This window comes from Streptomyces sp. NPDC045956 (assembly GCF_056430705.1).
On the sequence record NZ_JBWKKZ010000016.1, the window covers coordinates 57041 to 113676 of the forward strand.

The following is a 56636-nucleotide window of genomic DNA, read 5'->3' on the forward strand; positions in this document are numbered from 1 at the left end:
ATGTCGATCTTCCCCGCGGTCATCTGGGCGGTGATGGGGGCGCCGGTCGCGTAGTCCTGCCACTTCACCTTGTAGGTGCGGCCGTCGCCGAGGGCGTTGAGCCGCTTCTCGAAATAGCCGAGGGAGCGCAGCAGGGTGCCGGCGGTGACCGTGTTGATGGTCCGGGACTGGTAGCCGACGGTCACCGTGACGGTGGATCCGTCCCCGTCGGCCGAGGCGTCGCCGCCGCAGGCGGTCAGGGGGAGGAGCAGCGCGGCGGCGGCCGCGGCCGCGGTGATGCCGGTGCGGGTCTCTTTCACGGGATGCGGGCCTCTCACCGGAGCAGGTAGGGCATGTTGACCGTGACGGCCCCCGTGGGGCAGCGGGCCGCGCACGGGCCGCAGTACCAGCACTCGTCGACGTGCATGTAGGCCTTGCCGTTGCGCTCGTCGATGGCCAGCGAGTCCAGCGGGCACATGTCCACGCAGAGGGTGCAGCCGTCGATGCACTTCGACTCGTCGATGGTCACGGGCACGTCGGCCCGCTGGGGCGCCAAGGGCATGGCTGTCTCCAGGAAGGTGCGAGGGAAGGTGCGCGGGCTAAGCGGACCGGTGGAGCAGGCCGCTCATCGCGATGCGGTCGCCGCGGAAGCGGATGAACTCCAGGTCCACCGGCCGGCCGTCCGCGAGGTGGGTGAGCCGTTCCAGCATGAGGACGGCCGCGCCCCGCGGGGTCTCGAGCACGGCGGCGGAGTGCGCGTCGGCGCTGACGGCCTCCAGGTTGATCTCGGCGTGGCCTAGCGGCATGCCGGTGACGGACTCCAGCAGGTGGAAGACGTCGTTGTTCTCGAGGTCGGCGCCGAGCAGGGCGGTACCGGTGTCGAGGGGGAGGTAGGTGTGGTCCAGGGAGAGGGGGACCCCGTTCAGGCGGCGCAGGCGTTCGATGTAGAGGACCTCCGCGCCGGGTGGGACGCGGAGGCGTTCGGCGACCGGGGCGGGGGCCGGGACGGGGACCGTGGCCCGCACCTCGTTGGTGACCCGCCCGTGTTCGTGCAGGGTCTCCGCGAGGCCCATCAGGCGGTCCAGCCCGTGGGCGTACTTGCGGGTGGCGAGCACGGTGCCGACACCGGGCTGCCGGGTCACGAGGCCCTCGGCGCGCAGGAGGTCCAGGGCCTGGCGGACCGTGTTCCGGGTGGCGTCGTACTCCGCGGCGAGGGCGTCCTCGTGGGGCAGCGCGCCGTCGGGGAAGGCGTCGGTGAGCAGCTGCCGGCGCAGCAGGTCGGCCAGTTGACGGGCCCGGTCGGCGCGCAGCCGTCGCCGCGTGCGGTGGGCGGCGACGGTGGTCGCGCCCTGGCCGACGTGGTCCCGGAGGCGTTCGGAGGGGGGCATGGGCTGGACCATACCGAGCGGGTGGCGCCCGTGGTGTTGCTGCTTTGTTGCGCCACCGGGGGCTTCGCCGGGCAGGGGGATGAGCTGCGGTTTCACCCGCTCCGGGAGCGAGTTCCGCCACCCGCGCGGGATCGGCCCCCAGGCCGGAGCCGGTGCCGGTGCAGTGCCGTAGCCGGGCTGCGCCGGTGCCGGAGCAGTGCCGCAGCCGGGCCGCCCCGGAGCCGGTGCCGGTGCCGGTGCATGAGCAGTGCCGCGCCGGTGCCGGGTCCACGCGCGGGTCACGCCAGCGCCGTCAGCCCCGGGGCGAAGGTGATCAGCAGCGGGAGGAGGGGGACGAGGGCGGCCGTGGCCGTGGTCAGGGCCCGGTGGCGGGGTGTCAGGCGGGGCGGCGGTTCGAGGAGGCGGTCGACCCGCTCGCCGAGGAGGCGGCGGCTGGAGGCGCAGGACAGGACGCCCCGGTGCTGGTTCAGTTCGATCAGCGCCAGTGCCGTGGTCAGGTGGCCGCAGCGGCGGGAGGCGGTGTCGTCGGCGGACAGCTCGACCAGGCGGTGGGTCTGGTCGCAGAAGTGGGCGAAGAGCGGGACGCGCGGGAAGCCGGTGGCCAGGGCGGTCGACAGGTGCAGCAGCCAGTCGTGGTGGGCGCGCGCGTGGCCGCGCTCGTGGGTGAGGACGGCGTCGAGCTGGTGGTCGGTGAGGCGTTGCAGGGCGCCGGTGGTGACGATCAGCTGGGGCGGGTGGCCGGGCATCCACCAGGCGTCCGGGTACTCGTCCTCCAGAACCAGCAGGGGGCCGCGGGCGGCGGGGAGGCCGGCGGGCAGGTCGGGGGCCCGTTCCCGCAGCTGGGCGCGGGAGCGGGCGCGGCCGCGGCGGGCCTCGACCAGTTCCCGGGCGAGCATGGCGGTGGTCCAGGCGGCGCCGCCGGCCAGCAGCAGGGTGAGGGCGGCGGCCCAGGTCGGGCCGGCGGAGAGGTTGTAGGCCGCGGTCACCGCGGGCGGCGCCGGCGCGAAGAGCTGGGCGCGGACGGTGCCGAAGACGGCGGCGGCCCCGAGGACGAGGGCCGTCAGGCAGCACAGCAGGACGGTGGCGACCAGGCACTGCCACACCCACAGCGCGACCACGGGGTCCCGTTCGGGCCACGCGGACCGGGTCAGCGCGCGCGGCACCGGTACCGCGGCGGTCACGGCGACGGCGAACAGCAGGAGCAGGCAGACGGTCATGCCACGGGCTCCGGATCCTGGTGTCGGAAGGGCGGCTCTGGCTGTGCGGGCTGTGCTGGTCTGGTGCGGGGTCGTTCTGGCGCTGTTTCCGGTGCTTTTGCGGTGCTGGTCAGGTGCTGTGCCGGCACCGCGGTCGAGGCGCGGGGCGTCGGAGCTGCGGCCGGTCGCCGGGGCCCGCGGGTCCCGGAGCGGGGTACGGCTCCGGGCCGGGTGCCGCACTGCTCGGCCGGAGGCGGGCGGACGTGCCGCGCGCACACCCACCGCCCGACGCCAGTATGACGGTGCCGGGCGGTGCGAGTCAGCTGCCGAGGGCGTCTGATCCGGACAGGGGTTACCGGTCGGCCGCCCGTCCGACCACCCGCCCGGTCACCTCGCCGAGGCCCACCCGGACCCCGCCCGGCCCCGGCGCCCAGGCCGAGAGGGTCACCACGTCCCCGTCCTCGAGGAACGTGCGCTTGCCGTCGGGCAGGTCCAGCGGGTCGCGGCCGTTCCAGGTCAGTTCGAGCAGCGATCCGCGTTCGCGCTCGGCCGGCCCGCTCACCGTGCCCGAACCGTAGAGGTCGCCGGTGCGCAGCGAGGCGCCGCCCACGGTCATGTGGGCCAGTTGCTGGGCGGCCGTCCAGTACATGGTGGAGAACGGCGGCTCGGAGACCACGTGGCCGTTGACGGCGACGGAGATCCGCAGGTCGTAGCCGCCCGGCTCGTCGGCTTCCCCGCTCGTGTCGTCGAGGTAGGGCAGCAGCTCGTGCGTGCGCTCCGGAGGCGCCACCCGCGCGTCCTCCAGGGCGTCCAGCGGCGTGATCCAGGCCGATACCGACGTGGCGAAGGACTTGCCGAGGAACGGGCCGAGGGGGACGTACTCCCAGGCCTGGACGTCCCGCGCGGACCAGTCGTTGAGCAGGCACAGCCCGAAGACGTGCTCGCGGAAGTCGCCGAGCGCCACCGGGCTGCCCAGCTCGGACGGCACGCCCACCACGAAGCCGACCTCCGCCTCGATGTCGAGGCGGACGGACGGTCCGAAGACGGGCACGGGGTCGGTGGGGGCCTTGCGCTGCCCGGACGGCCGTACGACGTCCGTGCCGGACACGACCACCGTGCCGGAGCGGCCGTGGTAACCGATGGGGAGGTGCTTCCAGTTCGGGGTGAGGGAGTCGGCGGCGTCGGGCCGGAACATCCGGCCGACGTTCCGGGCGTGGTTCTCGGAGGCGTAGAAGTCGACGTAGTCCGCGACCTCGAAGGGCAGGTGCAGGGTCACCGACGACAGCGGGTGGAACAGGGGCGCCAGGGTCTCGCGGTGGGAGGGGACCGTCACCCAGGCCGTCAGCGCGCGCCGCACGTCGGACCAGGCGGTACGGCCGGCCGCCAGCAGCGGGTTGAGGGTGGGCCGCGCGAGCAGGGAGGCGTACGGCGACCCGAGCGCGTGGGCCGCCGCGCCGGCGTCGAGGACGTGGTCGCCGAGCCGGACGCCCACCGTCCGCTCCTGCGTGCCGGGGATCGAGAACACGCCGTACGGAAGGTTGTGCGGGCCGAAGGGGTCGCCCTCGGGGACGTCGAAGGGGGGCATCGGGTGGTGCCTCGCTTTCGTGCTCGCCATGTGCGCCGTGCGCGCCGGGTGCGCCACGCGATTCGTGGCCCGGCCACACGTTACGGGTGACATACCGGTCTTGGGCAGTGTGGCGTGAGGGGGCGGTGTGGGGTGGGGGAGGGCGCGCGCAGGCGGGCTGACGTGCGGGGAGAGGCCCGTCGGCCGGTACGCCGGGGGTGCGGTGGGGCCGGTGGGGCGGCGCCACCCCCGTGGGAGCACGCCCGCGTGAACGCCGAAGGACGTGGCGCTCCGCTTCCGTCCGGACACGGGAAGTTGTCCACAGGCCGGTACGCAATCTTGACGGAGCGGTGCGAACAGGGCGACTCTGGGCGGGTGCCGGAGGGCCTCGGGGAGGGGGCTCTCAAGGGCACACCAGGGGGGCGGATGGCCATCGGGGAGGCCGGTCCGGGTTCGGTGCGGGATGGTTCGCGGCCGAGGAAGCGGCTCGAGGAGACCATGCGCGGCCGGCTCGGCCGGGAATGCGTGTACGTACCGTCATGCCGTTTCGGGCTGTACGCGGCACTGCGTCACTGGTGCCCGCCGGGCGGCCGCGTGCTGATGTCGCCGGTCGACGACGACGTCGTCTTCTTCGTCGTGCTGGCGGCCGGACTGCGGCCGGTCCAGGCCCCGCTGAACCCCTCGGACGCCTCCATCGACATCGATGCCGTGCCGGGGGAGACGTGGGGCTCGCTGTCCGCCGTCCTGACGACGAACCTGTACGGGAACCCGGACCCGGCGCCCGGACTGCGGGCCCGCTGCGACGCGTTGGGCATCCCGTTGTTCGAGGACGCGGCGCACGCCATCGGCAGCGAGGTGGGCGGGCGTCCGGTCGGAGCCTGGGGCGACGCCTCCGTCTTCAGCCTCTCCAAGCACGTCGGCGCCCAGGCCGGAGGAATCCTCGCGCTCGCCGATCCGGGGCTGCGGGAAGCACTGGAGAAGACCTGTGAGGACCTGCTGCTGCCCCGTCGCACCTCGGCCGAAATGGCCTACGCCGTGCGGCCGTACGCCGAGGCCGCCGTACGCGGGCTGCGGTTGCGGAGGGCCGCCTGGGCCACGATGCGCCTGCTGGGGCGGATGGAGCGCGAGGAGATCCGGATGCCCCTGCGCCCGCGGGAGCTGGCCCGCGCGCTCGCCTCCGCGCCGGACCTGACCGCGCACGACCCGTGGGTCCGGGTCGACATGCACGACTACCGGCTGCGGGCGGGCCGCTTCCGGCTCGGGCGCATCGCGCGGCGGCTCGACGGGCTGGACGACGTCCTCGCGCGGTGCCGGTCGGGGACCGAGCTGCTGCTCGCGACGCGCTGGGCGAGGCCGGCCGGATGGGACGCGCCGAGGGGCGGGGCGCCCGGCGGGGCGCAGCCGTTGTTCCGGGTGCCGCTCCTAATGGCGGACCGGGATGCGGCGGTCCGCGCGCTGGCCCGGCGCGGCATCGTCGTCGGCTACCTCTACGACCCGCCGCTCGACGACTACGCGGGCGCGGACTTCACCGACCCCTCACCGTTCCCCGAGGGGGCGCGCTGGTTCGCGCGGCACGCGCTCCCCGTGGATCCGCTGCGCGCCCGTGCGGCCGTGGCGGCGCTGGAGGAATCGGGGGCACGACCGGCCGAGCTGCCGGAGGGGCTGGTTCCGTCCGGTGGCTGAGACGCGGGTGCACGAGACCGCCGCGGCGTCCGCCGCCGGCGGCTCGACGCTGCCCGGGAGCGGGCACGGCGGCGACTCGCTCTTCAAGAACGCCTACTTCCTGATGCTCAGCACCGGCGTCTCCGCCGTGCTCGGCCTCGGCTTCTGGCTCGTGGCCGCCCGCTACTACTCGGAGGAGGCCGTCGGCCAGGGCTCCGCCGCGATCGCCGCCATGCGGCTGCTGGCCAGCATCACGGCGACGACGATGATCGGCGCCGTGGTCCGCTTCGTGCCCCGCGCGGGCCGTGCGACCGGGCCGCTGGTGTGGCGTGCGTACGCGGCCAGTTCGGTGGTCGTGGCCGTGGCCGCGGTCGTCTTCCTGCTCACCCTGGACCTGTGGGGCGCGTCCTACGCGCCGCTGGGCACCGCGGCGGCGGGCACGCTGTTCGTCGCGGCGTGCGTGGCCTGGGCGCTGCTCACGCTCCAGGACGGTGTGCTGACCGGGCTGCGGAAGGCGGAGTGGGTGCCCGCCGGGAACGCCGTGTTCTCGCTCGGGAAGCTGATCCTGCTCGCCGTCTTCGCGACCACGCTGCCGGTGCTCGGCATCTTCGTGTCCTGGGCCGTGGCCATCGCCTTCTCCACTCTGCCGCTCGGCTGGCTGATCTTCCGCAGACTCATCCCGCGCCAGGCCGCCGCCGACCACGACGTGGAACCGCCCTCATCTCGTGAGATGGGACGGTTCCTGGCCGGGGACTCGCTGGGCGCGCTGTTCAGCCTGGCGATGATCAACCTGCTGCCGGTGATGGTCGCGGTCAACTTCAGCGCCGCGCAGAACGGCTACTTCTACGTGGCCTACACCGTCGGCGGCACGATGGAGTTCATGGCCATCAACATGGCCTCCTCCCTCACCGCGCACGCCTCGCACGACCCGCGCCGCCTCGCCGACGGCGTCCGCGGAGCGCTGCGCCGGATGACGCTGCTGCTGGTGCCGGTGGTGCTCTTCCTGGTCGTCTTCGCCCCGCAGATCCTCGCGCCCTTCGACGCGGACTACGCCGAGCACGGTTCGACGGTGCTGCGCCTGCTGGCCCTCGGGGCACTGCCGCGCATCGTGGTCGAGCTGTACATCGGGGTGCTGCGCGTCCAGGGCCGCACCGGCATGCTGGCCGCCGTGCAGGGCGCCATGTGCGTCCTCGTCCTGGGCAGCGCCGCGCTGCTGTTCACGCCGGCCGGGATCGCGGGTGCCGGCTGGGCGGTGCTGGGGGGCATGACCGTGGTCGCCGTGGGCTGCGCGCCCGGCCTGCGCGCCACCCTGCGGGGCGCCGACGGGGCCCGCCGTCCGGGCCCGGGCGTCTCCGGCGGCCCCGGACCGGGGAGCGAGCGCGAGGCCGCTCCCGGCAGCACGTACGGCACCCGCTGGGCGCGGCTGAACGCCACGGCGGGGTACGGGACAAGTTGGGCGCGGCGGGCGGCCTACGAGGACGGGCGGTCCGGCGGGGCGGCGCGGGAGGACACGGTCGCGCTATTCATCGGGCGCCCGGGTTACGAACGGGAGGCCCTGGAGGCGGACACCCTCGCGGTGATCGTCCGGCGGCCCAGGGGCCCCGGGGCCGAGGCCGAGGCCGGGCCCGGGAAAGCGCGACCGGCGTCCCCCGAGCCCCGCGTCGAGCAGGCCGCGGGGCCCGCACCGGCGGACGTGGAGCCCGGCCCCGGCGCGGGTTCCCGCACCGCCGCCGGCCCGGGAGACGGCGGCCCCGGCGGCGACCCCGTGGCCGGCCCTGCCGAGAGCCCCGTGAGCGGCCTCGACGACGGCCCCGGCCGCAGTCCCGGCCTCGACCACAGCGGCGTTCCCTCCGACGGTGCCGGGTGCGGCGAGGCCGACGACTCCGGGCCGTTCCCCGAGCGGCGGCTCCGGTCGGTGCTGTGGCTGCTGGTGGGCATCGCCGCGATGGTCCTTCTGGTGGCGGCGCGCGGGCTGCCCTGGCTGAGCGACGCGTCCGGGGCCGGAGCCGAGCTGACCGGGCGGGCGCTGCTGCGGGGGCTGCCCCTGCCGGCGCTGGTCGCGGGGGCCCTGCTGCTCGTGGTGTTCGTGGCGTCCGTGACCCTGTGCGCCTCGCCGGACCCCTGGCTGCCCGGCACCGCGTTGGGAGCCGTCGTCGTCGCCCTGCACGCGGCCCCCGTCGCCCTCGGCCACGAACCGGAACCGGTGGGCGGGACGTTCTATGCGGAGGCGGCCCGGTTCCTCGCGGACGCGACGGGTCTCGACGGACCCGGCACGCTGTTGCGCTGGGTCCCGCTCGTCCTGCACCTGCTGTGTCTCGTACCGCTGTGGTCGCTGCTCGCCGCGGCGGGCGGTCGGCTGTCGTGGCAGGCGCGCTGGGGGGTCCTGTATCTCGCCGCGGTGGGGAGCTGGGTCTGGCGTGAGGAGCTCGCGCCGGTCGCGCCGCCCCTTCTCCTGCTGCTCGTTCTCGTCGTCCTGCTCCTGTCGGTGCGCCGCCCGGCCTCCCCGGCGGGCCGGGCGCAGTCCCCGCACCGCACCAGACCGAACGGCATGACCAGGGACTGACCAAGCACGGAGCCGAATCGCCAGGGGGGGAACCGTCGTGCGTCCGCCAACCACTCCGCGGGAGAGATCCGCACCAGAGCCCGCGTCCGGGCCGGAATCCCCGGACGCGCCGGTCCGGGACGCATCGACGCCGTCGGACGCGCCGGTCCGGGACGCATCGACGCCGTCGGACGCGCCGGTCCGGGACGCATCGACGCCTTCGGACGCCCGGACGCCTTCGGACGCCCGGACGCCTTCGGACGCCCGGACGCCTTCGGACGTCCCGGAAGACCGGGGAGCCCGAGAGGACCGGGGAGCCCGAGAGGACCGGGGAGCCCGAGAGGACCGGGGAGCCCGAGAGGACCGGGGAGCCCGAGAGGACCGGGTAGCCCGGGAGCAGCGCACCTCGCGCGAGCCGGTCTCGCCACCCCCGCCCGAGCCCGCCGACGCCACCCCGCACGTCCCCGCCGACGCCACCCCACGCGTCCCCGGTGCCACCACCCAGCCCGAGCCCGCCGACGCCACCCCCCACGTCCCCGCCGACGCCACCCCGCCCGACCCGCCCACCACCGCCTCGCAGGAGTCACCCCCCGCGCCCTCCCAGGAAGCGTCCGCGCGCCCGGCCCGAAGCACCCCCGCGCGCTCGGCCCCGGGCGCCCCCGTACGCGCCCACCGCCCCCCTGCCCAGGTGCCGGCCGGTTCCGCCGCCGAGCCGCCCGTGACGGATCTGTCCGACCTCGCCCCCGCCGCCTGGCCGGCCCGAGCCGCGGCCGCCTGGCCGGCCGTGCCCCTGATCGCCGCGCTGGCCCTGTGGGCCTACGCGATCCGGCACACCGACGTCTCCGCCCTGGACGACTTCGGTCTGCTCAGTGCCCTGCACCCCACCTTCTGGGCCGGCCTCGGGGTGCTCACCGCGGGCTTCTGGGCCACGGCGCGCAATCCGCGCCGCCCCGACGGCTGGTCGCTCGCGTACGTACTCGGCCTGCTGGTGATGGAGCGGGCCACCCAGGCCGTCCTCTACCCGGCCCCGCTGTACGCGTGGGCGTGGAAGCACGACGCGGTCATCGACCACCTGCTCACCTCCGGCGGCCTCCAGACGGCCGACCAGCTCGGGGACATGGCCGTCTACGACCAGTGGCCCGGCTTCTTCGCCGCCCAGGCCGCGCTGGTGCGGCTGCTGGGCGTGGACAACGCCGCGATGTACATGGCCTGGTGGCCGCTGGTCTCCAGCGTCATGCTGCTGCTTCCGCTGCTGCTGATCTACCGGACCTTCACCGCCGACCGGCGGCTGATCTGGACCGCCGTGTGGCTGTTCTGCGTCGGCAACTGGGTGGGGCAGGACTACTTCTCACCGCAGTCCGTCGCCTTCGCCCTGCACCTCGGCGTCGTCGCGGTCGTCCTGCGCCGCTTCGGCGGCCGTGGCGGACGGCGCGGTCGGTCGGGGCAGGCGGTGTGGACCGTACTGCTCAGCGTGCTGGTCACCGCCGTGGTCGTCTCGCACCAGCTCACCCCCGGAATGCTCGTCGTCACGCTCGTCGCGCTGGCCTTCACCCGCCGCCACCGGCACTGGGTCCCGGTGATCACGACGGTGGTGCTCTTCCTGGCCTGGTGCCTGACGGCCGCGCTGCCCTTCCTGTCCGCCGCCATGCCGGACATGATCCGCTCCATCGGTGACGTCGGCGCCAACGTCGAGACCGGCTACGGGGCCACGCCCACCGGTACCGGCGCGGTGGCGACCTCCTGGGCGGCCCGGCTGCTGTCGGGCTCCGTGCTGCTGCTCGCGCTGGCCGGCGTCCTGCGCCAGCGGGTTCTGCGGCGCCGGGCACTGCCGCTGCTGCTGGTCGCGGCGGCACCGCTGCCGATGTTCGTGGCGAGCAGCTACGGCAGCGAGATGATCTTCCGTGTCCTGCTGTTCATGCTGCCGGGTGCCGCGTTCTTCGCCGCCGCCGCGCTGCTGCCGAAGGTCCGCACGCTGGCCGGCGAGGCCGCCGCGCGGGAGGCGGGGGGACACACGCCGGTCACCCCCGCCCGGCGCCGCCGCCTCCCTGTGCCCTCGTTGCGGTACGCCGCGTGGGCGCCGTTGCCCGCGCTGCTCGCCGTGACCTTCGCCTTCGTGCCGAGCTACTCCGGCAAGGACCGCGTCAACTACTTCCCGCCCGCCGAGGTCGCCCTCGTCCGGCAGCTCTTCGACCGGGCACCCGACGACTCCCTGGTCGTCGCCGCCAACCGGAACTACCCGCTCGCCTACGAGCAGTACTGGAGGGTCGACCACTACTGGTTCCTCGACGACGACCGGCGTCACGTCGACGAGATCGTGCGCGACCCGGCCACCGTCCTCGCCCGCGACATGGCGGGCGTGGAGGCGCCGGCCGGCGCCTACTTCCTGCTCACCCAGGGCCAGGTGGCCAACTCCGAGATGAACGGACAGCTGGACGAGACCCAGTTGAGACGCGTCCGGGAGTCCGTGGCGTCGTCGTCGCGGTTCGAGCTCCTGGCGGAGAACAGCGCCGGAGTGCTCTACGCCCTGAGACCGGCGAGCTGAGCCGCCGGACCGAGGAGACCGAGAAAGGAGCGAGTGATGACACCCCAGGACCTCGTGATCCGGATGCTGCCGCCGTTCGGCGGCTGGCTGGCGCTCGCCGCGCTCGCCCTGCCCGACGGCTCGCCCCCGCGCGGCGCCGCGGTGGCGGCCTTCCTGGCCGTCGGCCCGGGCGCCGCCCTGGTCGGCCTCTGCGGCCCCGCCCTGCGGGCCCGCCGTGCCGAGGGCCCCGTGGAGCGCCGGGACACGGACTTCGAACGCCACTCCGAGCTGCTGGAAGGGCTGATGCTGGCCGTCCTGCTCAGCGTGGCCGCCGCGATGCTGGCCGCCACGGTGCTCATCGCCGCGCACGCCTTCAGCGGGGACCGGGTGCTGCTGACGCTGACCCTGCTGACCACGCTAGCCGCGCTCTGCCCACGCCTGCGCGCCTCCCCGACGCCCAGGACGGCGCCCGGGGCGGCGCCGAGGACGCGGAAGGGTTCCACTCTGTGAGGTTCGCCCGTCCCGCCCGCCGCACGTCCGCGCAGCCGACGACGACCGGACAGCACCGCCGTCCGGGCGTCCCCGGGGCCCACGGCGGCCGGCGCCGGCTGCTGCTCCTGTCCGTCACGGCAACCTGCGCGGTCCTGATCGCGGTGCTCGCCCTGCGCGACGCCTCCGGCCCGGCCGGCCAAACCGGCGACGAGGAGTGCCGGCCGACCGCGCTCCTCGAACCGCCCTGCGGCGCCTGGTTCGGCGCCTTCGTGCCGCACGACAAGTCCGACCTGGCCGAGAAGGTGCACGCCTACGAGCGGAAGGTCGGCCGCGGGCTCGACGTCGTCTACACGTACCACGACATGTCCGAGGTCACGGAGACCCGGCTGGAGGGCCAGCTCCTGACCGAGCAGGAACAGCGCGTCGGCGCGGACCGCATGCTGCTGCTCTCCTGGGAGAGCAAGTGGTGGGGCGGTACGAAGGAGCAGCAGCCCACCTGGAAGCAGATCGCCGCCGGCGAGCTGGACGACACCGTGATCGACGTCCAGGCCCGGCGCATCGCGGAGTACGGGCAGCGCACGGGGAAGAAGGTGTTCCTCTCCTTCGACCTGGAGATGGACACCCGCACCCCGGACAACGGCACCCCGGCCGACTACGTCCGGGCCCACCGGCACATCCACGACCGGTTCCGCGAGCTGGGCGTCGACAACGTCGTGTGGACCTGGATCATCACCGGCTACCTGGACCACGCCGACCTGTTCGAGCGGATGTACCCCGGGGACGAGTACGTCGACTGGATCGGCTACAACCAGTACAACTACTACCTCTGCCACGAGGCGGACTGGCTGAGCTTCGCGCAGACCCAGCACGCCACCCACGACTGGATCCGCGCCCACCTCACCGACGACAAGCCCCTCATGCTCTCGGAGTTCGGCAGCGCGTCGGACCCGGAGCGGCCGGGCCGGCAGGCGGACTGGTACACGCAGGTGCCCGGGGTGCTCAAGGACCTGGAGGGGGTGAAGGCCGCCCTCCAGTGGAACTACCGCGACCCGGGACCCCACTGCGACCTGGCCGTGGCGGGCGACCGGTCGTGGGCGGCCCTGCGCGAGGCGGCCGCCGACCCGCACCTCAACCAGCCGCGGGGCTGACGGGGGCGGGGGCCGCGGGCGGTCACCCCGCGAACTCCGGCCCCCGCACCACGGCGCGCCCCCGCCGGTACCAGCGCCAGGCGACCGTCCTGGGCCCGTCCCGGTAGGGGGCCGTGCGCGCGCCCCCTCCCGCCAGCCACGCCCGGACGTCGGCGACCGTGTGGCTCCGCCGCACGATGAGCCGGGCGATGCGGTACCGCTCGTCCCGGTCGGAGCTGAGGGCGTGCCGCACGGCGGTCGCCGTCTCGTACCCGGCACGGGCCGACGAGGCCCGTACCCGCGCGCTGTTGTAGCCGTGCGGGTAGGCGAGATGGCGGACCGGGTGTCCGAGCACGTCCTCCAACACGGCCTTGGAGTCGCGCAGTTCGCGGGCGAGCCCCTTGGCGGACAGGGTGTCGAGCTGGGCGTGGGTGACGGTGTGGCTGCCGATCTCCATGCCGGAACGTTCCAGCTCGGTCACCGTGTCCAGGGTCATCATCGGAGCGGGCGGCAGCAGACTGCGACCGCCCGGTGCGATGGCCCCGGTGGTGAGGTACGCGGTGGCCGGCAGCCCGCGCCCGGCCAGCGCCTCGGCCGTGGGACCGGGCAGGTCGGCGAAACCGTCGTCGAAGGTGAGCAGGACGGGCCGGGCCGGCAGCACCGCCCTCCCGGCCAGTTGGTCGGCGAGCGCACTGATGGTGACGGGCGTCCGGCCGCTGTCGACGATCGCGTCCAGGTGCGCCGCGAACTCCTTCGGGGAGACGGTGAACTCGGCGATCCAGCCCGGCGGGTCGTCCATCACCGCGTGGTAGAGGAAGACGGGTATGTGCCCGGCCGCCGCCCGTACGCCCCCACGCGCCCCGCGCGCCTCTTGCACCCCGCGCGCCTCTTGCGCCCCGCCTGCTCCCGCACCCTCGTTCATCCCGCCTCCCGTCCGATCGTGCGCAGGGCGTGACGGGCGCGCAGGTAGCCGACGGGCCCGTACAGCATGCCCCGCAGCTGGAGCCGTGCCAGGCGCCGCGGCCAGGGATGCGTACGGGAGTCGTGCCCACCCGGCGCCCCCGCCGCGCGGCCCGCCCCACCGGCGGCGGGACCACCGGCCCAGGTCGCGTCGGCCTCGCGCGCCCCGGCCGCACGGACGGCGGTCAGCGCCCGCGCGTGCGCGAGCCCGCCCGGCACCCGGGCGAGGAAGGCGGGCAGCAGCGCGGGCCGGTTCACCAGGATCGCCGTGAGGTAGGCGGTGAGGCCGGCGCCGTAGCCGTAGGCCTGGGTCTCCAGGTCCCGCCAGGTCTCCCGGTGGTGGTGCCAGACCAGGGCCGAGGGGGTGTAGCGCAGCCCGTGCCCCTGGGCGAGGACGCGGACGAAGCCGTAGAGGTCGTCGCCGCCCCGGGCCCGGGTGCCCGCGCCGGTCGCCGGGTCGAAGCCGCCGACCGCGCGCAGCACCTCCGTGCGGAAGGCCATGTTGGCGCCGGAGCCGAAGCGGCCCGCGGTGAACGGGAACAGCGGCTCGTCGGCAGGTGGGCGCCGGGGATCGTAGGTCCGGGGGGCGAAGCCCTTCGCGAAGCCGCCGTGGCTCTCCAGCAGCACCTGGGCGGGGGTGCCCAGCCGCGCGGGCAGGATCAGCCCCGTGGCGCAGCCCAGGCGCGGGTCGGCGGTGAAGGGCGCGGTCAGCTCGGTGAGCCAGCGCGGGTCCGCGACCACGTCGTCGTCGGTGAAGGCGACCACCTCGGCGCGTACGGCCGCCAGCCCCCGGTTGTGCGCGCTGGCCAGCCCGGGGACCGGTTCGCGGACGTACCGCACCCGCTCCCCGTACTTGCGCTCGACCAGGTCACGGGTCTCCGCGGTCAGCGGGGCGTTGTCGACGACGACGATCTCGAAGTCCGGGTGGTCCTGCGCGAGCAGGGAGTCCAGCGCGCGGGCGAGCTGGTCCGCGCGTTCCCGGGTGGCGACCACGACGGCGGCGGACGGCGGTGCGGGCAACGGCCCGGGCGTCGCCCCGCCGGGCACCTCCCGGGCGAGCGCCGCCAGCACCTCCGTGGGACCGGCGCCCTCGGGGACCTCTGCAAGCAGCGTCCCCACCGGCCGCCCCGCCCGCCTGACCAGGAGGAACACCACCCCGGACGTCACCGGCGCGCTGCCCGGCCCCGGTCTCAGCACGGGGCCCCCGTCGCCGAGGTCCAGCTCGGCGACCTGCACCGGCCCGATGCTCAGGAACTCCGCGATCTCCCGCTGTGTCTCCTGCCGCGCACGCCGTGCACCGGCCATGCGCCCACCCCCTCGTGGTTGCCCTTGGTCATGACCGGCGCAGCCGGGCCGCACCCCTGAGCGTCCGTACCGCCAGCGAGGCCAGCCGGGGACGGTCGCGCACGAAGCCGTGCGCGCGGCGGGCCGGTTCGCGGCCGAGCCGGTGCAGCGCGGCGCCCGCTCCCGGGCGCGTGGCGGCGCCCTCGTACACGGGCAGACCACCGGTCCTGAGCGCGTCCTTGTACTCCGCCGCACCCCGGCCCAGGTCCAGCAGACCGATCCCCGCGGCGGCGGCCGCCTCGGCCATGCGCAGATGCAGGACCAGCCCCGGCGAGTACTTGGCGAAGGACGGGTCGTAGGCCGGGAACCAGCACGCCAGGACCGTCGCCGAACGCAGCCCGAAGTGGGCGGCGACCGGCCGGCCGCCGGCGTAGAGCACGGACAGCGTGCCCGTGCACTCCGGTGCCCGGGTCTCGGACAGCCGGGCCACGAGCCGGGTGATCCACTCCCGCGCGAACCGGTCCCGGCGCCCCGTCCTGCGGTACTGCGCCGACTTCCACTCCATCAGCGTGCGCAGGGCGGCCGGCTCGCGCTCGTCGAACACGAAGCGCACCTCCCCGACCTGGCGGCCGAGCCTGCGCTCCTTGGCGAGCGTGGTCTTCAGGAACTTCGGCGACCGGACGCGCAGCGCGCTCTCGTACGCCTCGTACCCCTCCGCCACGTCGACGACGTACGTGGTGTGCTCCTCCGCCGCGAACGGGACGAACAACGCCTGGTCCGCCTCCAGGTTGTCGAAGGCGAAGCTCGACAGGGAACAGGCCCTGAGCAGCCGGCGGGTGTCCGGGACGAGTCCCTCGCGCAGCACCGCGCCCTGGCAGTCCGAGACCCCGAGCCCGATCGCCCGGCCCTGGCCCAGCGCACCGCGCTCGTGCGGCAGGAAACCGGCCGCCTCGCCGCCCTCGTACACCACGGCGACCCGCGCCCGCGGCCGTACCCGGCCCACGACGTCGGTGAACTCCGGCTCCATGAAGGGATTGCGGGGCGCCGCCGACTTGGCGCGCAGCTCCCGCCAGTGCTCCCGTTCCCCCTCGCCCAGCTCCTGTGGCCTGAGCACGCGCACACGTCCGCCGTTCAACCCGACCCCCCGATCAAGTCCCCCTGGACAAAAGGAAGGTACCCCCCGGGGGGCCCGGCCGGTAGGCGGCGGGCCATCTTGTTGCCAATCGGTGCACAGGCCTTGAACCGGCCTTAGGGGAGATGTGCCAGGTTCCGGACACGAACGTGCGTCCTCGCGCGTACTTGCGCCCTACTCGTGCGCACTCGTGCCGTACTCGCGCGTCCTCGTTCGGATGCGATCGCGGGTGAGTCGGACAGGTCCGGTGTCCGTATTCTCTGATCATGGACCGCACCGCGTATTCACTCGTCGCCACCGACCTAGACGGCACGCTGCTCCGCGGCGACGACACCGTCTCCGACCGGTCGCTGGCCGCGCTGGCACGGGTGGCCGAGGCGGGTGCGCGGCACCTGGTGGTGACCGGGCGGCCGGCCCCCCGGGTCCGGTCCCTGCTCGACCGTCTCGGCTGCACGGGGCTCGCGGTGTGCGGACAGGGCGCGCAGGTGTACGACGCCGGAGCGCACCGGATGCTGTGGTCGGTCACCCTGGACCGGGAGCTGGCCGAGACCGCGCTCGGCAAGATCGAGGCCGAGGTCGGCCAGGTGCACGCGGCCGTCGACCAGGACGGCGTCGACGGCCTCACGCTCATCGAGCCGGGGTACCTGATGCCCCACCCGACGCTGCCCGCGGTGCGGGTCGAGCGGCGGGACGAACTGTGGGAGGCGCCGATCAGCAAGGTCCTGCTGCGCCATCCCGACCTCGGCGACGACGCGTTGGCGGCGACGGCGCGCGCGGTGGTCGGCTCCCTCGCCACGGTCACGATGTCCGGGCCCGGGACGGTGGAGCTCCAGCCGTGCGGCATCACCAAGGCGACCGGCCTGGCGCTGGCCGCCGAGCGCCTCGGGCAGAGCCGGCGGCGGACGATCGCCTTCGGCGACATGCCCAACGACATCCCGATGTTCCACTGGGCCGCCCGCGGTGTCGCCATGGCCGACGCCCATCCCGAACTCAGGGCGGTGGCGGACGAGGTCACCCTCACGAACGAGGACGACGGCGTGGCCGTCGTCCTCGAGCGGATCTTCGGTACCTCCTAGGCCGCCGCCGCGGGGGCACCCCTCAGTACGGCTCAGTACGCGCCGAAGACGTTGTCCATCGAGCCGTACCGGTCGGCCGCGTAGTTGCAGGCGGCGGTGATGTTGGCGACCGGGTCGTACGGGTCCCAGGAGGTGCCGGGCACGTGGTACGCCTGAAAGGTCGGGTCGATCACCTGGAGCAGGCCCTTGGACGGGGTGCCGTTGATGGCGTTAATGTCCCAGTTGTTGATGGCGAGCGGGTTGCCGGAGGACTCCCGCATGATGTTGCGGTGGATGCCCTCGTAGGAGCCGGGGATGCCGTGCTGCGCCATGACGTCGAGCGACTCGCGGATCCAGCCGTCGAGCGTGTTCGGGTACGTGGTCGCGGTGGTGGCGGCGGCCGGGGCGGCGGCCGGGGTGGCCGCGGACGCGCCGGTGGCGCCGATGAGCGGCAGGGCGAGCACGGCGGCGCCGGTACCGGCGACGGCGAGCTTGCGGGCGATGCGGGCGGTCCGGGCGTGACGGTTCTGACCGTTGGCAGACATGCTTGAGTCCCTCTCCATACGCCTGCGAGGTGAGCTGTCGGGTTCGGGCGGGGAGGTGCCCGGCCGCGCCCTGACGGGTACGGCTTCACCCCGAGCCGCTCCGGTGGTGACCGGTGCGGCGACTTACCTGGGTCCCCCGCTCCTGCCTGCGAGTTTGTTGGTGGATGACTGTGTGTCCGGGCGGTGGCAGGATTCGGCGTCCGCCCGACAGGCCGGGAACGTATGCGAGAGCACATGTCCGGAACAAGTGCAGGAATCACCCAACGCGCCTGTTGACCTTGATCTGGGGTGTTTGGGGTGCTTGATCCTTTGCGTCTGCCAAGCCTCAACTGGCTTGCGGGGCAAAGGGAGGGCACAGTCGGCGACGCGGTTGCTCACAGGGGGGACGGAGTGAGCCAACTCACGGGGCTCAACAAGAACGGCAAATCGGGCATTAGTCCCAACTGGGCGCCAACCGGCCGTGGGTGGGGGGCGCGGTGCGGGACGGCTCATCGGCCGGCCGCCGCCCCGACGGCGCCGGCCGTCGCGCGCTCCCCTCGTGGGGGCCGCCCTCCGCGTCCCGCCCCGTCCGGTGTTCCCGTGCACTGTGGGGGCATCCGTTCGGCACGGGAGGGGGTGTGCCGAGTGGGTGACGTTCTCGGAGTGCGGGCCGTTGGGAGGGGTGATGGGATCTTCCGTGGCGGCTCCCGGCCTGCTCGTGTTCCGGGCCGCGTCCCTCCAGCGATGTCGATCAATATCTGCTCATATCGCCTGATCAAAAACTTGCCGCGCCTGATCCGATACCGACCGGCCTGTAACGGTGGGCGCTAGCGGTGATCGAAACGTGACCGGATACGCTGACTTGAGTGGTGGCAGCGACCTATCGACAAACCAGGTAATCGCCAGTAGACACCAGCAGACAGGAGACCCCTCGTGACCGTCGTCGGGCCGTTCGGGCTGAGCGTGCGGGACCAGGCTCTGGAAGCCGATGTCCAGGCCGGATTGGTTGCTGTCGAGGAAGGGTTGCTCGAGGCAACCAAGAGCGAGGTGCCCTTCATCACGGAGGCCGCCCAGCACCTGGTGCGAGCGGGAGGCAAACGGTTCCGCCCGTTGCTGGTGATGCTCGCGTCCCAGTTCGGCGACCCCTACGCCCCCGGCATCGTGCCCTCGGCGGTCGTCGTGGAGCTGACCCACCTCGCCACGCTGTACCACGACGACGTGATGGACGAGGCCGCCGTACGGCGCGGTGTGCCCAGCGCGAACACCCGCTGGGACAACTCGGTCGCGGTCCTCACCGGTGACTTCCTGTTCGCCCGCGCCTCCCAGATCCTCGCCGACCTCGGCCCCGAGGCGGTCCGCGTGCAGGCCCTGGCCTTCGAGCGGCTGGTGACCGGCCAGATCCTGGAGACGGCGGGCCCGCAGGACGGCCGGGACCCGGTCGACCACTACCTGGACGTGCTGGGCGGCAAGACGGGATCGCTGGTGGCCGTCTCCTGCCGGTTCGGCGCGATGATGTCCGGCGCCGACGAGACGGTCGTGGACGTGCTCACCCAGTACGGCGAGCGCCTCGGGGTCGCCTTCCAGCTCGCGGACGACGTCCTGGACATCGCCTCCGACTCCCACGAGTCGGGCAAGACGCCCGGCACCGACCTGCGGGAGGGCATCCCGACCCTCCCGGTGCTGCGGCTGCGCGAGCGGGCGGCCCGGCTGGGGCTGGCCGAGGACGTCGCCCTGTGCGAGCTGCTGGACTCCGACCTGAGCGACGACGCCCGGCACGCGGAGGCGCTGCGCCTGCTGCGCGCCCACCCCGCGCTGGAGCAGGCGCGCCGGGACACCGTCCGGTACGCCGAGGAGGCCCGGGCGGCGCTGGCCCCGCTCAAGGAGTGCGACGCGAAGACCGCCCTGGTGGAGCTGTGCGAGGCCGTGGTGCACCGGGCCGGCTGAGCCGCGCCGGCCGGGCCGGCGCCGTCGCACGTGCCGGTGCCGGTGCGGCCGCCCGTGAGGGCCGGTCGGGAGCGGGACGGCGGCGCGCACCCGCTCCCGCGGGGGCGCGTGCACCGGACGGTGCACCCCACCCCTACGGGCCGGGGGACGCGCGGCCCCTGCGTGTCATCCCGCAGGAGTACGCGGAGTTGAGCCCGCGGTCTGACGCTTCCGCCCGGCGTATTTGGTCAGATGGTCACCACGGAAAACACCAATCCTCACCGATTCGGGTGAGAATGGCGGCTCACGGGTGAGAGAACGAGTGCGAGGTCGCGAGACAGCCGCCGCCGACGACGGAGGTAGGGCACACATGGCACCGATCGATTCCGACGACAACACGACCGCCGCCGGGGAGGGCGAGGAGACGCGCGCCGGACGGCGAAAGGCCGCGCGGTACGTCGTCCCGGTCGCGGTGATGGGAGTGGCGGCCGCGACGATCGGCCTCGTCCCCGCGCTCGCCGACTCCGGGGACCCCGACCTGCCGAAGGTCACGGCGGAGCAACTGCTGCGGAAGATCGCCGAGTCGGACGTCGAGCAGCTGTCCGGCACGGTGAAGATCAGCACGGATCTGGGCCTGCCGGACCTCGGGGGCCTGGAGAGCGGCCTGCTGTCCGGGATGTCGGGTGGCCCCGGTGCCGGCGGCGACGAGGACGGCTCCGCCGCCGACCCGTCGGCCAAGCTGACCGGGCTGGTCTCCGGCACCCACACGCTGCGGGTCGCCGCCGACGGCCCCGACCGGCAGAAGCTGTCCCTGCTGGAGAACGCCGCCGAGTACAGCCTGATCCACGACGGCAAGGACGTCTGGGGCTACGACAGCGGGTCCAACGAGGTCTTCCACTCCACCGCCCCCGACGCCGCCGGCCAGCGGGAGAAGGAGGTGCCGGTCACCCCGAAGGACTTCGCCGACCAGGCGCTCAAGGCGGTCGACGACACCACCTCGGTGACCGTGGACGGCACCGCGCAGGTGGCCGGCCGGGACGCCTACCGGCTGGTGATCAAGCCCAAGCAGTCCGGTTCCACCGTCGGTGCCGTCACCGTCGCGGTGGACGCCGGGACCGGTATGCCGCTCAAGTTCACGCTGACCCCGGCGAGCGGCGGCGCCGCCGTCGTGGACGCGGGCTTCACCCAGGTCGACTTCGCGAAGCCGGACGCGTCGACGTTCGACTTCACCCCGCCCGAGGGCGCGAAGGTCACCGAGGGCGACGAGGCGGCCGGGGCGCCGGAGCGGGGACACCGGGCCGGGGGCGGTCTCGCGGAGGGGGCGGACGGCCTGGAGGTCATCGGGGAGGGCTGGAACGCGATCGCCACCTTCGACACCGGCGGCCGGGGCCTGCCCACGGCTGCCGCGGGCGGTGGCCTCGGCGGCCTCCTCGGCTCCTTCGGCGACCAGGTCAAGGGCGACTTCGGCACCGGCACGGTCTTCAAGACCCGCCTGGTCAACGCCCTGATCACGGACGACGGCCAGGTCTACGCCGGTGCCGTCACCAAGGACGCGCTGGTCAAGGCGGCCGACGCCGCGAAGTAGCGGCACCGCCGTCCCCGTACGACAGGAGAGGGAGCCGATGGCCCGACCGGCCGCCGCGGAGCCGGAGCGCCCGGACCGGGGGAGCGCGGAGGACGCCGTCATCGCCACCCGCGCGCTCACCAAGCGCTACGGCGGCGGACACCTCGCCGTCGACGGTCTGGACCTGACCGTCCCGGCGGGCAGCGTCTTCGGCTTCCTCGGCCCCAACGGCTCCGGCAAGACCACCACCATCCGGATGCTGATGGGGCTGATCGAGCCGACCTCGGGGACGGCGCGCGTGCTGGGGCGGCCCGTGCCGCGCGCCGCCCGCACCGTGCTGCCCCAGGTCGGCGCCCTCATCGAGGGCCCGGCCCTGTACGGCTTCCTCTCCGGCCGCGACAACCTGCTGCGCTACGACGCCGCCGACCCGACCGCCGATCCGCGCACCCGGCGCGAGCGCGTCGCCGCGGCGCTGGACCGGGTCGGCCTCGGGGCCGCCGCCGGCAAGAAGGCGAAGGCGTACTCGCTCGGCATGAAGCAGCGGCTCGGGCTCGCCGCTGCGCTGCTCCAGCCGCGCCGCCTGCTCGTCCTGGACGAACCGACCAACGGCCTCGACCCCCAGGGCATGCGCGAGATCCGCGCCCTCGTGCGCGAACTGGCCTCCGACGGCACCACCGTCTTCCTCTCCTCCCACCTGCTGGACGAGATCGAGCAGGTCTGCACGCACGCCGCGGTGATGGCCCGGGGACGGCTGATCACCCAGGGCCCGGTCGCCGACCTGGCGGCGGGGGTGCGCGGCCGGCTGGTGGTGACCACCCCGGACGCGGGGGAGGCCGCGCGGGTGCTGAAGGAGCAGGGCGCCGCGGACGTGCTGACCGCCGAGCACCGGGTGAGTGCGGAGCCGCCCCCCGACCGCGACCTCGCCGAGCTGAACGCGGCGCTGGTGTCGGCCGGGGTCCGGGTCCGGGGCTTCGCGGTGGAGCGGGCCTCGCTGGAGGACGCGTTCGTGGCGCTCACCGGGGAGGGTTTCGATGTCGCGGGCTGAGACGACGCCGGGTGCGGTGCGTGCACCGAGCCCGCTGTGGACCTTCGGGCTGCTGAGCAGCGAGCTGGGGATCACCTTCCGGCGCTGGCGCACCCTCGCCCTGCTGGGTGTGCTGGCCGCCGTACCGGTCCTGGTCGGCATCGCCGTGAGGATCGAGACGAGTGACGGCGCCTCCTTCGGCGGCGGGGGCGGAGGCGGCGGCGGTCAGGGACCGGCCTTCATCTCGCAGATCAGCAACAACGGTCTCTTCCTGGTCTTCACCGCGCTCGCCGCGACCCTCCCGTTCTTCCTGCCGATGGCCGTCGGTGTCGTCGCGGGCGACGCGATCGCCGGCGAGGCGAGCGCGGGCACACTCCGCTACCTGCTGGTCGCCCCGGCCGGCCGCACCCGGCTGCTGCTCGCCAAGTACGCGACGGTGATCGCCTTCTGCCTCGCCGCCACCCTGGTCGTCGCGGTGTCGGCGCTCGCGGTCGGGGCGCTGCTGTTCCCGGTCGGCGACCTGGTCACCATCTCCGGCACCCGGATCACGTACGCCGAGGGCCTGGGGCGCGCGCTGCTGATCGCCCTGGTCGTCGCCGCCTCGCTGCTCGGCGTCGCGGCCCTCGGCCTGTTCGTGTCGACCCTGACCGGCAGCGGGATCGCGGCGATGGCGACCACGGTCGGGCTGCTGATCACCGTCCAGATCCTCGACCAGATCCCGCAGCTCGACGCGGTGCGGCCGTACTTCTTCTCGCACTACTGGCTGTCCTTCGCCGACCTGATGCGCGAACCGGTCTACTGGGACGACCTGGTGAAGAACCTGGGCCTCCAGGCCCTGTACGCCGCGGTGTTCGGTTCGGCGGCCTGGGCCCGGTTCACGACCAAGGACATCACTTCGTAGCCGTCTCCTCGTACGGGAAGCGGGCGAGCGGCGCCTGACCGGCGAAGAAGGTCTTGGCGCGGGCCAGCGCGTCCGTGTCCCGCAGGACGTCGCCGGGCTTGCTGCCGTTGCCGAGCAGCACCCCGCCGAAGCGCATGCCCATGTAGGCGGCGGAGTTGTTGAGGGAGCCGACCAGCGGGTCGGCGACCTCCTGCTCCTCGTGCGCGAGCGCGGTGACGCCCCACAGGGTGCGGCCGGACAGGGTCTCCTTGAAGTCCAGGCCGGGGGTGCGCAGCCAGCCGGACCAGTAGTCCAGGTAGCGCTTGACCGGGGCGGACAGCGAGTACCAGTACAGCGGCGAGGCGATCACCAGGTCGGTCGCGTCGAGCGTCGCGTCGAGCAGCAGGCCGGCGTTGCCCTCGGTGGGGCGCGTGTGGTCGCTGTCGTGGCGCAGGTCCTCGAACTCGGGCAGCGGATGCGCGGCCAGGTCGATCCATCGCTGCTCGACGCCGGACGGCAGCTGTTCGGCGGCACGCCGGGCGAGCAGTTCGGTGTTGCCCTCGGGACGGCTGCTGCCCAGCAGGAAGAGGAAGCGGCGGGTCATGGGGTCCCCCAGAACGGTTGTCGTGAGCGGATACCGGCAACTGCATTATATGCGTACGCATCTATCTGTCCATGGGTCTCCATGGAGTGATCCCTGGAACGAGCCTGTGACACCCCGGTGACGCGCGCAGGGCGAGTGAGCGGAGAGACTCGTCAGCAGGTGTACGACGGGCATGACAGGCTCTGGACGGTACGGGAACCGAAACCGCCGACGGAAGCCGCAGAGTGAGTGGGGGAACGATGTCTCGACTCGGTCGCGAGAAGCAACGGGACCACGAGGGCGCCGAGCCCCCGGCCGCCCTCGCGGCGACGCCGATCGAGGTCCGCGTGCCGGCGGGGCCCGGCGCGCGCAGCGCCTCGGTCGACGGCGCGGTGGTCGTCGCGGCGCCCGGTGAGGAGATCCAGAACGCCGTCCTGAACCGCCTGCACCGCCTCGCCCTCGCGGTCGGCGCGCCCGTCCTCGCCACGATCCACGACGAGCGCCTCGGCTGCTCCGTCCCCCTTCGGGTCGACCCCGACGGCTCCAGCCACCTCGCCGCGGAACCGGTCCCGACGGGCCCCGCGGAGAGGTCCGTACGACGGGACCGGTCCACGGACGTGCTGCGCGCGGTGGACCCGGTACGGGACGGCGCGCCCACGGCCCACCGGCCGACGGCGGCCGAGGAGCGGCGGACGCCGGCCGGCGAGTCCGCGCCGGCGCTCACCCCGCGCACCCCGGCCGCACCGGCGGGGGGCCCGGTGCCCGGTACGGTCGCGGCGCCGACGGGGGTCTTCGGACCGCCGCCCCGGATGGACGGCGGTGCCACGGCCACCGGGGCCGCGCGCCCGGGGCCCGCGCCGGGACCGGCCGCCGCATCCAGGCTGACGATCACGCGCCCGTCGGCGGTCACGCCCCCGCCGGTGTCGCCTCCCGGGCTCGCCCCGGCGTCCACGTCCACGTCCACGCCGGCGCCCGTCGCCTGGCCCGAGCCGGTCGACGACCGTGAGCCCGAGCGGTACCAAGCGTCCGGATCACTCCACGTACCCGAGGCGGAGCCCGAGCCGGCCACGGCCTCCGACCTGCCGCGCGCCCCCGCTCCCGCCCCCGCTCCCGTTTCCGTCATAGACCTCGGCCTCGCCGCCGCGGCCGAGCCGGCGCCCAGATCCACCCCCACCCCCGCCCGTGGCTTCGACGCCGTGGCCGAGGCCGTGCTCGGGGACGGGCCCCTCACCGCGCCCGGTGACGCCACCGCCCCCTCGCTCCTCGCGGAGCCGACCGGCCGTATCAACGAGGCCGTCAAGGAGGGGCGTACGGAAGAGGCGGCCCGGTTGGCCGAGCGGACCGTGGCGGAGGCGTCCACGACGCTGGGGCCGGAGCACCCCGAGGTGCTCCGGCTCCGCGAACTCTCCGCCTACATCTCCTACCTGTCCGGTGACCCGGACCGAGCCTTCCGCCTCTCCATGGACCTGGCCCGGATACACCGCCGCGCGGGCGACGCCGAGGCGGCCTACGGCAACGTCCGCAGCGCGGCGACCGCCTGGCGGGCCGTACGCGACCCGGAACGGGGTCTGGAGCTGGGCCGCGAACTGGTCGGTCTGTGGAGCGGACTCGCCGACGAGGAGGGCCCGGCCGCGGACGACACCGAGGAGTTGCGGACCGCCCGCAACCGCATGGGCCGCCTCACCGAACGGGCCCGCGCCGCGACCGGCTGACCGGCCGGTCGCGGTGCCGGGCCGTCCGCTCTACCGGGACAGCTCCCACATCGCGTACGCGATGGCGTCGCTGTTGCGGTTCAGGGCCGTGTCGTTGATGTTGGCCGTCGTGTCGCAGGACGAGTGGTAGCAGCGGTCGAAGGGCTGGCCCGCGGTGCCGCCCCACTTGGCCGCCTGCGCCGACGTCTTGCGGTAGTCGGCCCCGCTGAACAGGCCGCCGACGGGGACGCCCGCGTTCTTGAACGGAGCGTGGTCGGAGCGGCCGTCGCCCTCGGTCTCGATCTCCGTGGAGACGCCGAGGCCGGCGTAGTAGTCCTTGAAGGTCTTCTCGATGGTGGGGTCGTCGTCGTAGACGAAGTAGCCCGGGTTGGGGGAGCCGATCATGTCGAAGTTCAGGTAGCCGCTGATCTTCGCGCGGCCCGTCGAGCCGAGGCTGTTGACGTAGTAGCGCGAGCCGACCAGGCCCAGCTCCTCCGCGCCCCACCAGGCGAAGCGCAGGTGCTTGGCGGGCTGGTGGCCGGAGCGGGCCACGGCGAGGGCGGTCTCCAGGACGGCCGCCGAGCCGGATCCGTTGTCGTTGATGCCGGGGCCGGAGGAGACGCTGTCCAGGTGTGACCCGGCCATGACAACCCGATTGGCGTCACCGCCCGGCCAGTCGGCTATCAGGTTGTACCCGGTCCGGCCGGACGCGGTGAACGACTGCACGGTGGTGGTGAACCCGGCCGCGTCCAGCTTGGCCTTCACGTAGTTCAGCGAGGCCTGGTAGCCGGGGCGGCCGTGGGCGCGGTTGCCGCCGTTCGCCGTGGCGATCGACTGCAACTGGGTCAGGTGCGCCCTGACGTTGGCTATGGGTATGTCGGGAGCCGCGGCGACGGCCGCGGGGTGCTCGGAGGCGGAGGCCGCGCCGGCCACCGAACCACCGGTCATGAGAGTGGTGACCGCGACGGCGCCGGCCGTCAGGGAACGCCCGGAAAGGGGGAGCTTCATGTGGGGGGCTCCGGATTCCTAGGGAGGCCCTGGGGAGGGGACTCCGCAGTGAATGGGGTGCCTGGATGGTGTGGCCGGGACTGACCCGGCGTCAAGACCGGTATCCGGCCACCGCGTTGCGGATATCGGGAGCCCCTGGTCGCCCCGTCCTGCCCGTCCTAGTGGACGCAGAACTCGTTCCCCTCCGGGTCCGCCATCGTCACCCACTCCCCGCCCTGCTCCTTCACCTGCCGCAGGACGCTCGCCCCGAGCGCCTCCAGCCGGGCGACCTCCGCCTCGCGCCGCCCCTCGCCCGGGTGCAGGTCCAGGTGGAGCCGGTTCTTGCCGGTCTTGACCTCCGGCACGCGCTGGAACAGCAGGCGCCGCCCCAGTCCGGTACCGCTCTCCTCCTGGTACGGGTCGTCCGGATGCCGTACGGCGGCCAGGTCCCGCCAGGCGCGGCGGCCGTGGGACTCGACGGTCAGCTCGGCCGGTACGGCCCCGAAGCCCAGCAGTTTCTCGATGAGGGCGCTGTTGTCCTCCACCTCGTAGTGGAGGGCGGCGGCCCAGAACTCCGCCTGTGCGTGCGGAGCCGCGGCGTCGATGACGATCTTGAAGTGCACGGGAGCGGGTGACGAGGTCGATGTCATGTAACCAGTTATACTGGTTATGTGAGTGAGTGGACAGCGACATCGCCGAAAACGCCCCCCGGGCTGACGCTCGTGACGCGTGAGGGCAAGCCGTACCGCTTCGACCCGGGTGCCCTCTGTCTCGAACTGCTGACGACCGGCGGCCCGGGCGTCTACGCGCGCTGGGAGGTCCTGCACGAGCCCGCGGACCTGGTGGACTGGGCCGGGCGCAGCCGGCTGCCGGGCGGGCTGGAACCGGCCGTGGACCAGGCCGACGTGCGGCGGGCCCGGGACCTGCGCGACGCCCTGTTCACGCTCACCGTGGACCGCGCGCACGGACGGCCGCTCCGGCCGGACGCCCTGGAGACCGTCAACGCGGCGGCGGCCGAGCCCTCGCTCGTCACCCGCGCCGAACCGGACGGCACCCGGAGCTGGGCCCCGGGCGCCACGGGGGTCCGTCTGCTGTCGACGGTCGCGCGTGACGCGGTCGAGCTGTTCACCGGCCCGTACGCGGACCGCATCCGCGAGTGCGGCGCCCACGACTGCCTGCTGCTCTTCGTGGACACCTCGCGCCCCGGGCGCCGCCGCTGGTGCGCGATGGAGCACTGCGGCAACCGGGAGAAGGCGCGGGCGCACCGCGCACGGCGGTCGCCCGACGCGCTCTGACCCGGCGCGGGGCGGGAGGGGTTACGGCTTCGCCAGCGGCGCGTCCCGCTGTGCGGGGTCGGTGGGGCCGGGGGCGGGCGTCCCGGCGGGGCCGGGGGCGGGGGTTCCGGAGGGGCCGGAGGTGGGCGTCCCGGCGGGGCCGGGGGTGGGTGTTCCGGAGGCCACGATCGCCGACTCGCGCTCGGCGCCCGCCTTCACCGGCGGCACCCCGCTGCCCGTCCGGTCGAGCTGGGCCCTCAGCGCCCGGGCGGTCCGGCGGACGGTGCGCAGGGCGTCCCAGGTGAGCAGCGTCAGCGCCAGCCAGACCAGGGCGAAACCGGCCCACCGTTCCGGCGGCATGGCCTCGCCGAAGTAGAAGATGCCGAGCAGGAACTGGAAGACCGGGGCCAGGTACTGCAACAGCCCCAGCGTGGAGAGCGGCACGCGGATCGCCGCCGCGCCGAAGCAGACCAGCGGGATCGCGGTGACCACGCCGGTCGCGGCGAGCAGGGCCGCGTGCCCCGCGCCCTCGGTGGTGAAGGTGGAGTCGCCGCGGGCGCCCAGCCACAGCAGGAAGCCGAGCGCCGGCAGGAACTGGATCGCCGTCTCGGCGGCCAGCGACTCGACGCCGCCGAGGTTGACCTTCTTCTTCACCAGGCCGTACGTGGCGAAGGAGAAGGCGAGGCAGAGGGAGATCCACGGCGGCCGTCCGTAGCCGACGGTGAGGACGACCACGGCGGCGGCGCCGGTGCCGACCGCCGCCCACTGCACGGGCCGCAGCCGCTCCTTGAGCAGCAGCACGCCCATCGCGATGGTGACCAGCGGGTTGATGAAGTACCCGAGCGAGGCCTCGACGACGTGGCCGCTGTTCACGGCCCAGATGTAGACGCCCCAGTTGACGGTGATGACCGCGGCGGCCACGGTGATCAGCCCCAGCTTCCGCGGCTGCCGCAGCAGCTCACCGGCCCAGGCCCAGCGCCGTACGACCAGCAGCGCGACGGCGACGAAGGCGAGGGACCACACCATCCGGTGGGCGAGGATCTCGCCGGCCCCGGCGGGCTTGAGCAGCGGCCAGAACAGCGGGACCAGGCCCCACATCCCGTAGGCGGCGAAACCGTTCAGCAGGCCTATGCGCTGTTCGCTCCTCGACGACCCGGCCACGGGCACCTCCTTCTCGCGCTGCGGCATGCCGGGGCGGACGCATGCCACGACGAAGGTAGCGCCGCACCCGGCCCTCTGTCATGCCCGTATCGGCATACGGTCATGACAGGCGACGTCGGGGCGGGGGCGTCGGCGGGTGTCAGGCCCCGAGCGCGGCGGAGACGGCCTCGGCGAGCGGCGTGGTCGGGCGGCCGGCCAGTCGGGACAGGTCACCGGTGGTGACGATCAGCTCGCCCTTCTCGATGGCGCCGTCCACGCCCGCGAGCACGGCGGCCAGCGGTCCGGGAAGTCCGGCGCCGGTGAGGATGCCGGCGTAGGCCTCGGTGGAGACCGGGGTGTAGACGATCTCCCGGCCGGTCTGCCGGCTCAGTTCGGCGGCGTACTCGGCGAAGCTCCAGGCCTCGTCGCCGCCCAGCTCGTACGCCTTGTTCTCGTGGCCCTCGCCGGTCAGTACGGCGACGGCGGCGGCCGCGTAGTCGGCGCGGGAGGCGGAGGAGATCCGGCCCTCGCCGGCCGCCTGCACCACGGCGCCGTGCTCCAGGACCGGGGCCAGCTGCTCGGTGTAGTTCTCGTGGTACCAGCCGTTGCGCAGCAGCACGTACGGCAGGCCCGAGCCGACCACCACGTCCTCCGTGGCCCGGTGGTCGTCGGCGAGCGCGGCGGTGAGGCTGCTGGGGGCGCTGGTGTAGGCGAGCAGCGCGACACCGGCCTTCCGTGCCGCCTCGACCACCACCGTGTGCTGCCGGACGCGGCCCTTGTCGAACTCGTTGCCGGAGATCAGCAGTACCCGGTCGCCGGCGGCGAACAGGCCGTCGAAGGTCTCGGGGCTGTTGTAGTCGGCGACCGCCAGACGGACGCCGCGGGCGGCGAGGCCGGCGGCCCGGTCCCGGTCGCGGACGACGGCGGTGATCCGGTCGGCCGGCACCTTCTCCAGCAGCTGCTCCACGACGTGGCGGCCCAGGTGTCCGGTCGCTCCGGTGACGACGATGCTCATGGCTTCAGTACTCCTTGTGGGGGTGCGATGCCATCGACTCTACGGTGAGCGCTAACTAAATGACAGTGCCCACTTTGAAGTAAGGTACTTACTTGTTGGTTAGTGCTCAGGTCGGTGAGGTGTCGGCGATGTCCGTGGGTCGGCGCGGACATGCGAGAGGCCCGGGCGTTCCCGCCCGGGCCTCCTCACGGTCGTGCGCCGCCGGTGTCAGCCGACGACCGTCCAGGTGTCGCCGCCGGCGAGCAGGGCGGCGAGGTCGCCCTTGCCGTCCCTCTCGACCGCGGTGTCGAGCTGGTCCGCCATCAGCGTGTCGTAGACCGGCCGCTCGACCGAGCGCAGCACGCCGATCGGCGTGTGGTGCAGGGTGTCCGGGTCGGCGAGCCGGGACAGGGCGAAGGCGGTGGTCGGGGACGCGGAGTGGGCGTCGTGGACCAGGATGTCCGCCTCGTTGGCCGCCGTGACCGCGACGACCTTCAGGTCGCCGGTGGCCGGGTCGCGCACGACCCCCTTGGAGCCCTCGCTCCCGAAGCGGATCGGCTGTCCGTGTTCGAGGCGGATCACCGCCTCCTCGGCCTGCTGCCTGTCCTTGAGGGCGTCGAAGGCGCCGTCGTTGAAGATGTTGCAGTTCTGGTAGATCTCCACCAGGGCCGTCCCCGGGTGCTCGGCCGCCTGACGCAGCACCTCGGTGAGGTGCTTGCGGTCCGAGTCGACGGTCCGGGCGACGAAGGACGCCTCGGCGCCCAGCGCGAGGGAGACCGGGTTGAACGGCGCGTCCAGCGAACCCATCGGGGTCGACTTGGTGATCTTGCCGACCTCGGAGGTGGGGGAGTACTGGCCCTTGGTCAGACCGTAGATCCGGTTGTTGAACAGCAGGATCTTGAGGTTGACGTTGCGGCGCAGGGCGTGGATGAGGTGGTTGCCGCCGATGGACAGCGCGTCGCCGTCACCGGTGACGACCCACACGGACAGGTCGCGGCGGGAGGAGGCGAGCCCGGTGGCGATGGCGGGGGCACGGCCGTGGATCGAGTGCATCCCGTAGGTGTTCATGTAGTACGGGAAGCGGGAGGAGCAGCCGATGCCGGAGACGAAGACGATGTTCTCCCTCGCCAGTCCCAGCTGGGGCATGAAGCCCTGCACGGCGGCGAGGACGGCGTAGTCGCCGCAGCCGGGGCACCAGCGCACCTCCTGGTCGGACTTGAAGTCCTTCATGGACTGCTTGCCCTCGGCGCGGGGGACCAGCTTCAGCGCCTCGACCGTGCCGGTGCCGGCCGGTTTCTCTTCCGTGGACGTCTCAGCCATCGATGGCCTCCTTCAGGACCGTGGCGAGCTGTTCCGCCTTGAACGGCATGCCGTTGACCTGGTTGTACGACTGGGCGTCGACCAGGTACTTCGCCCGGACGAGCGTGGCGAGCTGGCCGAGGTTCATCTCGGGGATCACCACCTTGTCGTAACTCTCCAGCACCGCTCCGAGATTGCGCGGGAACGGGTTGAGATGGCGCAGGTGCGCCTGTGCCACGGGGTGACCGGCGGCGCGCAGCCGGCGCACGGCCGCCGTGATCGGCCCGTACGTCGAACCCCAGCCCAGCACCAGCGTCCGCGCGCCGTCCGGGTCGTCGACCTCCAGGTCGGGGACCTCGATGCCGTCGACCTTGGCCTGCCGGGTGCGGACCATGAAGTCGTGGTTGGCCGGGTCGTACGAGATGTTCCCGGTGCCGTCCTGCTTCTCGATGCCGCCGATCCGGTGCTCCAGACCGGGGGTGCCGGGCACCGCCCAGGGGCGGGCGAGGGTGTGGGGGTCGCGCTTGTAGGGCCAGAACACCTCGGTGCCGTCGTCCAGGGTGTGGTTGGCGGTGTGCGTGAACTGCACCGCGAGGTCCGGCAGCTCGTCCGGCTCCGGGACGCGCCACGGCTCGCTGCCGTTGGCCAGGTAGCCGTCCGAGAGCAGGAAGACCGGGGTGCGGTACGTCAGCGCGATCCGGGCCGCCTCCAGCGCCGCGTCGAAGCAGTCGGCCGGCGTGCGCGGGGCGACGACCGGGACCGGCGCCTCGCCGTTGCGCCCGTACATCGCCTGGAGCAGGTCCGCCTGCTCCGTCTTGGTCGGCAGACCGGTGGACGGCCCGCCGCGCTGGATGTCCACGACCAGCAGCGGCAACTCCAGCGAGACCGCGAGCCCGATGGTCTCGCTCTTGAGCGCCACCCCCGGGCCGCTCGTGGTCGTCACGGCCAGCGAGCCGCCGAACGCCGCGCCCAGCGCCGCGCCGATGCCCGCGATCTCGTCCTCGGCCTGGAAGCTGCGCACACCGAAGTTCTTGTGCCTGCTCAGCTCGTGCAGGATGTCCGAGGCCGGGGTGATGGGGTACGAGCCGAGGAAGAGCGGCAGATCGGCCTGGCGGGACGCGGCGATCAGACCGTAGGACAGCGCCAGGTTCCCCGAGATGTTGCGGTACACGCCCGGCGGGAACGCCTTCGCCGCCGGCGCCACCTCGTAGGAGACCGCGAAGTCCTCCGTGGTCTCACCGAAGTTCCAGCCCGCCCGGTAGGCCGCGATGTTGGCGGCGGCGATGTCGGGCTTCTTCGCGAACTTCGCCCGCAGGAACCTCTCCGTGCCCTCGGTGGGCCGGTGGTACATCCAGCTCAGCAGCCCGAGCGCGAACATGTTCTTGCTGCGCTCGGCCTCCTTGCGGGTGAGGTCGAAATCCTTGAGCGCCTCGACGGTCAGGGTGGTCAGCGGCACCGGATGCAGGTGGTAGCCGTCGAGCGAACCGTCTTCGAGGGGCGAGGTGTCGTAGCCGACCTTCTGCATCGCCCGCTTGGTGAACTCGTCCGTGTTGACGATGATCTCCGCGCCGCGCGGCACGTCGTCGATGTTCGCCTTGAGCGCGGCCGGGTTCATGGCGACCAGCACGTCGGGGGCGTCACCGGGGGTGAGGATGTCGTGGTCGGCGAAGTGCAACTGGAAGGACGAGACACCCGGCAGGGTGCCGGCGGGCGCCCGGATCTCGGCCGGGAAGTTCGGCAGCGTCGACAGGTCGTTGCCGAAAGACGCCGTCTCCGAGGTGAAGCGGTCGCCGGTGAGCTGCATCCCGTCGCCCGAGTCCCCCGCGAACCGGATGATGACCCGGTCCAGCCGGCGGACGTCCTTCGCCCCGACCGGTTTGCGCTGCGCTCCCACGACGGTCTCGTCGGTTCCGTCGGCCTGCTCCGCTGGGCTGCTGACCTGGCTGGTCACTGAACTGGACCTCCCTCGAGGCGGCTGTCCCGGGGACCGGTCGCTCACCGGCCGTCCCAGGATCAACCCTACGTCCGCAAGGGTTTACTTCCGGTGGACATTCGCATGATGGACACGACCTCCGGGCGGCCCGACGCCCCGGCGACCCACCGTTCGCGCCCCCCGCGCCACGCGGGGCGACGCGCCTCGCACCGGCCCCGTTCCTCACTCGTTCGCATGAGGCTCGCAGGTCGGCGACGGTGGGCCGCCGGCGACCGCGTCAGGAGTTGAGGTAGGTGAGGACGGCGAGCACCCGCCGGTGGTCCCCGTCGCTCGGGGACAGGCCCAGCTTCATGAAGATGTTGCTGACGTGCTTCTCGACCGCCCCGTCGCTCACGACGAGCTGCCGCGCGACCGCCGAGTTGGTCCGGCCCTCCGCCATCAGGCCCAGCACCTCGCGCTCCCGGGGGGTCAGCCCCGCCAGGACGTCCTGCTTGCGGCTGCGCCCGAGCAACTGCGCGACCACCTCCGGGTCCAGGGCCGTCCCGCCCCGCGCGACCCGCACGACCGCGTCCACGAACTCCCGCACCTCGGCCACCCGGTCCTTGAGCAGGTACCCGACCCCGCGGCTGGACCCCGCCAGCAACTCCGTGGCGTAGCGCTCCTCCACGTACTGCGACAGCACCAGCACGCCGAGACCGGGGTGCGCCTTGCGCAGCTGCACCGAGGCGCGCACGCCCTCGTCCGTGTGGGTCGGCGGCATCCGTACGTCCGCCACCACCACGTCCGGCAGCTCACCCTGCGCGTCCAGCTCGGCGATGGTCTTGATCAGCGCCTCTCCGTCGCCGACGCCGGCCACGACCTCGTGCCCGCGGTCGGTCAGCAGTCGGGTCAGCCCCTCTCTGAGCAGCACCGAATCCTCGGCGATGACCACCCGCACCTTGTCCTCCACGTTCTCGGCCCCCCAAGCCCGTCCACCGCACGGTCCGCGCGGCCCGCGCCGCGTCCACGAACCGTCCGTGACAGGTCCAGCATTCCAGGATCGGGGGCCGGATGCGTCGGGGGTGACGGGAAGAGGACGGGGAGGGGACGGAAGGGGACGGCAAGAGGACGGGAGGAGCGGGGCGGAAACCCCGTCCGGCCGCCCCGCGACGGCTTGCCGGTCACATCGCCCGGGACGGGGGAGGCGCCGGGCGGACGGTTCCCGCGACGTCGTCCCGGGGGCCGGCCCCCGGGACGTCCATGCGGCCGGCCCTGCCGGCGTCTCGCGCGGCGGTCCCGCGCCCGCTCACCTGGCGACCGGCTCGCTCCGCCAGGGCAGCTCCGCCGTCACCCGCGTCGGTCCGCCGGCCGGCGAGTCCACGACGAGGATGCCGTCCACCGCGTCGAGGCGCTCCGCCAGTCCCGCCAGTCCCGACCCGGCCGAGGCGTCCGCGCCGCCCACGCCGTTGTCCACGACCTGGAGCATCAGCCGGTTCCGCACCCGCCACACCTCCACGGCGGCGGACGTGGCCCGGGCGTGCTTGCTGATGTTCTGCAACAGCTCCGACACCGTGAAGTACGCGATCCCCTCGATGGCCGACGCGGGCCGTTCCGTCAGGTCGACCTCCACGCGCACCGGCACGGTGCACCGCGACGCGACCGCCGACAGCGCCGCGTCCAGGCCGCGGTCGGTCAGGACCGCCGGGTGGATGCCCCGGGCCAGGTCCCGCAGCTCCTGGAGAGCCGTCTTCACCTCGCCGTGCGCCTCGTCCACCATGACCGCCGCCGCCCGCGGGTCCTCCCGCAGCTTCTCCTTCGCCAGGCCGAGGTCCATGGCCAGGGCGACCAGGCGGGCCTGCGCCCCGTCGTGCAGGTCGCGTTCGATGCGCCGCAGGTCCGCCGCGGCCGTGTCGACGACGACCCCGCGGTCCGACTCCAGCTCCACGACCCGCGTCGCCAGCCGGGACGGGCCCAGCAGCCCGTGCACCATCAACCGGTCCACCGTCGTCAGCGCCCGCACGATCCACGGGGTGGCCAGGGTGATCAGCAGGCCGACCAGCGCGGTCAGGGTGATCTCGAAGGGGTTGTCCAGGTAGACGCTGTGCGTCTCGTCGCCGTACAGCTGTATCCCGTCCTGCCCGGCCCACATCGGGAACACCCAGAACCACAGCGGGTACGTCAGCATCGCCCACCCGACCGTCCAGAAGTTCACGGCGACGACGAACGAGAACACCGACCACGGGAACTGGAGCACCGCGTACAGCAGGCTCCGCCACGAGGCGCCGCTCTTGAGCACGGCTCCCATCCACCCCATCGCGCCCTGCTTGCGCCGGCGCAGCGGCTCCGGGTCGGCCACCTGGAGACCCAGCAGGGCACGGGCCCGTGCCCGTTCCATCGCACCGAAGCCCCGGCACCCGGCGAGCGCCGCCGCCAGCACCGGGACCCCCAGGAACGTCACCAGCAGGCCGGCCCCCAGCGACACCATCGTGACGGCGTAGGTGAAGAGCAGGATGCCGATCGGCAGGCCCAGCAGCACATAGCCGAACTCCCGCAGGCTGCGCCCCTCGAAGGGGGCCCGCAGCCCCGCCGGCAGCCGGTGGCGTCGCGCCTCGGCGTCCCCGGCGAGACCGGGCCCGCTCCCGAACCCGTAACCCTGTCCGTAATCCGTGGCCATCGGTGCCGTCCTTCTCCTCGTCCTACGGCTCTGCTCTCGTAACTCCACCCTCCTGCACCGCACACCCACGGGCCATGGAGCCCGTCGGCGTCTCGGGAGGGGGTTTTCCCCACCCCGCCCGGTCCCCTACCTCGTGCCGGAGGCGGGCGCGTCGTCGGCGGCCGTGCGGTCGCGCCAGGGCAGCTCGGCCGTGACCAGGGTGGGGCCGCCCTCCGGCGAGTCGACGACGAAGAGCCCGTCGACGGCCGTCAACCGCTCGGCGAGGCCCTTCATCCCGGTCCCGCCGTCGAGGCTCGCGCCGCCCCGACCGTCGTCCCCGACCTGGATGAGCAGCCGGTCGGACGACCGCCACACCTCCACGGAGGCGGACCTCGCCCCGCTGTGCTTGCTCACGTTCTGCAACAGCTCCGAGACGGTGAAGTAGGCGATGCCCTCGATGGCCGCCGCGGGGCGCTCCGCCAGGTCGACGGTCACCGTGACCGGCGAGGTGCAGCGGGAGGCGACCGAGGAGAGCGCCGCGTCCAGACCACGGTCGGTCAGAACGGCCGGATGGATACCGCGCGCCAGGTCCCGCAACTCCTGCAACGCCAGCTTCACCTCGCCGTGCGCCTCGTCGACCATGGCCGCGGCGGTGTCCGGGTCCTCCAGGAGCTTCTCCTTGGCCAGCCCCAGCCCCATGGCCAGGTTGACCAGGCGGGCCTGCGCCCCGTCGTGCAGGTCGCGCTCGATGCGCCGCAGGTCCGCCGCGGCCGTGTCGACCACGATCCCCCGGTCCGACTCCAGCTCGGCGATGCGCCGCTCCAGCTCGTCGGACGGGGACAGCAGCGCGCGCACCATCGCCCGGTCGGCGTTGGCCAGGCCCCGCGCGATGAACGGCAGGACCGGCCACAGCACGAACAGCGAGGTCAACGTGATGACGAAGGTGAGGATGCCCCAGGGGAGCCGTACGAAGTCGTACAGGACCGTGCGCCAGCCCACCGGGTCCTTCAGCGCCATCCACAGCCGGGGCAGGAACCCGTCCCCGCTCCGGCGCGGCAGCCGGCTCGGCTCGTCCACCCGCACCCCCAGCAGCGCCCGGGCCCGCGCCCGCTCCAGCCTGCCCAGCAGCCGCGCGCCCATCAGTCCCACCGCCAGCAACGGGAACCCGACCACCGTCACCGTCAACCCGACGCCGACGGACAGCATCGTCACGACGTACACGAAGGTGAGCAGCGAGACCGGGAAGTTCGCCAGCAGATGGGCGATCTCCTTCCAGGTGTGCCGGTCGTAGGCGAAACGGGCCGGCGGCAGGCGGTCACCGGGCGCTGCGCCGGGATACCCGTCGGAGGGCGGTGTCGAGAGGCGTTCGGTCATACGGGTCAGCGTGCCGTGCGCCGGGGCCCCGCGCCATGAGGTGGGCCGCCAGGACGCACTGAGGAAAACCCCACCCCCGCGTCCCATAGTGCGACGGGCTGCTTACCGTCCCTTTATCAGGCCCTAGACTCCCGTGCGTACAGATCGTCGAACAGCAGCGTTCACGACAGGGAGCGAGGGACGGACGTGCCGGAACCGACCGTCGGTGGTGTGAGCGCCGGTGACGTACCGGCCGCCGAAGTGCCCGTCGGCCTCGCCGCGGACCACTTCCAGTCCTACTCGGTCGTCGGGCTGCTCGCCGTCGTCGGCGTGCTCTTCGTCGCCGTCGCCTTCGGCGCCGGCCGCCTGCTGCGGCCCGTGGTCCCGACCCCCGAGAAGCTGCTGACGTACGAGTGCGGCGTGGACCCCGTCGGCGAGGGCTGGGCCCACACGCAGGTCCGCTACTACGTCTACGCCTTCCTCTACGTCATCTTCGCCGTCGACTCGATCTTCCTCTTCCCCTGGGCGACGGTCTTCGCCGATCCTGGTTACGGAGCGACGACCCTCGTGGAGATGTTCATCTTCCTGGGCTTCCTGGCCGTGGGCCTGCTCTACGCATACAAGAAGGGCGTCCTGTCATGGACGTGAACCCCTCCTCCGAACCCGTGCCGCTCCCGGAGCCCGTGCCGCTCCCCGAGCCCAAGAGGCTGGGCGCGCTCTCGCGCCTCGCCCCGGAGCCGATGAAGGTCGTCCTGAACTGGGGCCGCCGGTACTCCCTGTGGGTCTTCAACTTCGGCCTCGCCTGCTGCGCCATCGAGTTCATCGCCGCGTCGATGGCCCGCCACGACTTCATCCGCCTCGGCGTCATCCCCTTCGCGCCGGGTCCGCGCCAGGCCGACCTGATGGTGGTGTCCGGCACGGTGACCGACAAGATGGCGCCGGCCGTCAAGCGCCTGTACGAGCAGATGCCCGAGCCGAAGTACGTCATCTCCTTCGGCGCCTGCTCCAACTGCGGCGGCCCCTACTGGGACTCCTACTCCGTGACCAAGGGCGTCGACCAGATCATCCCCGTCGACGTCTACGTCCCCGGCTGCCCGCCACGCCCCGAGGCGCTGCTCCAGGGCATCCTCAAGCTCCAGGAGAAGATCGCCCGGGAGTCGCTGGGGGAGCGGTACGGCACCTCGACCCGTCCGTCGGCCGCCGCCCTCCAGAGCGACCTGGTGCGACCGCCGGCGCCCGACGCGGGGGAGGCCCGATGACCGCGGCCGGCTGGCTGCCCGCCGACACCGAGCAGCTCTTCGGCACGGAGGCCACGGCCGAGGAGTCCTACGACGTCCTGACCGTGGACGTGCCGCCGGCGTCCTGGATCTCCGCGCTGGAGACCGCACGCGACCGGCTGGGCTGCACCTACTTCGACTGGCTCAGCGCGGTCGACGAACCGGGCACCGGCTTCCGCGTCGCGGCGCACGTCGTGGCGCTCGGGCCGGTACGCCGGCTGCTGCTGCGTACGACGGTCCCGCACGAGGCCCCGGCCCTGCCCACCGCCGTCGGCGTGTACGCGGGCGCTGCCTGGCACGAGCGCGAGACCCACGAGATGTTCGGCGTCACCTTCGCCGACCACCCCGGGCTGGACCACCTGCTCCTGCCGGAGAACTTCGAGGGCCACCCGCTGCGCAAGGACTTCGTCCTCGCCGCCCGCGTCGCCAAGGCCTGGCCCGGCGCCAAGGAGCCGGGGGAGTCCGACCACGGTGGCCCCCGCCGCCGCCAGATGCTGCCGCCCGGCGTCCCCGATCCCAACGAGTGGGGCCCGCTCAAGGGCCAACTCCCCGCCGCTCCGGCCCGCCCGGCACGCGGTGCGGCCCGCGCGGCGGGGGAGCGCCCGGCCCGCCGGACCCGCACGGCCACCGAGGGCTCCGCCAGTCAGGCGGCAAGCGCCGAGGCTCCGTCGACGCCGCGCCGTTCGCGTACGGCGGCGGAGGGCTCCGCCAGTCAGGCGGCGGCGGGCGCAGCGGCTCCGTCGGCGCCGCGCCGTTCGCGTACGGCGGCGCAGGGCTCCGCCAGCCAGACGGCCGCACCGGACGAGCGGGCCTCGACCACCGGCCCGACGGTCCGGCGCGCACGCAGCGCGAGCGAGGGCTCCGCATCCCAGCGGCCCGTTTCGGACGCTCCCTGGCACCACGCCCGGCCCGCCTTCGACGAGGTCGGTGAGACCGGCGAAGCCGGGGAGGCCGGGGGAACCGGGCAGACCGGGGAGGCCGGGGGAACCGGGGAGAAGGACGAGCCCGAGCAGGATGCGCGTCGTGCTGGTGCTGGTGCCGGCGCCGCTGCCTCGGACGAACCCGACGGCTCGGGAACCCCCTCCCCTGACCGCCGTCCGCACTCCCCGAACCGATCCGACTCCCCAGGAGGCACGCAGTGAACGACGCGCTCGACGTCGCCCTGCGACTCCTGATCGTCTTCGTCGTCTTCCTCACCTTCCCCCTGATCGTGGGTCAGACCGAGCACAAGGTGATGGCCCACATGCAGGGCCGCCTCGGCCCGATGTACGCGGGCGGCTTCCACGGCTGGGCCCAGCTCGTCGCCGACGGCGTGAAGTTCGCGCAGAAGGAGGACGTGGTCCCCGCCGACGCGGACCGCCGCATCTTCCAGCTCGCCCCCGCCGTCGCCCTGCTGCCGTACCTCCTGGTCCTCCTCGCGATCCCGGTAGGCCCCGGCGAGGGGGCCGTGGGCCAGGTCGTCGACGCCGGCATCTTCTTCGTCCTCGCCGTGATGGGCGTGGGCGTCCTCGGCTCGCTCATGGCAGGCTGGGCCTCCGCCAACAAGTTCTCCCTCCTCGGCGGCCTGCGCACCGCAGCCCAACTCCTCGCCTACGAACTGCCGATGCTGCTCACCGCGGCCTCCGTCGCGATGGCGGCCGGCACCGTCTCCCTCGTCGGCATCCTCGACGCCTTCGAGTGGTGGTGGCTGCCCTGGCAGATCGTCGGCGCGATCGTCTTCTTCGTCGCCGGGCTGGCCGAACTGCAACGCCCTCCGTTCGACATGCCCGTCGCCGACTCGGAGATCATCTTCGGCGCCTACACCGAGTACACCGGCCTGCGCTTCGCCCTGTTCCTCCTCGCCGAGTACGCCGGGATCGTCGTCCTGTGCGGCCTCACCACCGTCCTCTTCCTGGGCGGCTGGCACGGCCCCTGGGGTGCCGACGGCCTCGGCTGGGTGTGGACCCTGCTGAAGACGGCCCTCCTGGCCTTCGTCGTGATCTGGCTGCGCGTCACCTACCCCCGCCTCCGCGAGGACCAGCTCCAGAAACTCTCCTGGACCCTCCTCGTCCCCCTCTCCCTCGCCCAGATCGCCCTCACCGGCATCGTCAAGGTGGTGATCGCGTAACCATGGCCCCCCTTCCCGGCAGCGGCCTGGCCAAGGGCCTGGCCGTCACCCTCCGCACGATGACGAAGAAGACCGTCACCGAGCAGTACCCGGACGCCCAGCCCGAACTGCCGCCCCGAACCCGCGGCGTGATCGGTCTGTTCGAGGAGAACTGCACGGTCTGCATGCTCTGCGCCCGCGAATGCCCCGACTGGTGCATCTACATCGACTCCCACAAGGAGACGGTGCCGGCGGCGACCCCCGGCGGGCGCGACCGCAGCCGCAACGTCCTCGACCGCTTCGCCATCGACTTCTCCCTGTGCATGTACTGCGGTATCTGCATCGAGGTGTGTCCTTTCGACGCCCTGTTCTGGTCCCCGGAGTTCGAGTACTCCGAGACCGACATCCGCGACCTCACCCACGAGCGCGACAAGCTCCGCGAGTGGATGTGGACCGTCCCGGCCCCGCCCGCCCTGGACCCCGGCGCGGAGGAACCGAAGGAACTCGCCGCCGCCCGCAAGACCGCCGACAAACTGTCCTCCCAGCAGGAGACATCCCAGCAGGAGACGCCCCCGCGGGGGGCACCTCGGCAGGAGATGCCCCCGCAGGCAGCTCCCCCTCAGGCAGCTCCCCCTCAGCAGGCGCCCCGGCCGGAGTCACCCGCGCGGGAGACGCCCCGCCAGGCCGACCAGCAGCCGGAGGCCTCGCGGGAAGCGCCCGGGGCCACCGAACCGCACGCCGACGAGCAGGCCCGCGCGGCCGAGCAGGCCACCCGCCCGATGGGCGACTCCAAGCAGCAAACGGACCAGCCGAGGCCGAACGAGCCCGGGCCGAGGCCCGACCAGCCGACGGCAGGCCGGCCCGGGCCGGGCCAGCGGAACGAGCCCGACCAGCCCGACCGGGGGGACGAGCCCGACCGGCCCGACCACCCCGACCAACGGGACGAGCCCCGCCGACCCGACCAGCCGGAACAGGAGGACCGGGGATGACGCCCGCCGCGACCGCCGGCCACCTCGCCGTGCATCCCACGACCTTGGCAGCCGAATCCCACGGCTTCCTCTCCCCGACCGGCGTCGAGATCGCCTTCCTCCTCGTCGGCCTGGTCACCCTCGGCGCGGCCGTCGTCACCGTCACCACCCGGCAGCTCGTCCACGCCGCCCTGTGGCTGGTGGTGGCCCTCGGCGGCCTCGCCGTCGAGTACCTCCTGCTCACCGCCGAGTTCATCGCCTGGGTGCAGGTCCTCATCTACGTCGGTGCCGTCGTCGTCCTCATCCTGTTCGGGCTGATGCTCACCAGGGCGCCCATCGGCCGCTCCCCGGACGCCGACTCCGGCAACCGCTGGGCCGCCCTCACCGTGACCCTGGCCGCCGCCGCTGCCCTGGTGTGGGTCGTCGTCGACGCCTTCCGCACGACCTGGATAGACCTGGACGGCCCGGCCGCCGGCTCCACCGCCGTGACCGGAGCGAGCCTCTTCCAGAACTGGGTCCTCCCCTTCGAGGCCCTCTCCGTCCTCCTCCTCACCGCGCTCGTCGGCGCCATCGTCCTGTCCCGCAAGGCGAAGGCGGACCGCGCCACCGACCCCGGCCGCACCGCCGACCCCGGCCGCACCGTCGAGCCGGGCGGCGCCCCCGAGCCGGGCCGCTCCCCCGAGACGGGCCGCTCCCCTGAGGCCGGTCGGCCGACCGCCACGCCGAACGGTGCCGACAAGGCCGGTGACCGCTGATGCACCTCGCCTATCCCGCCGTCCTCTCCGCCCTCCTGTTCTGCACGGGCCTGTACGGCGTCCTCGCCCGCCGCAACGCGATCCTGGTCCTGATGTCGGTCGAGCTGATGCTCAACGCCGTCAACCTCAACCTCGTCGCCTTCGACGTCTGGCTCAGCAGGACCGCCGAGGAGACCCTGCACTCCGGCCAGGCCCTGACCCTGTTCACGATCGCCATCGCGGCCGCCGAGATCGGCATCGGCCTGGCGATCGTGCTCGCCGTCCACCGCAACCGCGGCACCTCGGACATCGACAAGCTCCGCGACACCGCGGAGGGCCACGAGCCGGACGGTCCCGACACCGATTCCCCCGCGACCGGGACGGCCGCCGAGAAGGCTGAGGCCACCGCGTGACCACGACCACCCTCGCCGTCCTCGTCCCCCTCCTCCCCTTCCTGGGGGCAGCCGCCGGCCTTCTGCTGGGCCGTACGGCGCCCGGATTCGTCCGCCCGCTCGCCGTCCTGCCGACAGCGGTGGCCCTCGTCCTCGCCGTCCTGGTCGCCACCCGTCAAGGCGGCGACGAGCCCGTGGACGCCGTCACCGAACTGACGCCCACCGGTTCGGTGCCCATCGAACTCGCCCTGCACATCGACGGCTTCGCCGCCCTCGTCGCGGTCCTGGTCGGCTGCGTCGCCACCTGCGTGCAGATCTACTCCACGGGCTACCTGCGCGACGACCCGCGCTACTCCTCGTACGCCGCTCTCGTCTCCCTGTTCACCTCCGCCATGTTCCTCGTCGTCTACTCCGGCGACCTGATGGTGCTGCTGGTCGGCTGGGAGATCATGGGCATCTGCTCGTACTTCCTGGTCGGCCACTACTGGGAGACCCCGGAGGCCCGAGCCGCCTCGCTCAAGGCGTTCCTGGTCACCAAGCTCGGTGACGTCCCCTTCCTGATCGGCCTGCTGGCGCTGGCCACTGAGGCCGGCTCCTTCCGCATCACCGAGATCCTCGGCGCGGTGGCGAGCGGTTCCCTCGACCACCCGACGCTGATCGCCCTCCTCCTGCTGGCCGGCGTGGCGGGCAAGTCGGCGCAGTTCCCGCTGCACACCTGGCTCCCCGACGCGATGGCGGGCCCGACACCCGTCTCCGCGCTGATCCACGCCGCGACGATGGTCGCCGCCGGTGTCTACTTCGTCGCCCGGCTCCTTCCCCTGTTCGAGGCCTCGCGGGCCGCGATGATCGTCCTCGCCGCCATGGCCGCGGTCACGATGGTCGGCTCGGCGCTCGCCGCGCTCGCCCAGGACGACATCAAACGCGTCCTCGCCTACTCGACCATCGGACAGCTCGGCTACATGACCGGCGCCCTCGCCGCCGGCGACCGCGGTGCCGCCGTCTTCCACCTCATCTCGCACGGTGCCTTCAAGGCGCTGCTGTTCCTCGCCGCCGGCGTGATCATCCACGCCGCCGGCACCAATTCGCTGGCCGCCATGTCCCGTATGCGGGGCCTGCGCGACCGCGTCCCGGACGCCTACTGGACGACGACCGTGGCGCTGCTCGCACTCGCCGCGATCCCGCCCTTCAGCGGCTTCTTCTCGAAGGAGTCCGTCCTCGTCGCCGCGGAGCACGTCGCCACCGGTCACACCGAGCACGCGCCCGGCGCGGCGGGCTGGACCGTCCTCGTCGCCGGTCTCGTCACGGCCCTGCTCACCGCCGCCTACGCGACGCGCCTGTGGCTGCTGGCCTTCCGCGGCCGGGGCGCCGAAGCCCCCGACCACGGCCGGCAGCCGCTCGTCATGAACGCCGTGCTCTGGGTCCTCGCCCTCCCCTCGCTCGCCCTCGGCGGGCTCGCCTTCCGCCTGCTGCCCGACTGGTTCGACGGCCAGGACCTCACCCCGACGCTCACCACCTCCGTGCTCGGCACGGGTGTGGCCCTGGTCGGCGGCATCGTCACCTACGCCGCCTGGCGCCACACCACGGCGTTCGCGGACCGCCCGCCGCTGGGGGCGGTCGCGGCGCACCCGGAGGGCGACGCCGCCCGCGTGGAGGCAGAGGCCATCGCCAGCCACGAACCCGCCTACGGAGACATCGCGTACGCCCCCGACCCCTCGGACCCGGGACGGCTCCTGCTGGGCCCCCTGCACCGGCACGCGGCCGTCGGCTTCCACCTGGACGCGGTGTACACCACGCTCTTCGTCCGGCCGGTGCAGGCAGGTGCGAGCCTCGTCCGGTTCCTGGACCGCGAGGTCGTCGACACCTACGTACGCGGGGCTGGCGCCCTGCCCCGCTGGCTCGGCACCGCCGTCCGCCGGGCCCAGACCGGCAATGTGCAGACCTATGTGAGCGCGCTGCTCGCCGGCACCGTCGTCCTCGCGGTCGCCGCCGTCCTCGTCGCCACGGGAGCGTGAGCAGGCGTGATCGATATCAACGAGTCCCTGATGCAGTTCCTTCTCGCGTTGATCGTCGTCGGCCCGCTGATCGGGGCCGCCGCCGCTCTGCTCCCGGCCCCGCCCGGGCTGAAGGGGAAGTCACCCGAGCAGGCGGTGCTGCGGCACGGCGTCACCGTCACCGGCGTCATCCTTCTCGCCGTGATCGTCCTCGTGCTCGGCTTCGACCACGACCACCCCTCGAAGATGCAGGCCAGCACGGACATCAGCTGGATCCCCGCACTCGACGTGCGCATCCACCTCGGCATCGACGGCATCTCCCTCCCCCTGCTGGTGCTGACCGCGCTGCTGACCTTCCTCTGCGCGCTCTACTCGTACTGCAGGCAGCGAAACGAGCGGCTGACACAACGAGCCCCGGCCCCGAGCCCGAAGGCCTTCGTCGCGCTGCTGCTCGTCCTGGAGTCCGGCACTCTCGCGACCTTCGCCGTCCTCGACCTGATCCTGTTCTTCCTCGCCTTCGAGATGGTCCTCATCCCGATGTACTTCCTCATCGCCCGCTGGGGCGGCGAAGGACGGGCCGCGGCGGCCTGGAAGTTCATCCTCTACACCCTCCTCGGCTCCGTCGTCATGCTGCTCGGCCTGCTCCTGATCGGACTCACGGCGGGCACATTCGACATGGTGGCACTCGCCACTGACAACGGCCGGTCGCTGACCGCATCCGTGCAGGTCATCGCCGTTCTGGCGATCGGGATCGGGCTCGCGGTGAAGACCCCGATGTGGCCGCTGCACAGCTGGCTGCCCGACGCCCACACCGCCGCCCCGACGGTCGGCTCGGTCCTGCTGGCCGGCGTCCTGCTGAAGATGGGTACGTACGGGTTCGTCCGCATCCTCCTCCCGATCGCGCCGGACGGCTTCCAGACCTTCGCGCCCTACCTCGCGGCCCTCGCCGTCGTCGGCATCATCTACGGCTCCCTGGCCTGCCTGGCCCTGGTCAAGCGGGGCGCGAAGGGCGACCTGAAACGCCTCATCGCCTACTCCTCCGTCGGCCACATGGGCTTCGTCCTGCTCGGCATCGCGACCATGACCCCGACCGGCGTGAACGGCGCCCTGTTCGCCAACATCGCCCACGGCCTCATCACCGGCCTGCTCTTCTTCGTGGCCGGCGGACTCAAGGACCGCACCGGCACCACCGATCTCGACACCCTCGCCGAGGAGACCGGAGCCGCCCTGTACGGCAGGGCACCGCGCCTCGGCGGCCTGCTCGCCTTCGCCGCGGTCGCCTCGCTCGGCCTGCCGGGTCTGGCCGGATTCTGGGGCGAGATGCTGGCGCTGTTCGGCGCCTTCGACCCCCACGAGGGCCTCAGCCGCCCCGCCTTCCTCACCTTCATGGCCGTCGCCGCCTTCGGCACGCTGCTGACCGCCGCGTACATGCTGATCGTGGTCCGCCGTGTCTGCATGGGCGCCGTACCGCGGGAAGCCCCGGCCCTCACCGACGTACGCACGTACGAGTTCGCCGCCTGGACGCCGCTCGTCGCCCTCACCGTCGTCGCCGGACTGTGGCCCAGAACCCTTCTCGGCCTCACCGACCCGGCCGTGCAGCAGCTCCTCTCAGGAGGCACCCGATGAGCTCCCCGGCCCCGTCCCTCGCCCAGACCCTCTCGCAGTCACCGGCCCAGAACCTCGTCCAGTCCGTCGACTGGCTCGCCATCGCGCCGCCCACCATCGCCGCGGTCATCGGGCTCGTCGTCCTCGTCACCGACCTGTTCGTCAAGGACGCCCGCAAGCCGCTGCTCGGCTGGATGTCGGTCGCCGGGCTCGCCGCCGCCGCGCTCATGCTGCTGCCCCTGGTGAACGGCGACCGCTCGACGTTCTGCCGGACCGGCGACGCCGACGTCTGCAGTTACACGGCCGACACCTTCACCCTCGCCCTCCAGTTCCTGGTCCTCGGCGGGGCCCTTCTGGCCGCCCTGCTGTCGGTCACCGCCCTGAAGGACGCCGACCGCGGACTCCCCGAGGGCGAGTTCTGGTTCCTGCTGCTCTCCTCCGCGGCCGGCGCCGCCCTCCTGCCCGCCTCCCGCGACCTCGCGACCCTCATCGTCGCCCTGGAGGTCGCCTCCCTGCCCGCCTTCGCGCTCGTGGGCCTGCGCCAGGGAGACCGGCGCTCCTCCGAAGCGGCCCTGAAGTTCTTCCTGTCCTCGGTCACCGCGACCGCGGTCAGCCTCATGGGCATCAGCTTCGTGTACGCCTCGACCGGCACCCTCTACCTCACCCAGGTGGCCGAACGGATCACCCACGTCGACGGGCAGCTCACCACCCTCGCGCAGACCGGCGTCGTCCTCACCCTCGTCGGCTTCGCCTTCAAGACGGCCGCCGTGCCCTTCCACTTCTGGGTGCCCGACACCTACGTGGGCGCACCCCTGCCGATCGCGGCCTACCTGTCCGTGGTCGGCAAGGCGGTCGGCTTCTCCGGCCTGATCCTCGTCACGGTCATCGCCCTCCCGTCCTACGCGGACGTCTGGGGGCCCGCCCTGGCGGCGCTGGCCGCCCTCACCATGACGGTCGGCAACGCGGGAGCCCTCCGCCAGCGGACCACACGCGCGTACAGCGCGGTGCGCCTGCTCGCCTGGTCGTCCGTCGGCCAGGCCGGCTACCTGCTGGTTCCGATCGCCGCCGCCGGGTACTCCGACGAGCCCGAGCGGGCGATCGGCTCCACCGTCGCCTACGCCCTCATGTACGCGGCGGTGAACCTCGGCGCCTTCGCGGTCGCCGTGCTCGTCGGCCGTACGCGGCCCCGCAACCGCGTCGCCGACTACCGGGGCCTGTACGCCTCCCACCCGCTGACCGCCCTGCTCCTGGCGTTCTTCCTGCTGTGCCTCGCCGGGCTGCCGCCCGGCATCATCGGCCTCTTCGCCAAGGTCACGGTCTTCTCGGCGGCCGTCGACGCCGGGCTCGGCTGGCTGGCCGTCGTCATGGCGGTCAACGTCGTCATCGCGCTGTACTACTACCTCCGATGGACGGCCCTGCTGTTCCGGACGCCCGAGAACGCGACGGAGAGGCATCGCGTCCCCGCGCCCGTCACGGCCGCGCTCACCCTGACCGCGCTCCTGGCGGTCGCCCTCTCGGGAGCCCCCCAGCTGATCCTGCGCTTCGCCGACACCGGCCTCTTCTGAGCGGGTCGGCTTCACGTACGCGCGCGTGAGGTACCCGGCCGCGGCGCACGGTGTCCGCTGCGGCCGTCACCCGCATGGACCACGCGCGCCGCGGTGAGCGCCGGGGAACTGGCGGCCCTCGCCTGGCGTTGACCAGTACGGAAGGGTCCACTGGACGTGATGCCACGCCACCGGTGGCATCGGAGTCCAGGAAGCAACCACAGCGAGCGACACCTGCAAGCAAAGGGTTCCCCTGCTGCACCACTTGGAGGGCGTACCGTGCACCGCCGGCACAACGGGCTCAGGACGGCAGTACTCCTCGGGGGACTGTCGGCGCTCATCATTCTCATCGGCAGCTTCTTCGGCCGAGCGGGGCTCGTCGTCGCCGTACTCGTCGCCCTGGGCACGAACGCGTACGCGTACTGGAACAGCGACAAGCTCGCTCTGCGCGCGATGCGCGCCCGTCCGGTGAGCGAGTTCGAGGCCCCCGGGCTCTACCGGATGGTCCGCGAGCTCTCCACCCAGGCCCGCCAGCCCATGCCCCGCCTGTACATCTCGCCGACGGAGGCACCGAACGCCTTCGCGACCGGCCGCAACCCGCGCAACGCGGCCGTGTGCTGCACCGAGGGCATCCTGCGTCTGCTCGACGAGCGCGAGCTGCGCGGTGTCATCGGCCACGAGCTGAGCCACGTCTACAACCGCGACATCCTGATCTCGTCCGTCGCCGGCGCCCTGGCCTCCGTGATCATGTTCCTGGTCAACTTCGCCTGGCTGATCCCCGTCGGCCGGTCCAACGACGATGACGGGCCGGGTCTGCTGGGCATGCTCCTCATCATGATCCTCGGTCCGCTCGCCGCCACCGTCATCCAACTGGCGATCAGCCGCTCCAGGGAGTTCGAGGCCGACGCGTCCGGCGCCCAGCTGACCGGCGACCCCATGGCCCTGGCGGGCGCCCTGCGCAAGCTGGAGACGGGCACGAAGCAGCTGCCGCTGCCCCCCGAGCCCCGGATCGAGACCGCCAGCCACATGATGATCGCCAACCCGTTCCGCCCGGGGCAGGGGGTTTCGAAAATGTTCTCCACTCATCCGCCCATGGCGGAGCGGATCGCCCGACTCGAAAAGATGGCAGGTCGACAGCAGTGAAGACCATCCTCAACGTCATTTGGCTCGTCCTCAGCGGCTTCTGGCTGTTCCTCGCCTACCTGGTCGCGGGGCTCCTGCTCTGTGTGACGATCATCGGCATCCCGTTCGGCATCGCGGCCTTCCGCATCGGCGTCTACGCCCTGTGGCCCTTCGGCTACACGGCGGTCGAGCGCCGCGACGCGGGGGCGCCCTCGTGCATCGGCAACGTCCTGTGGCTGGTCCTGGCGGGCTGGTGGCTCGCCATCGGCCACATCGTCACCGGTATCGCCCTGTGCGTGACCATCATCGGGATCCCGCTCGGCGTCGCCAACTTCAAGCTGATCCCGGTCTCCCTGCTCCCGCTGGGACGCGAGATCGTGCGCACGGACCAGCCGTTCACGGCCACCGGCTCCACGCAGCGGAACGGCTGGTAGGAACCGCCGCTTTCCACAACCGCGGGGTTGTCCACAGGCTCGCTCGGCTGTCGGCGGCGACCTGCACCATGAATGCATGACCGAGAACGGGCAGCCCGCCCCCCCCGCACAAGTGGCCACCGACCCGCGCAACGCCCATTCCTGGGAGCGGAGTTCCCTCCCGGCACCCGAGCCGACGGCACTTGCCGGGATACGAGAAGGCCGAACGAAGGTCTGAAGTCGCCGCCGGGGGACCGGCTTCCGCATACGTACGGCGACCGGACCCGTAGGGGTGGCGGACACGGTCACTCCGCCGGCGTCCGCCACTCACGGCACGCCGGACGTCCGGTGTCGCGAACGCCCGCCGCGACGAGCCCCGGCACCCGGCCGAGACACCCCCGTCGCGTCTACCGCGGGACCTTCCCCCTTCGCCCCCGCGTGCCCCCGTACGCCACCGCGCCCGCGGCCAGCACACCTGCGCCCACGATCACCGAACCCGCCGGAAGGGAGAAGGCGAGCACCAGACATCCGACGAGACCCAGCGCCGGCACCACCCGCGACGCCCGCGAGGTGTCGAGCGTCCAGGCCGAGGCGTTGGCCACCGCGTAGTACGCCAGCACACCGAAAGAGGAGAAACCGATGGCACTGCGCACGTCCACCGTGGCGGCGAGGACCCCGACCACCGCTCCCACGGCCAGCTCCGCGCGGTGCGGTACCCGGGAACGCGGGTGCACCGCGGCCAGTGCTTCGGGCAGGTGCCGGTCCCGCGCCATGGCCAGCGTCGTCCGTGAGACGCCGAGGATCAACGCCAGGAGGGAGCCCAGCGCGGCCACGGCGGCGCCCACCCGCACGACCGGAGCCAGCCCCGGCAGACCCGCCTCCCGCACGGCGTCCGCCAGCGGCGCCGTCGCCTGTCCGAGACCGCCCGGGCCCAGCACGGAAAGCACACCCACCGCCACACAGCCGTACACGATCAGTGTGATGCCCAGGGCCAGCGGGATCGCGCGCGGGATGGTGCGCTCCGGGTCCCGGACCTCCTCGGCGAGCGTCGCGATGCGCGCGTATCCCGCGAAGGCGAAGAAGAGCAGACCGGCCGCCTGGAGGATGCCGCCCGACACTCCGACGTCCAGCCGACCGGCGTCGGCCCGGCCCGACCCGAGACACACCACCACCACGGATGCGAGGACCACCAGCACCACAGCCACGATCGCCCGCGTCACACGGGCCGACTTCTGGATGCCGCCGTAGTTCACCGCCGTCAGCAGCACCACGGCCGCGACCGCCACCGGGTGCGCCTGCTCCGGCCAGACGTACATGCCCACGGTGAGCGCCATGGCGGCGCAGGAGGCCGTCTTGCCCACGATGAACGACCAGCCCGCGAGGTACCCCCAGAAATCCCCGAGCCGCTCACGCCCGTAGACGTAGGTGCCACCCGAGGCCGGGTAACGAGCGGCGAGCCGTGCCGAGGAGGTGGCGTTGCAGTAGGCGACGACGGCGGCCACCGCGAGGCCGAGCAGGAGCCCCGACCCGGCCGCTCGGGCCGCGGGTGCGAGGGCCACGAAGACGCCGGCGCCGATCATCGAACCGAGTCCCACGAACACGGCGTCGCCCACGCCCAGGGTGCGCCGCAGCTGAGGACCGCCAGGTGTCATGCGTCGCACCCTACTGATCGACGCAACCACCAGGAGTGATCGGAACGTCCCCCTGACCAGGAAGACATGAACACCGCGGAGACCGGTCCGACGGACGGGACCGCGTGGGTACTGGGCGAACGGGCAGGTGCACGGCATGACGATCTTGAGCTGGATCATCCTGGGACTGCTGGCCGGGGCGGTCGCCAAGTTCCTGCTGCCGGGCCGTGATCCGGGAGGGCTCGTCGGCACGACCCTCATCGGCATCGCGGGGGCGTTCATCGGCGGCTGGATATCGGCCCGTTGGCTCGACCACCCGGTCAGCAAGGACTTCTACGACGGTGCCACGTGGGCGGCGGCGATCGGCGGTTCCCTGGTGCTGCTGATCGCCTACCGGCTCCTGTTCGGGAACTCGCGCGATCGATGACGCGATAGGCACCCGGCCGACGCGAAGGGCGGGCACCCGCGGGCGCCCGCCCTTCCCCGTCGGACGGGACCTTGCCTGTCGTCCTGCCTCGGATCAGCAGGTCACCGGTAGTTCACGAACTGCAGCGCGAAGTCGAAGTCCTGGTTCTTCAGCAGGGCGATCACGGTCTGCAGGTCGTCCCGGCTCTTGGAGGAGACCCGCAGCTCCTCACCCTGCACCTGAGCCTTCACGCCCTTGGGACCCTCGTCGCGGATGAGCTTGGCGACCTTCTTCGCGTTCTCCTGGGAAATGCCCTCCTCGATCGACGCGAAGATCTTGTAGTCCTTGCCGGAGAGCTGGGGCTCGCCCGCGTCCAGCGCCTTCAGCGAGATGCCGCGCTTGACCAGCTTGGACTGGAAGACGTCGAGGACGGCGTTGACCCGGTCCTCGGAGTTGGCCTCCATGAGGATCTTCTCCCCGGACCAGGAGATCGAGGCGCCCACACCCTTGAAGTCGTAGCGCTGCGAGAGCTCCTTGGCGGCCTGGTTGAGGGCGTTGTCGACCTCCTGCCGCTCGACCTTCGAGACGATGTCGAAACTGGAGTCGGCCATGTCCTGTGGCTCCTTGTATCTGGTGCGTGTCGGGCCGCGTATCGGGTCCGTACCGGCATACGTCGGCGACCGCCGGGCCCGCGGGGACCCTCGGCCGCATCCGGACAAGACTAGCCACCCGCCGTCCCCCGGGTGGCGATCAATCGGGTGGCGAAGCACCCCTCCACATCGGGTATTGTTTACGTCGTTGCCACGGAGCACCGCCGCAAGGCGGTTCGAAGGGCAGCGAACCCCGGCGGTGTGCCCGAGCGGCCAAAGGGAGCAGACTGTAAATCTGCCGGCTCAGCCTTCCCAGGTTCGAATCCTGGCGCCGCCACACGACCGAAAGGGTCTGTGACCAGCAGCAATGCTGATCGCAGACCCTTTCGTCATTGACGGGTCCGACCTGATCGTTATGGGTGCTTTTTCTCAGTGTGTCTCACCCTGATTCGGGTGCTGACCAGTCTGTGTGGGGCAGGCGTGGGGCAGCTTCCGGCTGTCCTAGCTGCCGTTTTTCAGTGCCCGCTCGATGCGGGCGTTCGCCGTGGCGGCGCCGCCGTCCAGGCACTTCGCGTATACCCGGAACAGCACAGCCACACTGTGGCCGGCGCGCGCGGCCACTTCCTGCGGCTCCACGCCAGAGCTGAGCCACGTGGAAACGGCGGCGTGGCGAAGATCATACGGACGCTTCGCCAGCAGCGACGCGCACTGAGCGGGCGTGAGGGCGCGCGTACGGGCTTCCGCCCACACTTCGCCGTATCCAGTGTCCTGGATGAGTCCTCCGCGCTGCGTTCGGAACAGTCGCCCGTCGGGGGCGACGCCGTAAGCGGTGACGTGCCACCGGAGCAGGTTCACGAGATCGGGCGGGATCGGGACGGTGCGGACTGCTTTCCGGGGCCGGTGTTTGAGCCCTCGCCGGTCGTGCGCCTCTCCGCTGTCCGTCCAGGCCGACCCCGAGCGCGGGCGGGTTTCCCGGAGTCGCAGAGTGCCCCACCCTCGGCGGGGCAGGTCGCAGTCCTGGAGACGCAAGCCGATGACTTCCGCCGGCCGTGCCGCCGCGTAGTACATGCAGCCGAAGAAGGCGACCAGGCGCCGCCCGCGGGGGCTCTGCCTACGCACGGCATCGAGCAGGGCGAGAGCCTGCCGGGGGTCCGGAACCGAGGCGGGGTCCAGTTCCTCCGCGACCTGCTCCGGGGACTTCCACTGCACCTGTGGCAGGGGGTTGTCCGTCAGACGTCCGGCGTCAACTGCGTAGCCGAGTGCGTTGTGAAAGATGGCCCGCTTCCGGCGGATGGTCGACGCTGCTGCTGTGGTGCCGTCCAGTTTCTTGGTCAAGGCGTCCAGGGCGGCGCGTACCTGCATGCGGTCGGCCAGCGCGGACGTGGGCAGGGACTTCCGCTCGAACCATGCCAGCACGGCGGCCACGTCGTCCGGCGGTTCCTGGTCACGGCGGCTCACGTTGAATGCCCAGCTATAGAGGGCCGTCCGTACCGTCTGAGCATCAGCCATGCCCTTGGCGTCCCTAATGAGAGCGGGCGTAACGGTGGCCATGGCTTCCGCGAGCGTCCGGCGTGTGGAGCCGGGGGAGTGCTGCCACTTCATCTCGATGTACTCGCGGGCGTGCTGGTACCAGTTGACGTCGTTGCGTTGCCGCAACTCGGACAGCGGCGCCCCGGTGGATTCGTCGAACGGCTCGCCGGCGTGAGCCGCCCGCAACAGCTCGGCGCGGCGGCCTTCCGCCAGTGTCTTGGTGCGGAACGTCTGGGAGTGCGGGGTGTCACCCGTCTTCCAGCGCAATTCCGCGGAGGTCTGTCCACGATCCTTCCGCTGGCGGACGGACCAGATCCGAACGTCGTACGTCTTCCCCATCGGGGGCCTTCCTGTGAAAGGGGCCCCGCCATGGCGGGGCCCCGTCGGTGTGGTCAGAGATCAGGCCGCGATTTCGTGCGTGGCCCACCATTCGTCCAGGTCGCTGCGGCGGCAGCGGATCTGTCCGTTGGGGAGTTTGATGAGCTTCGGGGCCAGGCCGCGGGCGCGCATGCGGTAGAACGCGGCGCGGCTCATCTCGATCTCTTCGAGGACTTCGGGGAGCTTGAGCATCTTGGGGCGAGCCATCGTTGCTACTCCTCGCGTGGTCTGCGGGTGGGCGAGTGTGTCCGAGGTGCAGATTTCTGCGTCACCTGCGTCATCTGCGTCACTCGCGGCTCTGACCTGCGGTTTCGTGGTGACGCAGCACGGTGGGGGTTCGTCACCGGTGACACAGACCTGCGTCATCGGGTGACGCAGGTGACGCGGGGTGACGCAGGAATCGGCCGTCTGCGTCACCGGCCTTCCAGCAGGTCACCGGCCGTTTTCGGGGTACGGGTGACGCAGGTGACGCAGCGTCTTCCTACTTAGGACAAAGAGGGGGGTGGTATCTGTTGTGGTGCGGCTCAGAGATTGAAGAAGGAGCCGCTTCGCGGCGCGACCTCGCAGGGCGGCGCCGCCGCCGAACAGCAAGAGGAGCACGGGGGGCCGGGTGCTCCTCTTGCTTGTGAGCGGTCGTGGTGCCGTGCGGTCAGAAGGCCGCTTCCTGCTCTGGTGAGAGCGGCGCGGCGGCCGGCCGCGCGATCTCGATATAGCGGGATGCGTTGGTGCGTCCCCAGTCGATGAGGACGCCCCGGGCCGCGAGGGTGGGCTGTAGCCGCTTGAGCCGGTCTGAGAGCACCTTGCCGGTGGTCGGCCACCCTTTGGGCAGAGGACGGAAGTCCTCGCCCGCGTAGAGACCCGTGAGGCAGTACAGCCACTCGGCAGACGTCATCCGCTGATCGGTGCCCGGCTCGATGCCGGAGGCGTGCTTGAGGACCGTCTGTGCCAACAGGTCGCCCTCGATGACGTCGTCGTTAAGGTCGTCCAGGCTGGCCCGGTACGCGGCCAGCGCCCCGAGTCCGGTGGCCGCGTCGAGCTGCGCGCACAGGTGCGCGAAGTCCGCCATACGTAGGTCGGTCGGGATGTCCGCCTCCGCCGCCCGTACCTGCACGGCCAGGTCCAGGAGCGAGCCGAGGATGACAGGCAGCACTTCGGCGAAGTCGGACCACAGTTCTGCCTCAGTACGCCGCACCCGGGGGCGTTCCAGGCGGAGCGGCAGGAGCCGTTCGGCGAGGTCGGGCCGGATGACGCCGACGTCGATGCCGGTCAGGAGCAGGGGGCGGCGGTAGCCGATGCGGAAGACGTCCCCGTCGGTGAACAGGGCGCGCTTGACGTTCTCGGCGCCGGTGACGATGCAGCACATCGCGTCGGACAGTTCCGGGGTCATGTGGGAGAGGTTGTCCAGGGCGGTGACCCATCCGGCCGCTACCGCCGTGATCAGGTTCTCCTCGTCCTTCGGGGCCCGGCGCAGGTCCCCGGTCATGCCCTCGATGATCCGCACCAGCATCCGCCCACCGGTGGACTTGCCCGCGCCCTGCGGACCGGTGAGGAACGGCGCCGGCACGGGCACGTCCGGACCGAGACAGCCGACGAGCCACGCGATGGCCAGGCACTCCGTCTCGGCGGTGGCGAAGTTGCACAGCCGCATCAGGAGATCGATGCCCTTCCCGTCGGTGTCCTTGACGGGCAACGGCAGCTCCCCCGTGAGCTGGGTACGCCGCCAGCAGACTTCCCGCGGGTCCGGGGTGCGGATGTCCCACCCGGTGGGGTGAATGCGCACGGACTGCCCGTCGGCCCGTCCCAGGTCCAGCCAGGTGGCCCCGTCGAATCCGGGGGCGACGCGGATGTGCACGGGCTGTACGTCCTCGGTCAGCGCCAGTGCTTCGATCAGGTCGAGCGCTTCCTTCATTGCGGTGCCGTTGAACACGCCCACCCCGTCGCGGAAGAGTCCGACCATGAGTTCCTGCCGGTGGCTGCCCGTGGTGCCCTGGGAGCGGATCGGGCGGGCGACGGGGTGGCCGTTGCGCTGCGCGTAGACGGTGCCGTCGGCGGTGCGGAAGTAACGGAAGTGAGCTTGCGCGTAGTCGGTGATGATTTCGCGGGCGGGGGTCTTCTCGTCGTCGGACATGTCACAGTCCCAACGTGGTGCGGGCGTTGGTCCACGCGTCCGTGCAGTGCCGGGCCGTCTCGCCCTTGCTCTGCGCGGCGGTGAACAGGCGGGCGACGTGTGCGTCGGTGAGGCAGCCGCACCGGCCGTGCGTGGACAGCACCGCGAGGAACGCCCCATAGACCGTGGCGTGGATCGCGTTGCCGGCCCCGGTGATGCGCTGCACGGCCATCGCGATGCCGCGTTCCAGATAGGCGGGCGTGCGGTGCGGGCACTCCCCGCCACCGGCCCCCACGGGCACGGCGACGGTCGCCAGCCGGACCGGGGAGGGTTCCTTGACGGCCAGCGCGCGCACGGCGTCCGGCAGGTCCGCCATCGCCCCGGTACCGGGACCGAGGTAGCGGGCGTAGGCCATGGTCGACTTGATGTCGACGCCGGGGCGGACCGCGTTGCGTGAGGTCATGGCGCCTCGGTAGATCCAGTGCTGGCCGCGCGTCGTCGGCACGGTCCGGGTGGCGGGCAGGGCGGTGCGGGCCCAAGCGATGGCGTCCGCGTCGTCCAGGTCCACCACGGTCAGGTCGGCGCCGCCGGGGTGATAGCCGACGCACACCGCCCGCCGCCACGCCGCCGCCCATGCGGGCGAGACGATGACGGCCGGCTCGGTGGTGGCGGCGGCCCACGCGTGGCAGACGCCGGGGCACCGGCACAGGCCCGGGACCCTCATGTTCGGCCGGCCGCCGCACGCGTTGTCCGCACACGTCGTGCAGTTGCCGAACGGGACCTTCCCCCGGCGCAGGGGCAGCACGGGCACGCCGGACGCCGCGAGACTCAGCGCCGTGTGCTGCGGATAGAGCGTGGGTTGCGTCATGCTGGGGTATCTCCAGTTCCTTTGTTGGGTGCTGGTTGGCAAGGGCGGCCCCGCGTTCTTGGCGGAAGAGGGGCCGCCCTTTGCTGTGCTCCGGGAAATGGGGCGGCAGGTTGTCAGTGGTCGTGGTTAAGGTCGCGGAATGACGACGACCGTTGATCTTGTGCCGGGCATGGTGACGACGCGTGAGGCCATTGCCGCGGCCTACGGGTGTGGGAAGTACCAGGGCATCGAGCCGGCCGACGATGCGGGCAAGGTGTTCGTGTACTCCGACCCGTCCGCGGGTGAGGAGTA

General features: G+C 72.7%; 51 protein-coding genes, 1 tRNA gene and 1 riboswitch (2 of these 53 running past the window's edge). Of the genes, 27 read left to right on the forward strand and 25 right to left on the reverse strand.

What is annotated here, in order from left to right; translation table 11 throughout:
* The 5 genes from AC07FV_RS32545 to fahA all read right to left on the reverse strand — a co-directional run.
* On the reverse strand, window positions 1-299 hold the 5' end (the start) of the coding sequence (locus tag AC07FV_RS32545) for an ABC transporter substrate-binding protein (RefSeq protein ID WP_479091208.1). The gene continues 1063 nt to the left of window position 1, outside the view; 299 of the gene's 1362 nt are visible here — the first part of the coding sequence; it begins with the start codon at window positions 297-299; its stop codon lies off the left edge, out of view.
* Window positions 300-313: 14 nt separating this feature from the next.
* On the reverse strand, window positions 314-541 hold the full coding sequence (locus AC07FV_RS32550; protein ID WP_003992261.1) for a 4Fe-4S dicluster domain-containing protein: 228 nt from the start codon (window positions 539-541) through the stop codon (window positions 314-316).
* A gap of 37 nt (window positions 542-578) precedes the next feature.
* Complete coding sequence (locus AC07FV_RS32555; protein ID WP_479091210.1) at window positions 579-1367, reverse strand: GntR family transcriptional regulator; 789 nt, start codon at window positions 1365-1367, stop codon at window positions 579-581.
* Between the two features lie 278 nt (window positions 1368-1645).
* Window positions 1646-2584 (reverse strand): M56 family metallopeptidase, encoded by a 939-nt coding sequence (locus AC07FV_RS32560; RefSeq protein WP_479091212.1) that lies wholly within the window; start codon window positions 2582-2584, stop codon window positions 1646-1648.
* A gap of 331 nt (window positions 2585-2915) precedes the next feature.
* Entirely contained in the window at window positions 2916-4148 is a 1233-nt protein-coding gene (gene fahA / locus AC07FV_RS32565; protein ID WP_479091214.1) for a fumarylacetoacetase, read from the reverse strand.
* A gap of 477 nt (window positions 4149-4625) precedes the next feature.
* Here fahA and AC07FV_RS32570 point away from each other — a divergent pair, with 477 nt between their 5' ends.
* The 5 genes from AC07FV_RS32570 (at window position 4626) to AC07FV_RS32590 (ending at window position 12492) form a co-directional block, all read left to right on the forward strand.
* On the forward strand, window positions 4626-5810 hold the full coding sequence (locus tag AC07FV_RS32570) for a DegT/DnrJ/EryC1/StrS family aminotransferase (protein ID WP_479091288.1): 1185 nt from the start codon (window positions 4626-4628) through the stop codon (window positions 5808-5810).
* A complete protein-coding gene (locus tag AC07FV_RS32575; RefSeq protein ID WP_479091215.1) occupies window positions 5803-8352 on the forward strand; it encodes a lipopolysaccharide biosynthesis protein in 2550 nt (849 codons plus the stop codon). Before AC07FV_RS32570 ends, AC07FV_RS32575 begins: the two co-directional genes overlap by 8 nt.
* A 697-nt stretch (window positions 8353-9049) precedes the next feature.
* Complete coding sequence (locus AC07FV_RS32580) at window positions 9050-10873, forward strand: glycosyltransferase (protein WP_479091216.1); 1824 nt, start codon at window positions 9050-9052, stop codon at window positions 10871-10873.
* 36 nt (window positions 10874-10909) lie between these two features.
* Complete coding sequence (locus AC07FV_RS32585; RefSeq protein WP_479091218.1) at window positions 10910-11362, forward strand: hypothetical protein; 453 nt, start codon at window positions 10910-10912, stop codon at window positions 11360-11362.
* Window positions 11359-12492: a glycosyl hydrolase gene (locus AC07FV_RS32590; RefSeq protein ID WP_479091219.1), complete on the forward strand. Its 1134-nt coding sequence runs from the start codon at window positions 11359-11361 to the stop codon at window positions 12490-12492. The genes AC07FV_RS32585 and AC07FV_RS32590 overlap by 4 nt, the downstream gene beginning before the upstream one ends.
* 22 nt (window positions 12493-12514) lie before the next feature.
* Here the strand turns inward: AC07FV_RS32590 and AC07FV_RS32595 are convergent, their stop codons facing one another.
* The 3 genes from AC07FV_RS32595 to AC07FV_RS32605 all read right to left on the reverse strand — a co-directional run bounded on the left by AC07FV_RS32595 (window position 12515) and on the right by AC07FV_RS32605 (window position 15829).
* Window positions 12515-13270, reverse strand: a complete 756-nt coding sequence (locus AC07FV_RS32595) for a polysaccharide deacetylase family protein (protein ID WP_479091289.1) — start codon at window positions 13268-13270, stop codon at window positions 12515-12517.
* 119 nt (window positions 13271-13389) lie between these two features.
* The gene (locus tag AC07FV_RS32600) at window positions 13390-14736 is read right to left on the reverse strand and encodes a glycosyltransferase family 2 protein (RefSeq protein WP_479091221.1); all 1347 of its coding nucleotides are present in this window, start codon (window positions 14734-14736) and stop codon (window positions 13390-13392) included.
* 28 nt (window positions 14737-14764) lie between these two features.
* Entirely contained in the window at window positions 14765-15829 is a 1065-nt protein-coding gene (locus AC07FV_RS32605; RefSeq protein ID WP_479091223.1) for a GNAT family N-acetyltransferase, read from the reverse strand.
* Window positions 15830-16113: 284 nt separating this feature from the next.
* On the opposite strand from AC07FV_RS32605, the gene AC07FV_RS32610 reads away from it, so the two are divergent.
* Window positions 16114-16923 (forward strand): HAD family hydrolase, encoded by an 810-nt coding sequence (locus tag AC07FV_RS32610; protein ID WP_432880419.1) that lies wholly within the window; start codon window positions 16114-16116, stop codon window positions 16921-16923.
* A gap of 32 nt (window positions 16924-16955) precedes the next feature.
* Here the strand turns inward: AC07FV_RS32610 and AC07FV_RS32615 are convergent, their stop codons facing one another.
* Window positions 16956-17447 (reverse strand): transglycosylase SLT domain-containing protein, encoded by a 492-nt coding sequence (locus AC07FV_RS32615; RefSeq protein ID WP_479091225.1) that lies wholly within the window; start codon window positions 17445-17447, stop codon window positions 16956-16958.
* A gap of 5 nt (window positions 17448-17452) precedes the next feature.
* Window positions 17453-17620, reverse strand: a riboswitch (cyclic di-AMP (ydaO/yuaA leader).
* Between the two features lie 739 nt (window positions 17621-18359).
* Here AC07FV_RS32615 and AC07FV_RS32620 point away from each other — a divergent pair.
* From AC07FV_RS32620 to AC07FV_RS32635, 4 genes are all read left to right on the forward strand, one after another.
* The gene (locus AC07FV_RS32620; protein ID WP_356609173.1) at window positions 18360-19370 is read left to right on the forward strand and encodes a polyprenyl synthetase family protein; all 1011 of its coding nucleotides are present in this window, start codon (window positions 18360-18362) and stop codon (window positions 19368-19370) included.
* Between the two features lie 349 nt (window positions 19371-19719).
* Window positions 19720-20934: a LolA family protein gene (locus tag AC07FV_RS32625; RefSeq protein ID WP_479091226.1), complete on the forward strand. Its 1215-nt coding sequence runs from the start codon at window positions 19720-19722 to the stop codon at window positions 20932-20934.
* A gap of 37 nt (window positions 20935-20971) precedes the next feature.
* A complete protein-coding gene (locus tag AC07FV_RS32630; RefSeq protein WP_479091228.1) occupies window positions 20972-21958 on the forward strand; it encodes an ABC transporter ATP-binding protein in 987 nt (328 codons plus the stop codon).
* Window positions 21945-22838 (forward strand): ABC transporter permease, encoded by an 894-nt coding sequence (locus AC07FV_RS32635; protein ID WP_479091229.1) that lies wholly within the window; start codon window positions 21945-21947, stop codon window positions 22836-22838. The genes AC07FV_RS32630 and AC07FV_RS32635 overlap by 14 nt, the downstream gene beginning before the upstream one ends.
* Here AC07FV_RS32635 and AC07FV_RS32640 read toward each other — a convergent pair.
* Window positions 22828-23421 (reverse strand): flavodoxin family protein, encoded by a 594-nt coding sequence (locus AC07FV_RS32640; protein ID WP_479091231.1) that lies wholly within the window; start codon window positions 23419-23421, stop codon window positions 22828-22830. The two genes, AC07FV_RS32635 and AC07FV_RS32640, sit on opposite strands and share 11 nt — an antisense overlap.
* Before the next feature lie 239 nt (window positions 23422-23660).
* Between AC07FV_RS32640 and AC07FV_RS32645 the strand changes: the two genes are divergently transcribed.
* Entirely contained in the window at window positions 23661-25112 is a 1452-nt protein-coding gene (locus AC07FV_RS32645; RefSeq protein WP_479091233.1) for a tetratricopeptide repeat protein, read from the forward strand.
* Between the two features lie 30 nt (window positions 25113-25142).
* Here the strand turns inward: AC07FV_RS32645 and AC07FV_RS32650 are convergent, their stop codons facing one another.
* Window positions 25143-26099, reverse strand: coding sequence for a M28 family metallopeptidase (locus AC07FV_RS32650; RefSeq protein ID WP_479091235.1), 957 nt, complete (start codon window positions 26097-26099; stop codon window positions 25143-25145).
* A gap of 158 nt (window positions 26100-26257) precedes the next feature.
* Window positions 26258-26728: a VOC family protein gene (locus AC07FV_RS32655; RefSeq protein ID WP_479091237.1), complete on the reverse strand. Its 471-nt coding sequence runs from the start codon at window positions 26726-26728 to the stop codon at window positions 26258-26260.
* A 21-nt stretch (window positions 26729-26749) separates the two neighbouring features.
* Here AC07FV_RS32655 and AC07FV_RS32660 point away from each other — a divergent pair, with 21 nt between their 5' ends.
* On the forward strand, window positions 26750-27373 hold the full coding sequence (locus tag AC07FV_RS32660) for a CGNR zinc finger domain-containing protein (protein ID WP_479091238.1): 624 nt from the start codon (window positions 26750-26752) through the stop codon (window positions 27371-27373).
* A gap of 21 nt (window positions 27374-27394) precedes the next feature.
* On the opposite strand, the gene rarD is transcribed toward AC07FV_RS32660, so the two are convergent.
* The 7 genes from rarD to AC07FV_RS32695 form a co-directional block, all read right to left on the reverse strand.
* Complete coding sequence (gene rarD, locus AC07FV_RS32665; RefSeq protein WP_479091240.1) at window positions 27395-28513, reverse strand: EamA family transporter RarD; 1119 nt, start codon at window positions 28511-28513, stop codon at window positions 27395-27397.
* Between the two features lie 139 nt (window positions 28514-28652).
* Window positions 28653-29507 (reverse strand): SDR family oxidoreductase, encoded by an 855-nt coding sequence (locus AC07FV_RS32670; RefSeq protein WP_479091241.1) that lies wholly within the window; start codon window positions 29505-29507, stop codon window positions 28653-28655.
* A 207-nt stretch (window positions 29508-29714) separates the two neighbouring features.
* The gene (locus AC07FV_RS32675) at window positions 29715-30806 is read right to left on the reverse strand and encodes a 2-oxoacid:ferredoxin oxidoreductase subunit beta (protein WP_479091243.1); all 1092 of its coding nucleotides are present in this window, start codon (window positions 30804-30806) and stop codon (window positions 29715-29717) included.
* Window positions 30799-32736, reverse strand: coding sequence for a 2-oxoacid:acceptor oxidoreductase subunit alpha (locus tag AC07FV_RS32680; protein ID WP_479091244.1), 1938 nt, complete (start codon window positions 32734-32736; stop codon window positions 30799-30801). The genes AC07FV_RS32675 and AC07FV_RS32680 overlap by 8 nt, the downstream gene beginning before the upstream one ends.
* Window positions 32737-32995: 259 nt before the next feature.
* Window positions 32996-33667, reverse strand: coding sequence for a response regulator transcription factor (locus AC07FV_RS32685; protein WP_356609148.1), 672 nt, complete (start codon window positions 33665-33667; stop codon window positions 32996-32998).
* Window positions 33668-34003: 336 nt separating this feature from the next.
* Window positions 34004-35371 (reverse strand): sensor histidine kinase, encoded by a 1368-nt coding sequence (locus AC07FV_RS32690; protein WP_479091245.1) that lies wholly within the window; start codon window positions 35369-35371, stop codon window positions 34004-34006.
* A gap of 126 nt (window positions 35372-35497) precedes the next feature.
* On the reverse strand, window positions 35498-36724 hold the full coding sequence (locus tag AC07FV_RS32695) for a sensor histidine kinase (RefSeq protein ID WP_479091246.1): 1227 nt from the start codon (window positions 36722-36724) through the stop codon (window positions 35498-35500).
* Between the two features lie 186 nt (window positions 36725-36910).
* Between AC07FV_RS32695 and AC07FV_RS32700 the strand changes: the two genes are divergently transcribed.
* The 12 genes from AC07FV_RS32700 to AC07FV_RS32755 all read left to right on the forward strand — a co-directional run bounded on the left by AC07FV_RS32700 (window position 36911) and on the right by AC07FV_RS32755 (window position 48856).
* Window positions 36911-37351: an NADH-quinone oxidoreductase subunit A gene (locus tag AC07FV_RS32700; RefSeq protein WP_383641702.1), complete on the forward strand. Its 441-nt coding sequence runs from the start codon at window positions 36911-36913 to the stop codon at window positions 37349-37351.
* On the forward strand, window positions 37342-37962 hold the full coding sequence (locus AC07FV_RS32705) for an NADH-quinone oxidoreductase subunit B (protein WP_479091247.1): 621 nt from the start codon (window positions 37342-37344) through the stop codon (window positions 37960-37962). Before AC07FV_RS32700 ends, AC07FV_RS32705 begins: the two co-directional genes overlap by 10 nt.
* Window positions 37959-39122 (forward strand): NADH-quinone oxidoreductase subunit C, encoded by a 1164-nt coding sequence (locus tag AC07FV_RS32710; protein ID WP_479091249.1) that lies wholly within the window; start codon window positions 37959-37961, stop codon window positions 39120-39122. The genes AC07FV_RS32705 and AC07FV_RS32710 overlap by 4 nt, the downstream gene beginning before the upstream one ends.
* The gene (locus AC07FV_RS32715) at window positions 39119-40087 is read left to right on the forward strand and encodes a complex I subunit 1/NuoH family protein (protein WP_356609138.1); all 969 of its coding nucleotides are present in this window, start codon (window positions 39119-39121) and stop codon (window positions 40085-40087) included. Before AC07FV_RS32710 ends, AC07FV_RS32715 begins: the two co-directional genes overlap by 4 nt.
* 2 nt (window positions 40088-40089) lie before the next feature.
* Window positions 40090-41055, forward strand: a complete 966-nt coding sequence (locus AC07FV_RS32720; protein ID WP_479091251.1) for a NuoI/complex I 23 kDa subunit family protein — start codon at window positions 40090-40092, stop codon at window positions 41053-41055.
* On the forward strand, window positions 41052-41789 hold the full coding sequence (locus AC07FV_RS32725) for an NADH-quinone oxidoreductase subunit J family protein (RefSeq protein WP_479091252.1): 738 nt from the start codon (window positions 41052-41054) through the stop codon (window positions 41787-41789). Before AC07FV_RS32720 ends, AC07FV_RS32725 begins: the two co-directional genes overlap by 4 nt.
* Window positions 41789-42181, forward strand: coding sequence for an NADH-quinone oxidoreductase subunit NuoK (gene nuoK, locus AC07FV_RS32730; RefSeq protein ID WP_356609134.1), 393 nt, complete (start codon window positions 41789-41791; stop codon window positions 42179-42181). The genes AC07FV_RS32725 and nuoK overlap by 1 nt, the downstream gene beginning before the upstream one ends.
* On the forward strand, window positions 42178-44172 hold the full coding sequence (locus AC07FV_RS32735) for an NADH-quinone oxidoreductase subunit 5 family protein (RefSeq protein WP_479091254.1): 1995 nt from the start codon (window positions 42178-42180) through the stop codon (window positions 44170-44172). The genes nuoK and AC07FV_RS32735 overlap by 4 nt, the downstream gene beginning before the upstream one ends.
* 6 nt (window positions 44173-44178) lie before the next feature.
* Window positions 44179-45777, forward strand: a complete 1599-nt coding sequence (locus AC07FV_RS32740; protein WP_479091255.1) for a complex I subunit 4 family protein — start codon at window positions 44179-44181, stop codon at window positions 45775-45777.
* The gene (locus AC07FV_RS32745) at window positions 45774-47321 is read left to right on the forward strand and encodes an NADH-quinone oxidoreductase subunit N (RefSeq protein WP_479091256.1); all 1548 of its coding nucleotides are present in this window, start codon (window positions 45774-45776) and stop codon (window positions 47319-47321) included. The genes AC07FV_RS32740 and AC07FV_RS32745 overlap by 4 nt, the downstream gene beginning before the upstream one ends.
* 258 nt (window positions 47322-47579) lie before the next feature.
* Window positions 47580-48443, forward strand: coding sequence for a zinc metalloprotease HtpX (gene htpX, locus AC07FV_RS32750; RefSeq protein WP_479091257.1), 864 nt, complete (start codon window positions 47580-47582; stop codon window positions 48441-48443).
* The gene (locus AC07FV_RS32755) at window positions 48440-48856 is read left to right on the forward strand and encodes a YccF domain-containing protein (protein WP_479091259.1); all 417 of its coding nucleotides are present in this window, start codon (window positions 48440-48442) and stop codon (window positions 48854-48856) included. Before htpX ends, AC07FV_RS32755 begins: the two co-directional genes overlap by 4 nt.
* A gap of 386 nt (window positions 48857-49242) precedes the next feature.
* Here AC07FV_RS32755 and AC07FV_RS32760 read toward each other — a convergent pair whose 3' ends face one another.
* Window positions 49243-50487, reverse strand: coding sequence for an APC family permease (locus AC07FV_RS32760; protein WP_479091260.1), 1245 nt, complete (start codon window positions 50485-50487; stop codon window positions 49243-49245).
* A 136-nt stretch (window positions 50488-50623) separates the two neighbouring features.
* On the opposite strand from AC07FV_RS32760, the gene AC07FV_RS32765 reads away from it, so the two are divergent.
* Window positions 50624-50893, forward strand: a complete 270-nt coding sequence (locus AC07FV_RS32765; RefSeq protein WP_479091262.1) for a GlsB/YeaQ/YmgE family stress response membrane protein — start codon at window positions 50624-50626, stop codon at window positions 50891-50893.
* Window positions 50894-50994: 101 nt separating this feature from the next.
* On the opposite strand, the gene AC07FV_RS32770 is transcribed toward AC07FV_RS32765, so the two are convergent.
* Window positions 50995-51483, reverse strand: coding sequence for a YajQ family cyclic di-GMP-binding protein (locus AC07FV_RS32770; protein WP_356609118.1), 489 nt, complete (start codon window positions 51481-51483; stop codon window positions 50995-50997).
* Window positions 51484-51717: 234 nt separating this feature from the next.
* On the opposite strand from AC07FV_RS32770, the gene AC07FV_RS32775 reads away from it, so the two are divergent.
* A tRNA-Tyr gene (locus tag AC07FV_RS32775) sits at window positions 51718-51799 on the forward strand.
* Window positions 51800-51963: 164 nt separating this feature from the next.
* On the opposite strand, the gene AC07FV_RS32780 is transcribed toward AC07FV_RS32775, so the two are convergent.
* The 4 genes from AC07FV_RS32780 to AC07FV_RS32795 all read right to left on the reverse strand — a co-directional run bounded on the left by AC07FV_RS32780 (window position 51964) and on the right by AC07FV_RS32795 (window position 56345).
* Window positions 51964-53331 (reverse strand): tyrosine-type recombinase/integrase, encoded by a 1368-nt coding sequence (locus tag AC07FV_RS32780; RefSeq protein ID WP_479091263.1) that lies wholly within the window; start codon window positions 53329-53331, stop codon window positions 51964-51966.
* A gap of 60 nt (window positions 53332-53391) precedes the next feature.
* Window positions 53392-53577 (reverse strand): helix-turn-helix transcriptional regulator, encoded by a 186-nt coding sequence (locus AC07FV_RS32785; RefSeq protein ID WP_195886929.1) that lies wholly within the window; start codon window positions 53575-53577, stop codon window positions 53392-53394.
* 442 nt (window positions 53578-54019) lie between these two features.
* Entirely contained in the window at window positions 54020-55498 is a 1479-nt protein-coding gene (locus AC07FV_RS32790; protein WP_479091264.1) for an ATP-binding protein, read from the reverse strand.
* Between the two features lies 1 nt (window position 55499).
* The gene (locus AC07FV_RS32795; protein ID WP_479091266.1) at window positions 55500-56345 is read right to left on the reverse strand and encodes a bifunctional DNA primase/polymerase; all 846 of its coding nucleotides are present in this window, start codon (window positions 56343-56345) and stop codon (window positions 55500-55502) included.
* A gap of 139 nt (window positions 56346-56484) precedes the next feature.
* Here AC07FV_RS32795 and AC07FV_RS32800 point away from each other — a divergent pair, with 139 nt between their 5' ends.
* Window positions 56485-56636, forward strand: partial view of an SRA domain-containing endonuclease gene (locus tag AC07FV_RS32800; protein WP_479091268.1) — the start only. 868 nt of this gene lie beyond the right edge of the window; only the first 152 of its 1020 coding nucleotides appear in the window; the start codon lies at window positions 56485-56487; its stop codon lies beyond the right edge, outside the window.

Coding starts and splice junctions, on each gene's coding strand:
- AC07FV_RS32550 (WP_003992261.1), bottom strand. CDS start 541: ATGCCCTTGGCGCCCCAGCGGGCCGACGTGCCCGTGACCATCGACGAG.
- AC07FV_RS32555 (WP_479091210.1), bottom strand. CDS start 1,367: ATGCCCCCCTCCGAACGCCTCCGGGACCACGTCGGCCAGGGCGCGACC.
- AC07FV_RS32560 (WP_479091212.1), bottom strand. CDS start 2,584: ATGACCGTCTGCCTGCTCCTGCTGTTCGCCGTCGCCGTGACCGCCGCG.
- fahA (WP_479091214.1), bottom strand. CDS start 4,148: ATGCCCCCCTTCGACGTCCCCGAGGGCGACCCCTTCGGCCCGCACAAC.
- AC07FV_RS32570 (WP_479091288.1), top strand. CDS start 4,626: ATGCGCGGCCGGCTCGGCCGGGAATGCGTGTACGTACCGTCATGCCGT.
- AC07FV_RS32585 (WP_479091218.1), top strand. CDS start 10,910: ATGACACCCCAGGACCTCGTGATCCGGATGCTGCCGCCGTTCGGCGGC.
- AC07FV_RS32595 (WP_479091289.1), bottom strand. CDS start 13,270: ATGGACGACCCGCCGGGCTGGATCGCCGAGTTCACCGTCTCCCCGAAG.
- AC07FV_RS32600 (WP_479091221.1), bottom strand. CDS start 14,736: ATGGCCGGTGCACGGCGTGCGCGGCAGGAGACACAGCGGGAGATCGCG.
- AC07FV_RS32610 (WP_432880419.1), top strand. CDS start 16,114: ATGGACCGCACCGCGTATTCACTCGTCGCCACCGACCTAGACGGCACG.
- AC07FV_RS32615 (WP_479091225.1), bottom strand. CDS start 17,447: ATGTCTGCCAACGGTCAGAACCGTCACGCCCGGACCGCCCGCATCGCC.
- AC07FV_RS32625 (WP_479091226.1), top strand. CDS start 19,720: ATGGCACCGATCGATTCCGACGACAACACGACCGCCGCCGGGGAGGGC.
- AC07FV_RS32630 (WP_479091228.1), top strand. CDS start 20,972: ATGGCCCGACCGGCCGCCGCGGAGCCGGAGCGCCCGGACCGGGGGAGC.
- AC07FV_RS32635 (WP_479091229.1), top strand. CDS start 21,945: ATGTCGCGGGCTGAGACGACGCCGGGTGCGGTGCGTGCACCGAGCCCG.
- AC07FV_RS32640 (WP_479091231.1), bottom strand. CDS start 23,421: ATGACCCGCCGCTTCCTCTTCCTGCTGGGCAGCAGCCGTCCCGAGGGC.
- AC07FV_RS32645 (WP_479091233.1), top strand. CDS start 23,661: ATGTCTCGACTCGGTCGCGAGAAGCAACGGGACCACGAGGGCGCCGAG.
- AC07FV_RS32650 (WP_479091235.1), bottom strand. CDS start 26,099: ATGAAGCTCCCCCTTTCCGGGCGTTCCCTGACGGCCGGCGCCGTCGCG.
- AC07FV_RS32655 (WP_479091237.1), bottom strand. CDS start 26,728: ATGACATCGACCTCGTCACCCGCTCCCGTGCACTTCAAGATCGTCATC.
- AC07FV_RS32670 (WP_479091241.1), bottom strand. CDS start 29,507: ATGAGCATCGTCGTCACCGGAGCGACCGGACACCTGGGCCGCCACGTC.
- AC07FV_RS32675 (WP_479091243.1), bottom strand. CDS start 30,806: ATGGCTGAGACGTCCACGGAAGAGAAACCGGCCGGCACCGGCACGGTC.
- AC07FV_RS32690 (WP_479091245.1), bottom strand. CDS start 35,371: ATGGCCACGGATTACGGACAGGGTTACGGGTTCGGGAGCGGGCCCGGT.
- AC07FV_RS32695 (WP_479091246.1), bottom strand. CDS start 36,724: ATGACCGAACGCCTCTCGACACCGCCCTCCGACGGGTATCCCGGCGCA.
- AC07FV_RS32705 (WP_479091247.1), top strand. CDS start 37,342: ATGGACGTGAACCCCTCCTCCGAACCCGTGCCGCTCCCGGAGCCCGTG.
- AC07FV_RS32710 (WP_479091249.1), top strand. CDS start 37,959: ATGACCGCGGCCGGCTGGCTGCCCGCCGACACCGAGCAGCTCTTCGGC.
- AC07FV_RS32720 (WP_479091251.1), top strand. CDS start 40,090: ATGGCCCCCCTTCCCGGCAGCGGCCTGGCCAAGGGCCTGGCCGTCACC.
- AC07FV_RS32725 (WP_479091252.1), top strand. CDS start 41,052: ATGACGCCCGCCGCGACCGCCGGCCACCTCGCCGTGCATCCCACGACC.
- nuoK (WP_356609134.1), top strand. CDS start 41,789: ATGCACCTCGCCTATCCCGCCGTCCTCTCCGCCCTCCTGTTCTGCACG.
- AC07FV_RS32745 (WP_479091256.1), top strand. CDS start 45,774: ATGAGCTCCCCGGCCCCGTCCCTCGCCCAGACCCTCTCGCAGTCACCG.
- AC07FV_RS32760 (WP_479091260.1), bottom strand. CDS start 50,487: ATGACACCTGGCGGTCCTCAGCTGCGGCGCACCCTGGGCGTGGGCGAC.
- AC07FV_RS32765 (WP_479091262.1), top strand. CDS start 50,624: ATGACGATCTTGAGCTGGATCATCCTGGGACTGCTGGCCGGGGCGGTC.
- AC07FV_RS32770 (WP_356609118.1), bottom strand. CDS start 51,483: ATGGCCGACTCCAGTTTCGACATCGTCTCGAAGGTCGAGCGGCAGGAG.
- AC07FV_RS32780 (WP_479091263.1), bottom strand. CDS start 53,331: ATGGGGAAGACGTACGACGTTCGGATCTGGTCCGTCCGCCAGCGGAAG.
- AC07FV_RS32785 (WP_195886929.1), bottom strand. CDS start 53,577: ATGGCTCGCCCCAAGATGCTCAAGCTCCCCGAAGTCCTCGAAGAGATC.
- AC07FV_RS32790 (WP_479091264.1), bottom strand. CDS start 55,498: ATGTCCGACGACGAGAAGACCCCCGCCCGCGAAATCATCACCGACTAC.
- AC07FV_RS32795 (WP_479091266.1), bottom strand. CDS start 56,345: ATGACGCAACCCACGCTCTATCCGCAGCACACGGCGCTGAGTCTCGCG.